This window comes from Roseomonas sp. TF40 (genome assembly GCF_057219975.1).
The window spans coordinates 1-56,271 of record NZ_JBXVVR010000008.1; the positions used below are offsets into that span (position 1 = coordinate 1).

Annotated in this window: 49 protein-coding genes (1 of these 49 only partly in view); 18 read left to right on the forward strand and 31 right to left on the reverse strand. The window is 71.6% G+C overall.

Translation table 11 applies throughout. The features are described from left to right. Positions 1-137: 137 nt before the first annotated feature. Together AC2D9U_RS19765 and AC2D9U_RS19770 are read right to left on the reverse strand one after the other, a co-directional pair. Complete coding sequence (locus AC2D9U_RS19765) at positions 138-2,090, reverse strand: GSCFA domain-containing protein (RefSeq protein WP_484752580.1); 1,953 nt, start codon at positions 2,088-2,090, stop codon at positions 138-140. 25 nt (positions 2,091-2,115) lie between these two features. Further along, positions 2,116-3,414, reverse strand: coding sequence for a hemolysin family protein (locus AC2D9U_RS19770; RefSeq protein WP_484752094.1), 1,299 nt, complete (start codon positions 3,412-3,414; stop codon positions 2,116-2,118). 100 nt (positions 3,415-3,514) lie between these two features. Between AC2D9U_RS19770 and AC2D9U_RS19775 the strand changes: the two genes are divergently transcribed. The 10 genes from AC2D9U_RS19775 (at position 3,515) to AC2D9U_RS19820 (ending at position 11,427) form a co-directional block, all read left to right on the forward strand. After that, positions 3,515-3,997 (forward strand): DUF3429 domain-containing protein, encoded by a 483-nt coding sequence (locus AC2D9U_RS19775; RefSeq protein ID WP_484752096.1) that lies wholly within the window; start codon positions 3,515-3,517, stop codon positions 3,995-3,997. Positions 3,998-4,073: 76 nt separating this feature from the next. Beyond that, positions 4,074-4,376 (forward strand): hypothetical protein, encoded by a 303-nt coding sequence (locus tag AC2D9U_RS19780; protein ID WP_484752097.1) that lies wholly within the window; start codon positions 4,074-4,076, stop codon positions 4,374-4,376. 70 nt (positions 4,377-4,446) lie between these two features. Further along, a complete protein-coding gene (locus AC2D9U_RS19785; protein WP_484752099.1) occupies positions 4,447-5,283 on the forward strand; it encodes a MurR/RpiR family transcriptional regulator in 837 nt (278 codons plus the stop codon). Then, the gene (locus AC2D9U_RS19790; RefSeq protein WP_484752100.1) at positions 5,280-5,789 is read left to right on the forward strand and encodes a TRAP transporter small permease; all 510 of its coding nucleotides are present in this window, start codon (positions 5,280-5,282) and stop codon (positions 5,787-5,789) included. Before AC2D9U_RS19785 ends, AC2D9U_RS19790 begins: the two co-directional genes overlap by 4 nt. After that, the gene (locus AC2D9U_RS19795; protein WP_484752102.1) at positions 5,786-7,072 is read left to right on the forward strand and encodes a TRAP transporter large permease; all 1,287 of its coding nucleotides are present in this window, start codon (positions 5,786-5,788) and stop codon (positions 7,070-7,072) included. The genes AC2D9U_RS19790 and AC2D9U_RS19795 overlap by 4 nt, the downstream gene beginning before the upstream one ends. A 20-nt stretch (positions 7,073-7,092) precedes the next feature. Then, a complete protein-coding gene (locus tag AC2D9U_RS19800) occupies positions 7,093-8,112 on the forward strand; it encodes a DctP family TRAP transporter solute-binding subunit (protein ID WP_484752104.1) in 1,020 nt (339 codons plus the stop codon). 142 nt (positions 8,113-8,254) lie between these two features. Beyond that, entirely contained in the window at positions 8,255-9,208 is a 954-nt protein-coding gene (locus AC2D9U_RS19805) for a C-terminal binding protein (RefSeq protein ID WP_484752105.1), read from the forward strand. Beyond that, on the forward strand, positions 9,199-9,834 hold the full coding sequence (locus tag AC2D9U_RS19810; protein ID WP_484752107.1) for a bifunctional 4-hydroxy-2-oxoglutarate aldolase/2-dehydro-3-deoxy-phosphogluconate aldolase: 636 nt from the start codon (positions 9,199-9,201) through the stop codon (positions 9,832-9,834). The genes AC2D9U_RS19805 and AC2D9U_RS19810 overlap by 10 nt, the downstream gene beginning before the upstream one ends. A gap of 13 nt (positions 9,835-9,847) precedes the next feature. Next, the gene (locus AC2D9U_RS19815) at positions 9,848-10,498 is read left to right on the forward strand and encodes an RraA family protein (protein WP_484752109.1); all 651 of its coding nucleotides are present in this window, start codon (positions 9,848-9,850) and stop codon (positions 10,496-10,498) included. 2 nt (positions 10,499-10,500) lie between these two features. Further along, on the forward strand, positions 10,501-11,427 hold the full coding sequence (locus AC2D9U_RS19820; protein ID WP_484752111.1) for a sugar kinase: 927 nt from the start codon (positions 10,501-10,503) through the stop codon (positions 11,425-11,427). Between the two features lie 3 nt (positions 11,428-11,430). On the opposite strand, the gene AC2D9U_RS19825 is transcribed toward AC2D9U_RS19820, so the two are convergent. From AC2D9U_RS19825 to AC2D9U_RS19860, 8 genes are all read right to left on the reverse strand, one after another. Continuing rightward, on the reverse strand, positions 11,431-11,916 hold the full coding sequence (locus AC2D9U_RS19825) for a GNAT family N-acetyltransferase (RefSeq protein ID WP_484752112.1): 486 nt from the start codon (positions 11,914-11,916) through the stop codon (positions 11,431-11,433). Between the two features lie 94 nt (positions 11,917-12,010). Further along, positions 12,011-13,513, reverse strand: coding sequence for a M81 family metallopeptidase (locus AC2D9U_RS19830; protein WP_484752114.1), 1,503 nt, complete (start codon positions 13,511-13,513; stop codon positions 12,011-12,013). 3 nt (positions 13,514-13,516) lie between these two features. Further along, on the reverse strand, positions 13,517-14,752 hold the full coding sequence (locus AC2D9U_RS19835) for an allantoate amidohydrolase (protein WP_484752116.1): 1,236 nt from the start codon (positions 14,750-14,752) through the stop codon (positions 13,517-13,519). Next, a complete protein-coding gene (locus tag AC2D9U_RS19840; RefSeq protein ID WP_484752118.1) occupies positions 14,749-16,035 on the reverse strand; it encodes an ArgE/DapE family deacylase in 1,287 nt (428 codons plus the stop codon). Before AC2D9U_RS19840 ends, AC2D9U_RS19835 begins: the two co-directional genes overlap by 4 nt. 6 nt (positions 16,036-16,041) lie before the next feature. Beyond that, positions 16,042-17,643: an ABC transporter ATP-binding protein gene (locus tag AC2D9U_RS19845; RefSeq protein WP_484752119.1), complete on the reverse strand. Its 1,602-nt coding sequence runs from the start codon at positions 17,641-17,643 to the stop codon at positions 16,042-16,044. Continuing rightward, positions 17,640-18,482, reverse strand: a complete 843-nt coding sequence (locus AC2D9U_RS19850; RefSeq protein WP_484752121.1) for an ABC transporter permease — start codon at positions 18,480-18,482, stop codon at positions 17,640-17,642. The genes AC2D9U_RS19845 and AC2D9U_RS19850 overlap by 4 nt, the downstream gene beginning before the upstream one ends. Then, positions 18,479-19,465, reverse strand: a complete 987-nt coding sequence (locus AC2D9U_RS19855) for an ABC transporter permease (RefSeq protein WP_484752122.1) — start codon at positions 19,463-19,465, stop codon at positions 18,479-18,481. The genes AC2D9U_RS19850 and AC2D9U_RS19855 overlap by 4 nt, the downstream gene beginning before the upstream one ends. A 3-nt stretch (positions 19,466-19,468) precedes the next feature. Beyond that, complete coding sequence (locus AC2D9U_RS19860) at positions 19,469-21,058, reverse strand: ABC transporter substrate-binding protein (RefSeq protein WP_484752124.1); 1,590 nt, start codon at positions 21,056-21,058, stop codon at positions 19,469-19,471. 88 nt (positions 21,059-21,146) lie between these two features. On the opposite strand from AC2D9U_RS19860, the gene AC2D9U_RS19865 reads away from it, so the two are divergent. The 3 genes from AC2D9U_RS19865 to AC2D9U_RS19875 are packed head-to-tail and all read left to right on the forward strand — an operon-like array spanning position 21,147 to position 24,688. Beyond that, complete coding sequence (locus AC2D9U_RS19865) at positions 21,147-22,178, forward strand: arginase family protein (RefSeq protein ID WP_484752126.1); 1,032 nt, start codon at positions 21,147-21,149, stop codon at positions 22,176-22,178. 16 nt (positions 22,179-22,194) lie between these two features. Continuing rightward, entirely contained in the window at positions 22,195-23,703 is a 1,509-nt protein-coding gene (locus AC2D9U_RS19870; protein WP_484752127.1) for a YifB family Mg chelatase-like AAA ATPase, read from the forward strand. A 40-nt stretch (positions 23,704-23,743) separates the two neighbouring features. Next, a complete protein-coding gene (locus tag AC2D9U_RS19875) occupies positions 23,744-24,688 on the forward strand; it encodes a DUF808 domain-containing protein (RefSeq protein WP_484752129.1) in 945 nt (314 codons plus the stop codon). Here the strand turns inward: AC2D9U_RS19875 and AC2D9U_RS19880 are convergent. Then, positions 24,685-25,056: a YraN family protein gene (locus AC2D9U_RS19880; RefSeq protein ID WP_484752131.1), complete on the reverse strand. Its 372-nt coding sequence runs from the start codon at positions 25,054-25,056 to the stop codon at positions 24,685-24,687. The genes AC2D9U_RS19875 and AC2D9U_RS19880 overlap by 4 nt on opposite strands. A gap of 35 nt (positions 25,057-25,091) precedes the next feature. Between AC2D9U_RS19880 and ggt the strand changes: the two genes are divergently transcribed. Both ggt and AC2D9U_RS19890 read left to right on the forward strand, forming a co-directional pair. Then, entirely contained in the window at positions 25,092-26,765 is a 1,674-nt protein-coding gene (gene ggt / locus AC2D9U_RS19885) for a gamma-glutamyltransferase (RefSeq protein WP_484752133.1), read from the forward strand. Between the two features lie 11 nt (positions 26,766-26,776). After that, the gene (locus tag AC2D9U_RS19890) at positions 26,777-27,244 is read left to right on the forward strand and encodes a CreA family protein (RefSeq protein WP_484752134.1); all 468 of its coding nucleotides are present in this window, start codon (positions 26,777-26,779) and stop codon (positions 27,242-27,244) included. A 3-nt stretch (positions 27,245-27,247) separates the two neighbouring features. On the opposite strand, the gene AC2D9U_RS19895 is transcribed toward AC2D9U_RS19890, so the two are convergent. The 6 genes from AC2D9U_RS19895 to AC2D9U_RS19920 form a co-directional block, all read right to left on the reverse strand. Further along, positions 27,248-28,291 carry an ABC transporter ATP-binding protein gene (locus AC2D9U_RS19895; RefSeq protein ID WP_484752136.1) on the reverse strand — a complete coding sequence of 348 codons (1,044 nt, stop codon included), beginning with the start codon at positions 28,289-28,291 and terminating at the stop codon, positions 27,248-27,250. Then, positions 28,284-29,297, reverse strand: a complete 1,014-nt coding sequence (locus tag AC2D9U_RS19900) for an ABC transporter ATP-binding protein (protein WP_484752137.1) — start codon at positions 29,295-29,297, stop codon at positions 28,284-28,286. The genes AC2D9U_RS19895 and AC2D9U_RS19900 overlap by 8 nt, the downstream gene beginning before the upstream one ends. Beyond that, positions 29,297-30,211 (reverse strand): ABC transporter permease, encoded by a 915-nt coding sequence (locus AC2D9U_RS19905; RefSeq protein ID WP_484752139.1) that lies wholly within the window; start codon positions 30,209-30,211, stop codon positions 29,297-29,299. Before AC2D9U_RS19905 ends, AC2D9U_RS19900 begins: the two co-directional genes overlap by 1 nt. 1 nt (position 30,212) lies before the next feature. Beyond that, positions 30,213-31,196, reverse strand: coding sequence for an ABC transporter permease (locus tag AC2D9U_RS19910; protein ID WP_484752141.1), 984 nt, complete (start codon positions 31,194-31,196; stop codon positions 30,213-30,215). A 63-nt stretch (positions 31,197-31,259) separates the two neighbouring features. Further along, entirely contained in the window at positions 31,260-32,864 is a 1,605-nt protein-coding gene (locus AC2D9U_RS19915; RefSeq protein WP_484752142.1) for an ABC transporter substrate-binding protein, read from the reverse strand. A gap of 96 nt (positions 32,865-32,960) precedes the next feature. Further along, the gene (locus AC2D9U_RS19920) at positions 32,961-34,034 is read right to left on the reverse strand and encodes an AI-2E family transporter (RefSeq protein WP_484752144.1); all 1,074 of its coding nucleotides are present in this window, start codon (positions 34,032-34,034) and stop codon (positions 32,961-32,963) included. Positions 34,035-34,151: 117 nt separating this feature from the next. Between AC2D9U_RS19920 and otnI the strand changes: the two genes are divergently transcribed. The 3 genes from otnI (at position 34,152) to AC2D9U_RS19935 (ending at position 36,976) form a co-directional block, all read left to right on the forward strand. Beyond that, entirely contained in the window at positions 34,152-34,931 is a 780-nt protein-coding gene (gene otnI / locus AC2D9U_RS19925; protein ID WP_484752146.1) for a 2-oxo-tetronate isomerase, read from the forward strand. 30 nt (positions 34,932-34,961) lie between these two features. Beyond that, complete coding sequence (locus AC2D9U_RS19930; RefSeq protein ID WP_484752148.1) at positions 34,962-35,849, forward strand: 2-hydroxy-3-oxopropionate reductase; 888 nt, start codon at positions 34,962-34,964, stop codon at positions 35,847-35,849. 254 nt (positions 35,850-36,103) lie between these two features. Continuing rightward, positions 36,104-36,976, forward strand: a complete 873-nt coding sequence (locus AC2D9U_RS19935; RefSeq protein WP_484752150.1) for a helix-turn-helix domain-containing protein — start codon at positions 36,104-36,106, stop codon at positions 36,974-36,976. 6 nt (positions 36,977-36,982) lie between these two features. Here AC2D9U_RS19935 and AC2D9U_RS19940 read toward each other — a convergent pair whose 3' ends face one another. From AC2D9U_RS19940 to AC2D9U_RS20005, 14 genes are all read right to left on the reverse strand, one after another. Continuing rightward, on the reverse strand, positions 36,983-38,494 hold the full coding sequence (locus AC2D9U_RS19940; RefSeq protein WP_484752152.1) for an SUMF1/EgtB/PvdO family nonheme iron enzyme: 1,512 nt from the start codon (positions 38,492-38,494) through the stop codon (positions 36,983-36,985). Next, a complete protein-coding gene (locus tag AC2D9U_RS19945) occupies positions 38,494-39,672 on the reverse strand; it encodes an FtsX-like permease family protein (protein WP_484752153.1) in 1,179 nt (392 codons plus the stop codon). The genes AC2D9U_RS19940 and AC2D9U_RS19945 overlap by 1 nt, the downstream gene beginning before the upstream one ends. A gap of 2 nt (positions 39,673-39,674) precedes the next feature. Continuing rightward, a complete protein-coding gene (locus tag AC2D9U_RS19950) occupies positions 39,675-40,385 on the reverse strand; it encodes an ABC transporter ATP-binding protein (RefSeq protein WP_484752155.1) in 711 nt (236 codons plus the stop codon). Then, positions 40,382-42,286, reverse strand: coding sequence for a vWA domain-containing protein (locus AC2D9U_RS19955; protein ID WP_484752157.1), 1,905 nt, complete (start codon positions 42,284-42,286; stop codon positions 40,382-40,384). Before AC2D9U_RS19955 ends, AC2D9U_RS19950 begins: the two co-directional genes overlap by 4 nt. 27 nt (positions 42,287-42,313) lie before the next feature. Beyond that, the gene (locus AC2D9U_RS19960; RefSeq protein WP_484752159.1) at positions 42,314-43,384 is read right to left on the reverse strand and encodes a hypothetical protein; all 1,071 of its coding nucleotides are present in this window, start codon (positions 43,382-43,384) and stop codon (positions 42,314-42,316) included. Continuing rightward, entirely contained in the window at positions 43,384-45,990 is a 2,607-nt protein-coding gene (locus AC2D9U_RS19965) for a virulence factor SrfC family protein (RefSeq protein WP_484752161.1), read from the reverse strand. Before AC2D9U_RS19965 ends, AC2D9U_RS19960 begins: the two co-directional genes overlap by 1 nt. A 1-nt stretch (position 45,991) precedes the next feature. Further along, complete coding sequence (locus AC2D9U_RS19970; protein ID WP_484752163.1) at positions 45,992-49,060, reverse strand: virulence factor SrfB; 3,069 nt, start codon at positions 49,058-49,060, stop codon at positions 45,992-45,994. Between the two features lie 28 nt (positions 49,061-49,088). Beyond that, entirely contained in the window at positions 49,089-50,090 is a 1,002-nt protein-coding gene (locus AC2D9U_RS19975) for a VWA domain-containing protein (RefSeq protein ID WP_484752165.1), read from the reverse strand. Next, positions 50,087-51,409 (reverse strand): hypothetical protein, encoded by a 1,323-nt coding sequence (locus tag AC2D9U_RS19980; RefSeq protein ID WP_484752167.1) that lies wholly within the window; start codon positions 51,407-51,409, stop codon positions 50,087-50,089. Before AC2D9U_RS19980 ends, AC2D9U_RS19975 begins: the two co-directional genes overlap by 4 nt. A gap of 9 nt (positions 51,410-51,418) precedes the next feature. After that, the gene (locus AC2D9U_RS19985) at positions 51,419-53,224 is read right to left on the reverse strand and encodes a S1C family serine protease (protein WP_484752169.1); all 1,806 of its coding nucleotides are present in this window, start codon (positions 53,222-53,224) and stop codon (positions 51,419-51,421) included. A gap of 18 nt (positions 53,225-53,242) precedes the next feature. Then, on the reverse strand, positions 53,243-54,058 hold the full coding sequence (locus AC2D9U_RS19990; protein ID WP_484752171.1) for a PEP-CTERM sorting domain-containing protein: 816 nt from the start codon (positions 54,056-54,058) through the stop codon (positions 53,243-53,245). Beyond that, complete coding sequence (locus tag AC2D9U_RS19995) at positions 54,055-54,564, reverse strand: hypothetical protein (RefSeq protein ID WP_484752173.1); 510 nt, start codon at positions 54,562-54,564, stop codon at positions 54,055-54,057. Before AC2D9U_RS19995 ends, AC2D9U_RS19990 begins: the two co-directional genes overlap by 4 nt. After that, on the reverse strand, positions 54,564-55,208 hold the full coding sequence (locus AC2D9U_RS20000) for a YMGG-like glycine zipper-containing protein (protein WP_484752175.1): 645 nt from the start codon (positions 55,206-55,208) through the stop codon (positions 54,564-54,566). Before AC2D9U_RS20000 ends, AC2D9U_RS19995 begins: the two co-directional genes overlap by 1 nt. A gap of 102 nt (positions 55,209-55,310) precedes the next feature. Then, positions 55,311-56,271, reverse strand: partial view of a lactonase family protein gene (locus AC2D9U_RS20005; protein WP_484752177.1) — the 3' portion only. 197 nt of this gene lie beyond the right edge of the window; only the last 961 of its 1,158 coding nucleotides appear in the window; the start codon falls outside the window, past its right edge; its stop codon occupies positions 55,311-55,313.

Here is a 56,271-nt window from a genome sequence, read left to right on the forward strand (position 1 = left end):
GAAGAACCTGGCCCATAGCGCGTCCTTCCATGCCTGGGAAAAGACTGCACCATCAAACCCTGGGATCAAACACCTAGAAATCAGTGAATCTGGAGCAAGAAATGCGTTCAGATGATTCCATCTGAACGCATATCGCTCTAAGCGCCCAGCTTTTCCTCGTCGCAGAGCACCTGGAACAGCGCGGCCGTCTCGGCATCCGGGATGGCCGGCGCGGCGGCGGGTTGCGCCCTCGCGGCCGGCGCCGGCGTCGCGGCCGCCCCTTGGGCGGCATGGCGCAGGAAGAGCGACATCACGCGCGCCACCGTCGCCTCCGTCACCTCGCGCAGATCGGGACCGAAGGCGGTGCCACGCGCCTGCGGGCCGGTGACGATCTCGTAGGAGGGGAAGTACCAGGTCTCCGGCACCGCGCGGCAGAATTCCTCGGCCGCGGCGCGTAGGATGGATTTGCTAGCCACCGTCGAGACCAGCACATGCCGCGGCTCATAGGTCGCGACCAGGGGCACGGGGGAGACGGTGAGCACCAGCTTCACGCCCGGGTTGATCGCGCGCAGCGCGGCATGGAAGGCGTGCAGGTCGGCCAGCACCTCGGCGGTGCTGAAGTTCACGAATTCATGGGCCGCCGGGTCCATCTCCCCGGCCACGACGCCCGGCGCGAGCGGAAAGACCGCGCCATCGGCCCGCGCGCGCCAGGCCTCGGTGAGCCCGAGGGTGAAGACGAAGACCTCCACGCGCCGCAGCATCCGCCGCACCGCCTGCAGATGCGGCTTGCGCGCCTCGATCACCGCAGCACGGCTTTCATAGCCCGCGGGCTCGATCTGCGGGCGGAAGGGATCCACCCAGCGCCCATCGGGCCGTCGCCAGGCGGCATCCGCGGGCCGGAACCGGCCTTCGGCGCGCTCGACCAGCTGCACGAGTTGCCGGGCGGTATAGACATTGCCGTAGCGGGCGGAGAAGGCGCCCCAATGCCCGGCCTCGATCTGCGCGGCGGAGAGCTCCGGCGGCGGCGGCTCCGCGACCATGTGGTTGTAGCCGGCCTGCTTCAGCGTGCGCGCGATATGCTGGGCGAAGCAGCTGCCGGCGGTGGCGATGGCGGTGCGCCTGGTGATGGTGAAGGGCGCGGCGACGACCGGATCGACCTCCGGCCCCGGCGTCTCGGTGATGGATTGGCGCCAGTATTGGTGCGCCGGCAGGCCCCGATAGGGGTTGCCGCCGGCCTTGGGCAGCGGTGTGGCGACCAGCGCGGGCAGATCCTGCGCGAGGGCTTGCCAGGCGGGGGTCTCGAAGCGCGAGCAGGATATCGAGCCGGGATCAAGGCAGGACAGCTGTGCCAGACTGCGCGCCACTGCCCTCTCCAGGTCGAGGACTTCGGTGTGTTCCATGCCGTCCATCAGTCGGGAAGGCAGCTTGAAGGCGTAGTCGCCCCTGAGGCCGAGGCGTGCAGCGATCTCCGGATACACGGGCAGCACCAGGCTGCGCGCCAGCGCATCGCTGACGAAGCGTTCCGGCAGGGGGACCGCCGCCTTCAGGCCAAGGCGCGGCAGCAAGGCGCGTGCGAGATCGGCAATCAGCGGCAGGGCCGGATGGTTGGGCGCATGCATGAAGCAGCCCTCCGCGGCGCGAAGCTCCAGCACCGCGTCCAGCGCGATTCCGCTTGCCTCCGCTTCGGCCAGCAACGCACGCCGGGATGACTCCCACTGGTTGAAATAGCCGGCCCGGGCGAAAACATCAGTCCGAAACAGCCTCAGGATCTGCGCCTGGCTGAGCCCAGCCCGCCAGCCGAGTAGTGTCAGTGCCGAATGGAAGGGGCCGATGGCGCTGTCGAAGACCCGCCCATCGCGCATGACATGCGTCGCGTCCGGATGGTAGGCGGCGAAGATCAGCCGCGGCCAAGCGAGCATGCGGCTTGCCAGCGCGGCGGGTAGCGCAGCTTCTTCTCCCTGCACCAGCACCCAGTCATTTTCGCGGGCCAGATCCTGCAGCGCAGCGGGGGTGACGGGGCGCCGCGCAACGACCTCAAGGCCCGGCACCATGGTGGCGAGGCAGGAAGCAAGCCCCGCCGCCTGGCAATTGCCGATCACCGTCACGCGCATCGCCACCACCCCCGCCGACCTGCCTCTACGCCGCCTGGTCTTCCCGTACCGCCAGCACCTTGTCCACGCGCCTTCCGTCCATGTCCACGATCTCGAAGCGCCAGCCCGCCCAGGCGATGCGGTCGCCCTCCTTCGGCACACGCTGCAGCAGCGCGAGCATGAGGCCGGCGACCGTGTGATAGGTGCCCTCGCGCGGCAATTCGGGCAAATCAAGCCGCGCCTTCAACTCGTCCGACGCCATCATGCCATCGAGCAGCAGCGAGCCATCATGGCGGCGCACCGCGGGGCGCGATTCGGCCGCCGGCGCCGGACCCAGCTCACCCACGATGGCCTCCAGCAGGTCGGAGGCCGTGACCACGCCCTCGAAACTGCCGTATTCGTCCATCACCAGGGCCATGCCGATCGGGTCGCCCCGCAGGCGCTCCAGCGCATCCAGCGCGGAGAGCGTATCGGGCAGCACGCGCGCCTGGCGCAGCGCGCGCGCGACCGAGAGCGGCGCGCCCTCCAGCAGCTGGTCGAGCAGATCCTTCGCCGCCACCACGCCCACCACATTGTCGATGCGCCCATCGGCCACGACGAAGCGCGTGACGCCCGAGGCGCGCAGCCGTGCGGCAACATCCGCCGCCGGCGCGGTGCGGTCGATCCACTCCAGATCGTTGCGCGGGGTCATCAGTGCGCGCACCGGCTTGTCGGCGAGGCGGAGCACGCGCTCGATCATCTGGCGCTCCTCCGTCTCGATGGCGCCCGAGGTGGCACCCTCGGCGACCACGGCCTTCACCTCCTCTTCCGTCACGGCGGTGTCGGCCGGGGTGTGCTTGCCGAACAGGCTGAGCACCAGGGCGGAGGAGGTGGACAGCACCCAGATCATCGGCGCGGTGATGCGCCCGAGGAAGGCGAGCGGACGCGCGACCATCACCGCCACCGCCTCCGGATGGCGCAGCGCCAATTGCTTCGGCACCAGCTCGCCCAGGATCAGCGAGAGATAGGTGATCAGCAGTACCACCAGGGTGAAGGCGATCTCGTGCGCGAAGGGCGCGAGGAAGGGGATCAAAGCGACGCCATCATCGAGGATCGCGGCGAGGCGCGCGCCGCCGAAGGCACCAGCCAGGACGCCGACCATGGTGATGCCGACCTGCACGGTGGGCAGGAAGCGCTGCGGGTCGTCGGCCAGCGCGATGGCCGCGGCCGCCCCCTCGCTGCCCCGGCGCTGCATGGCGCTGAGACGTGCCCGGCGCGCCGAGACGATCGCCAGTTCGCTCATTGCGAAGGCGCCGTTCAGCAGGACCAGAAGCAGGATCAGCAGCAGTTCGAGGGCGATGTCCACCAGGTCAATCCAGGATGTTGCGCGCGTCATGTAGCGTCGCGGGGACCGGGTTGCCACCATTCGGGCTTGCGGTGCGCGCCGGGCACGCCAGAGTGGGGCGATGCAGGACCCCACAGCCATCTCCCCGCCCTCGGCAGCGCCCCGCCCGGCCACCCCGCTGCCCGCCCTCGCCTGGCTGCTCGGCCTGGGCGGGCTCATCCCCTTCGCCGGGCTCGGCCTCGGCGCGGCGCTGGGCTGGGCGGGGCTCGGCTTTCCGCTGCTGGCCTATGGCGCGACGATCCTGGCCTTCCTGGGCGCGGTGCATTGGGGGCTGGCGCTGCAGGCGATACCGGATGAAAGGCCGGCGGAGCGGGTGCGCCTCGTGCTCGGCGTCGTGCCCGCCTTGGTCGCCTGGGTCGCGCTGCTGCTGCCGGTGGGGACGGGGCTCGCGGTGGTGGCGGGCGCCATCCTGCTGACGGCGGCGATGGAGACGGTGGCGGCGCAGGCGCGGCTGATGCCGGCGGGCTATCTGCGGTTGCGCTGGGTGCTCTCCCTGGGCGCGGCGCTGAGCCTTGCCCTGGGGATGACGGCAACCGCAGGGTGAAGATTAACCATATTTTTGGACTTGTCTCTATTTTGCGTCGCGATTAAGGTTCCGGCAACACACCGGAGCCACCGCCGTGACGCCAGACCGCCCCCAGCGCGAATCGCCCCCGACCGAGGCGGAGATCCTGCCCTTCCCGCCCTCCGCTGAGCGGCGGCTGCGTGTTGCGCTACGCCAATTGGACCAGGCCCTGGCCGAGCAGAGGGAGGCCATCGCTCAGTTCCGGACCCAGATGAACGCCCTGGGCACCGCCGTGGCGGGCCTGGGCGAAAGCGCCATCATCCTGCAGGAGCGACTTGGCGAAGCCTCGGCAGAGGCCGAGCGCGCCAAGGCCGCGGCCGCCCGCCTCCAGGCCACCGCGGACGCCATGCCGGGCTGAGGAGCGCGCAGGAAGCCTCTGGACAAGGCGCCCCCTCTTCGTAGTAGCGTTACGAAAGAGGAGACGCCCGATGCAAAACCGCATCGCCACCATTCGCGACCGGCTCAGCCCGGCCGAACGCAAGGTGGCCGATATCGTCGCTGCCGATCCGGCCGCCGCCATGGCCGCCACGGTCGCGAGCCTGGCCAAGGCGGCCGGCGTCTCCGAACCCACCGTCGTGCGCTTCTGCCGCTCGCTCGGCCTCGATGGCTTCGCCGATCTGCGCATGGCCCTCGCCCGCGCTGAGGGCGTGGGGTCGGCACGGATGCACCGGCGCATCGGCCCCGGCACCCCGGTGCCCGAGGCCGCCGGCGCGGTGATCGATCACACCATCGCGGCCCTGACCGAGCTGCGCCAACGCCTCGATGGTCTCGCCATCGAACGCGGGGCGCTGGCCCTGGTGCGCGCCGCGCGCGTCGAGATCTGGGGCTTCGGCGCCTCGGCCGCGGTGGCGGAGGATCTGGCGCACAAGCTCTTCCGCGTCTGCCGCGGCGTGGTGGCGCGGCATGATCCGCACATGCAGGCCATGGCGGCGGCGACGCTGGATGGCGATTCGGTGGTGCTCTGCGTCTCCCATACCGGGCGCACGCGCGAATTGGTGGAGGTCGCCGCCCTGGCCGCGCAGGCGGGGGCGACGGTGCTGGCCATCACCCGCCCGGCCTCGCCGCTCGCCGCCATCGCCACGCTGCTCGTGCCCTGCGAGGTGGAGGAGAATACCGAACTCCACACGCCCATGGTCTCCCGCATCGCGCATCTGGTGCTTGGCGATGCGCTGGCCGTGGCGGCGGCGCTGCTCTCGCCCCCGGCGGCGGAAGAACGTCTTGGCCGGATGAAGGCCGCCCTGCGCCAGCGGCGGATCGGCACATGAAGCGCGCCGAGACTGCCTTTCTTTTCCTCAACCGCCTCGTCTGCGCGGTGCTGCTCGCGGCCTCCTGCACGCTGGTCTTCGGCAATGTCGTGCTGCGCTACGGCTTCGGCCTTTCCCTCGCCTGGGCGGAGGAAGTCAGCCGCTACATGATGATCTGGCTGGCCTTCCTCGCCGCCGGCCTCGCCCTTCGGGAGGGCGCGCATATCGCGGTGGAGACGCTGCCCGACAGCCTGCCGCGCGTGCTCGCTATCCCGGTGCGTGCCGTGGCGGTGCTGCTGGTGGCGGGCTTCCTCGCCCTGATGCTCTGGCTCGGCTGGGAATACGCGCAATTCGCCATGATGCAGCGCACGCCGGTGCTGCGACTGCCCGTGGGCACCATCTACCTCGCCATCCCGATCGGCATGGGGCTGATGCTGCTGCACCTGCTGCTGGTCGCGCGGCACCACATCCTCGTCGACAAGTCGGATGCCGAGCGCATCCGCGCGATGGAGGCGGGCTCGCTGTGACGCTGCTCTTCCTCACCTTCCTCATCACGATGATCCTCGGCGTGCCGATCGCCCTCACCATGGGCATGGCGGGCCTGGTGGTGATCTGGCAGGAGGATCTGGCGGATCTGCTCGTTGTGCCGCAGCAGGTCTTCTCCGGCCTCGATTCCTTCCCGCTGCTGGCGATCCCCTTCTTCATCCTCGCCGCCGAGCTGATGACCGGCGGGCGGCTGACCGAAGTGCTGCTTCGCTTCGCCATGGCCTGCGTGGGCCGCGCCCGCGGCGGGCTGGGGCACACCAACATCCTGACGCTCACGCTGTTCTCGGGCATCTCGGGCAGCGCGCTGGCCGATGCCGCCGGGCCGGGCGCGGTGATCCAGAAGATGATGCGCGAGGGCGGCTATGCGCCTGCCTATGGCGCGGCTCTCACCGCCTCCACCGCCATCGTCGGGCCGATCATCCCGCCCTCCATCATCATGGTGGTCTATGCGCTGACCGACAATTCGGTGAGCGTGAACGGGCTGTTCCTGGCGGGCATCGTGCCGGGCCTGTTGATCTCGGCGGCGCTGATCGGCGTGAACCACTGCATCAGCGTGAAGCGCGGCTATCGCGGGCTCGATGCGCGGCCCGCCCTGCCGCAATTCCTCATGATCCTGCTGCGTGCCGCCCCGGCGCTGCTGCTGCCGGTGATCATCATCGGCGGCATCCATGGCGGCGTCTTCACCCCCACCGAAGCCTCGGCCGTCGCGGTGTTCTACGCGCTGGTCGCGGGCATGGTGATCTATCGCAGCCTTACGCCGGCGATGCTGCCGGGCATCCTGGTGCGCACCTGCGTGATGACGGCGGCGGTGATGCTCATCATCGGGATGAGCAACGTCTTCGGCTATGTGCTGACCGTGCTGCAGGTGCCGCAGGCGGTGGGCGGGTGGATCGGGGGCCTGGGCCTCTCGCCGCTGCAATTCCTGCTCGCGGTCAACATCTTCCTGCTGCTGTTCGGCATCTTCATCGAGCCCCTGCCCGGCGTGATGATCCTGGTGCCGATCCTCGCCCCACTCGCCACCAGCATGGGGATCGACGGGCTGCACTTCGCCATCATCGTCATCGTCAATTTGACGCTGGGCATGATCACGCCGCCGGTGGGCGGGCTGTTGTTCGTGACCCAGATCGTCAGCGGCCAGCGCATGGGCGCCATCGTGCGCGAGCTCTGGCCCTTTCTCGGCGCGCAGATCGCGGTTCTCGCGCTGCTCACCTTCGTGCCGGCGCTCTCCATCGGGCTGCCGAACGCGCTGGGCTACCTGAAGTGAACCCCAAGGAGGAAAGCAAGATGTCCATTTCCCGTCGCAACCTCGGCCTGCTCGGCGCCGCCGCGCTGGCCGCACCTTCCGTGGTCGGCGCGCAGGCGCCCCGCGTGATCCGCTACACGCATTTCCAGCCCGGCCGGCTCGACCAGCCGAAGCACGCGGCCGCGCTGGCCTTCAAGAGTTCGGTCGAGGGCGCGACCGGCGGGCGGCTGCGCGTGGACATCTTTCCCGCCGGGCAGATCGCGCCCGCGCCGCAGGTGATGGAGCAGCTGCGCCTGGGCAGCCTCGAGATGGCGGTGGTGCATGATGGCGGCATGGCCGGCACCTATGCGCCCTACCAGGTCTTCTCCCTGCCCTTCCTGTGGGAGAACCAGGCCATCGCCTGGAAGGTGCTCGATGGCGGCTTCGGCAACGAAATGGCGGATGACATGCGCCGCCGCGCCAATATCCGCCTGCTCGCCCATGCCGATAACGGCGTTCGGCATTTGACCAACAACCGCCGCCCGATCGTCACGCCGGACGACATGCGCGGGCTCAAGATGCGCGTGCAGCCCTCGCCGGTCTTCGTGCGGCTGATGGAGAGCCTCGGCGCCAGCCCCTCCGCCATCGATTGGGGTGAACTGCCGGCCGCGCTCGCGCAGGGCACGGTGGATGGGCAGGAGAATGGCGTGACGAACATCCTCGCCGGCTCGCTCTACCAGCATCAGCGGCATGTGACGCTGAACGGGCATGTCTATTCGCTGCACGCCTACCTGATGTCGGATCGCTTCTGGAACCGCCTGGGCGCGGAGGAGCGCCAGGCGGTGACGCAGGCGACCGAGATCGCGAAGGTGATCCATCGCGGCATGACCACGGCGCAGGATGCGAATGCCGAGACGATCCTGCGCGAGAAGGGCATGACGGTGCAGCGCCTGACCGGCCCGCAGATCGACGCCTTCCGCCAGCGCGCCCAGCCCGCCGTGCGCGAATGGCTGGAGCGCGAGATCGGCCGCGAATGGGTGGAGAAGCTGCTGAACGCAACTCGGGCCGCGCAGCCGGCATGAGGGCGCCCGATGACCGGACGGCCGCGAGGCCGGGAGGTCTGAATCGGTCGCCTGCGCCGAAGGCGCCCGCAGGCGCGCCCGATGACCGGACGGCCGCGAGGCCGGGAGGTCTGAATCGGTCGCCCGCGCCGGAGGCGCGCGCATGAAGGTTGTCGTTCTGGACGACGGCTACGATCACTACGATGTCGAGCGGGGCCTGCTGGCCCCGCTCGGGGCCGTGCTGGACCTCGTGCCGTGTCGCGGCGATGCGCGCGCGGTGCGTGCCGCCATCGCGGGCGCCGATGCGGCGATGGTGCGCGAAAGCCCCATCGACGCGGCGGCGCTGGAGGCCGCCCCCGGGCTGCGCGGCATCGTCCGCTATGGCGTGGGCGTGGACAACATCGCGCTCGACGCCGCCGCCGCGCGCCGCATTCCGGTCTGCAACGTGCCCGATTACGGCGTGGAGGAGGTCTCCGACCACGCGCTGGCGCTGCTGCTCGCCGTGGCGCGGCGGCTGCCGGAGGCCGATGCGCGGGTGCGCGCGGGCGGCTGGGGCGTGCCACGCTCGCGCCCGGTCTTCCGCCTCGCCGGCGGCACGCTCGGGCTGATCGGGCTGGGGCGGATCGGCGCGGCCTTCCTGCGCAAGGCGCGCGGGCTCGGCTTCGCCCGGATCCTCATCGCCGATCCGGGCCTGCGCGAGGCGCCCTCGGGCTGCACGCTCACGGATGTGGCGACGCTGGCGGCCGAGGCGGATGCGATCAGCCTGCACGCCCCTGCCACGCCGGCAACGCGCCACATCGTGGGCCGGGACTTCCTCGGCCGCACCAAACCGAATGCCGTACTGGTGAACACCAGCCGCGGCGCGCTGGTGGATGAGGCGGCGCTGGCCGAGGCGCTGGCGGCGGGACGGCTGATGGGGGCGGGGCTCGACGTCTTCGAGGCCGAACCCCTGCCCGCCGAGAGCCCGCTCCGCCGCCTGCCGAATGTGATCCTCACCGATCACGCCGCCTGGTATTCGGAGGCCGCGATCCTTGATCTCCAGCGCAAGGCGGCCGAGGAAGTGGTGCGGCTGCTGACCGGCGCCGCGCCCCTGCACCAGGTGAACCGATGGCCCTGAACACCGACATGCTGCCACGCCTGCGCGCCGCGCGCGTCATCCCCGTGGTGCGCACCTCCAGCGCGCCGCTCGCCGCGCGTGCCGTGGCGTGGCTGCGCGGCGCTGGCCTCACCGTCTTCGAGATCACGATGACGGTGCCCGATGCGCCCGCGCTGATCCGCGACCTGGCCAGCGATCCCACGCTGCTCGTCGGCGCCGGCACGGTGCCCGACCGCGCCAGCGCGGAGGCCTGCCTCGCCGCCGGGGCGCGCTTCCTCGTCGCGCCCTGGATCGACGCTGATCTGGCCGCGGCCGCGCATGAAGCCGGTGCCTGCGCGATGCTGGGTGCGATGACGCCGACCGAGGTCCGCGCCGCGCGCAGTGCCGGTGCGGATGTCGTGAAGATCTTCCCCGCCAGCTCCGCCGGCGGGCCCGCCCATGTCCGCGCGCTGCGCGCCGTCTTCCCCGATGTCGCCTTCTGCCCGACCGGGGGCGTGGATGCGCGCAACGCGCCGGACTACCTCGCCGCCGGCGCCGCCTTCGTGGGCATCGGTGGCAAGCTGGTGGACGAGACCCTGCTCGCGCGCGGCGACCGCGCAGCGATCGAAGCGGCCGCACGCGACGTGCTCGGCCTCATGCAAGCCTGAAGGACAGAACATCATGCTTACGCCCGAGATCATCGCGGCCTTCCACCCGGTCGCCATCGCCTCGCTGGCCGACGCCATCGAGAAGGTCACCGGCAAGCGCGGCTACCTGCACCACAGCGTGAAGAACCAGGTGAATGCGAAACGCATGGTCGGCCCCGCCGTCACCACGCTGCACGCGCCGACGCAGGAATTCCTGCCCCCCCTCGCCGCGCTCGACCTGATCGAGGACAGCGCGCCGGGCAGCGTCATCGTCATCGGCGTGCATGGTGACAACGACCTCGCCTTCTGGGGCGGCATCATGAGCGCGGGCGCCTATGCCAAGGGCCATGCCGGCGCGCTGCTCGCGGGCGGCGTGCGCGACATCCAGGAGATCCAGCGCGACCACGATCTGCCGGTCTTTGCGCCGCATGTCTCACCGGGTACGAGCCTCGGCCGCACCGCCACCATCGCGGCGAATATTCCCGTGATGGTGGGCGGCATCGTCGTGCATCCGGGCGATCTCGTCGTCGGCGATGTCGATGGCGTGTGCATCATCCGCCCCGAGCACGCCGCCGCCGTCCTGAAGATGGCGCAGGAGATCGATGCCCGCGAGGCCGAGCAGGCGCGCCTGATCGTCGAGGGGAAGTCGCTCAAGCAGGGCCTGGCGAAGTACGGGCGCATCTGAGCATGGCCGACATCCTCTGCCTCGGCGAGCCGATGCTGGAATTCAACCAGCAACCCGCCACCGGCGATGGCCGCAGCCTCTATCTCGAGGGCCATGGCGGCGACACCTCCAACGCCGCCATCGCCGCGGCGCGCAGCGGGGCTTCGGTCGGCATGGTGACGGCGATCGGCCAGGATGCGGCGGGCGAGAGCTTCCTCGCCCTCTGGCAGGCAGAGGGCGTGGAGACGGCGCTGGTGACGCGCGACGCGGAGGCGCCGACGGGCATCTACTTCGTGACGCATGATGAGCGCGGGCATCACTTCACCTTCTACCGGCGCGGCAGTGCGGCCAGCCGGATGAAGCCCGCCACCCTGCCCGAACCCGCCATCCGCGCCGCCCGCGCGCTGCACCTCTCGGGCATCACGCTCGGCATTTCCGACAGCGCCTGCGATGCCGGGCTGCGGGCGATGGAGGTGGCACGCGAGGCCGGCACGCTGGTGAGCTTCGACACCAATCTGCGCCTGCGCCTCTGGCCGCTGGCGCGGGCGAGCGCGGTGATCCATGCAGCCATCGGGATGGCCGATGTGGTCTTCCCCTCGCTCGAGGATGCACAGGCGCTCACCGGGTTGCTCGCACCCGACGCCATCGCCGATTTCTACCTCACCCTCTGCCCGATGGTGCTGCTGAAGCTCGGCGCGGAGGGCGTGCTGGTGGCGACGCGCGAGGAACGCCGGCGCATCCCGGGCTACAAGGTGGCCGCGGTGGATGCGACCGGCGCGGGCGACACGATGGCCGGCGCCTTCCTGGCGCGGCGCGTGGCGGGCGAGGATTTGTGGGATGCGGCGCGCTATGCCAATGCGGCCGCGGCGCTCTCCACTACCGGCTACGGCGCGGTGGCGCCGATCCCGAACGAGGCCGAGATCGCCGCCTTCCTGGAGGCGAACCGGTAGTCTCTACAAGGGGCGCAAATGGGTGGCGCTCGCCTCGCCCACCGTGCGCAGGAAGCCGCAGCGCTCATAGAAGGCGAAGGCCGAGGCCGGGGCGCGGACACGCAGGCGCGGAAAGCCGGCCTCGGTGGCGGCGGCCACCACCGCATCCAGCAGCGCCCGGCCCGCGCCTGCCCGCCGCGAGGCGCGCCGCACATAGAGGCGCCGCACGCGGCCCAGCCTTTCGGACCTGGCATAGGGATCGATCGTCAGGCCGCAGACACCCAGCAGCGCCGGGCCGGCCAGGACCGCGAAGAAAGCCTCGCCCGGCTGGTCGAAGCGCAGGCGACCATCCAGCCAATCCTCGCGCAGCACGTCGAGCAGGCGCACGCCATCGCCGGTGGCGTCGGCGGCCAGTTCCTCGAAACCCGCAGGCAGGGCCGTGAGCCGTAGCACGCGCAGCGCCACTTCTCCGCCGGGCACCCGGACATCCGCATTCCCTGCACGCAACACGCTCACCTGCTCCCGCCCCGCAGTTCCGGCGACATCCCTGCTTCCTGCGCCGTCATCATGACATGGTCGTGGCGCGGATGCTTTGCCAGATGTCTCAGCCGATGCGACGATTGTCACCAGGACGCAGCCTCAGCCCGGGGCGGAGGCTGGTGAAGGGCAGCGTCGCGGGGTCCGCCACCACCGGGCCGGGCGCGGCCACGACCAGCACGGTCTCGGCAATCGGTTGAAAATCCGCCCGAAAATGCACACTCGACTTCAGCGCGAGGATCTTCTGCGCGCCGGGCTCGATGCCGACATGGCGGAACAGCGCCTGGTCATAGGCCTGCATCTTGCGCGAGGTCACGATCACGCGAATGCCGGGCGCGGGGCTGATCAGCGCCGTCGGGCCGAGATCCGCGACATTCCCCTTGGCCATCGGCCCGGTGCAGACGAAGTGCCCATCCGTCAGCCGGATGACCCGCGCGGTGAGCGCCAGCGGCGCGCCATCCGACTTGCCGCCGAGGCTGAGGGAGACCTGCGCCCCCTCCCCGGCCGCGTGGCAGGCGGCCGCGCTCTCGGCATCGTTGATCAGCGCCAGCACCGCGCCATCGGCGCCCTGGCGGATGAGTTCCGCGAGCAGGCCGGTGGTGTCGCCATGGCCGCCGCCGCCGGGATTGTCCTGCGTATCCGCCAGCACGATCGGCTTCGTCGCCTTCGCGCCGAGCTTGATGGCGCGCGCCACACCGGCCTGGGCATCGAGGATATCGGGCACGAAGGCGGGCTCACGCGTCTTGAGATCGGCCAGCATCGCATCGGCCGCCGCATCGGCGCGCGCCTGGTCGGGCGCGAAGGCGGCGATGGCGGCGCCGCAATCGGCGAAATCGGCATAGGGGAAGCCGAAGCACAGCGCCAACTCCGCCACATCCATGCGCGAGGCCAGGGAGGCGCGCGCGGCCATCGCATCGGCCATCGGCGGCACCACCGTGCACTGCCCGGTGATGGGGATGAGGTAGTCGAGTTGCCGGAACGCCTTGCCGAAGGGCCGGCCGAGCTTGATGCGCGCGAGCAGCAACTCGATGGCGCGTGCGCCGGCGTCCTTCATGTCCACATGCGGATAGGTGCGGAAGGGGGCGAGCGCATCGGCATGCGCCACCATCGCGGCGGTGAGGTTGCAATGCGGGTCTAGACTGGCGGTGATGGGGATATCGGGTCCGACGATGGCGCGCGCCCGGCGCAGCAACTCGCCCTCCGCATCCGGGAAATGCTCGGCGACCATGGCGCCATGCAGGTCGAGGTAGAGGCCGTCCAACGGTCCCGCATCCATCGCGGCCTGCAGGTCGGCGAAGATCAGCGCGGCCAGACGCTCGAAGGCCTCGGCCGTGACAGGGCCGGCCGGATTGGCGAAGCCCCAGGAGAGCGGCGCGATGGTGACACCCGCCGCCTCCAGCGCACGGATCGCCCCGGCGGTGGGCACCGAGGTGTGGCGCATGGTCTCGATGAGCGTCGCCGGCCGCTGTACCGCGGGCCAGCCGCCGGGGGCGAGGAAATCGGCCCAGGTGGTGGGGAGTGGGGCGAAGGAGTGGCTCTCATGCAGGAAGCCACCGATGGCGATGCGCATGACCTACTCCTTCGCCACACCGGCGGTCGCCAGCACCGCATCGGCCAACACCAAAAGCCCGGCCTCGGCCCATTCGGGCGTGATGCTCTCGGCCTCGTTATGGCTGATCCCGCCATGGCAGGGCACGAAGATCATCACGCTCGGCACGCGGCGCGCGCAATAGACGGCGTCGTGGCCGATGGCGGTGGGCATCTCCTGGTGCTTCACCCCGCGCGCGCGGGCCGCGACGCGCAATGCCTCCACCAGCGCCGGGTCGAAGGGGGTCGCGGGCGAGATCCAGAAATCCTCGATGGCAATCGCCACGCCACGCCGCGCGCCGATGGCGGCAGCCTCGGCGCGCAGCGTGGCGGCCAGCGCGGCCAGGTCATTCTCGTGGTCGTGGCGCGTGTCGAGGCTGAACCAGACGCGGCCGGGCACGACATTGCGGCTGTCCGGATGCAGGGTCGCACGCCCCACCGTGGCGCGCGCGCCGGCGGCCAGCGCAGCCTTCTCGATGGCGAGCATCATCTCGGCGGCGCCCATCATCGCGTCGCGCCGCCCGGCCATGCCGCTGCCGCCATGCGCCTCCTCACCCGTCACCGTCACCTCGAACCAATGCTGCGCGAGCGCATGGGTGACGATGCCGAGGTCGAGCCCCGCGCGTTCCAGCGCCGGCCCTTGTTCGATATGCAGTTCGAAATAGGCGCCCAGCGATTGCAGCGCCGCCGGATCGGCCGGCCCCGCCCAGCCGATGCGCGAAAGCTCCGCGCCGAAGACCGCGCCCTGGCTGTCGGTCTTCGCCAGCACTTCTGCTTCCGGGAAGATGCCCATGGCCGCACCGCTGCCCATCATGGGCGGTGAGAAGCGCGCGCCTTCCTCATTCGTCCAGTTCACCAGCGTGACCGGCGCCTCGGTCTCGATGCCGGCCTCATGCAGCGCGCGCAGGATCTCGAGCCCCGCGAGCACGCCGAGCACACCATCGAACTTGCCGCCCGTCGGCTGCGTGTCGAGATGGCTGCCGATGGCCACCGGCTTGCGCGACGGATCGCGCCCCGGGCGCGTCAGCACCATGTTGCCGACGCGGTCGAGCGTCAGCGTCGCGCCCGCCGCCTCGGCCTGGCGCTGCAGCAGCGTGCGGGCCTGGCCGTCGAGGTCGGTCAGCGTCTGGCGGTTGCACCCGCCCTTCGCCGTGCCGCCGATGGCGGCGAATTCCATCAGGCTGTCCCAGAGCCTTGCGCCAGACGGACGGAAATTGCTCATGCCGCTTCCACTCCACACCATTCGGCCATGGTCAGCGAGATGCTGCGCGTGATGTCGTGCATGCTGTCCATGCCCACGCTCTCGTCGATGCCGTGGATGTCCTGCGCATCCGGGCCGAAACAGGCCACCGGCGTGCCCTGGTGCAGCACGAAATGGCGGCCATCCGTCAGGCCCGTCGCGGGGTAGTGGCGCAGATCCTGGCCGGTGACGCCCGCATAGCTGCGCATGGCGATCTGCACGATCTCCGCCTTCGTGTCGAAGATGCAGGGCTCGGCCATGAAGCCCTTGAAGGCGAGCGTCACCTTCGCCCCCTTCAGCCCCGCATCGCCGCGCGCCTGTTCGACGATGCGCTCGATATCCGCGCGCACATTGGCCGCGCTGTTGCCCATCATCACGCCGACGCGCAGCCCGAGCGTGGCGCGTGTGGGCACCGAGGAATTCCATTCGCCACCGGTGAAGGTGCCGAGGTTGACGTTCACCGGGTGGTTCACGCCGCGGAAGCTCGGGTGGATATGCTCGGCGCGGTTCATCTCGCGCTCATAGGCCTCGAAGCGCTGCCAGATCTGCATCGCCGCTTCCACGGCGTTCACGCCCGCCTGCTTGTCGCGCACATGCGCGGGCCGGCCCGTGACGGTGACCCAGGCCCAGACCACGCCGACCTCAGCCGTGTAGAGCGCCGGCAGGCCAGGACCGGGCTCGGGGATGATCACCGCATCGCATTTCGGCATCGCGATCATGCAGGCGAGCGCGCCATTGCCCGTGCATTCCTCTTCGATCACCGAATGCATCTGCACCTCCGCCGCCGGCTGCAAGCCAGCGAGCTTCAGGGCGCGGAAGGCGGTGACGTAGCTGACGATGCCGGCCTTCATGTCGCCCGCGCCGCGGCCATACATGCGGCCCTGCCGGATCTCGGGGGCGAAGGGCGGCGTGGTCCATTCCTCCTCCGCGCCCTCGGGCACGACATCGACATGGCCCTGCAGCACAAGGCTGCGCCCCTTGGCACTGCGCGGGCGATGCACGGCCACGACATTGTCACGCCCCTCATAGGACATCAGCGGCGGCGAGAAGCCGGGGTGGCCCTCGAGCAGCGCCGGCACCGTCGGCACGCGCTGCGGCGCGAGGCCGAGGCTCTCATAGATCCGGGCCATCTCGTTCAGCGCCGAATGCTCGTTGCCCAAGGTGGAGGGGCAGCGCGTGAGACGCATCAGCATGCCCTCGCCCTCCGCACGCAGCGTATCGCAGGCGGCAAGGATGGCGCGCGCGGCGCCGGGGTCCAGGGTCATGCTACCTCACGCGAAAGCGGGCGGCGTCCAGCCCCGCCCGGGGATGCTGTCCAGCAACTGCCGTGTATAGGCGTGGGCCGGCGCGCCGAAAACCTGGTCCGTCGGCCCCTGCTCGACAATCGCCCCGCGCTGCATGACAGCGATGCGATCACAGACCTGCGCCGCGACGCGCAGATCATGGGTGATGAAGAGCATGGTGAGCCCCAGCCGCGCGCGGATCTCCGCCAGCAATTCCAGCACCTGCGCCTGCACGGAGACATCAAGCGCCGAGACGGGTTCATCGGCGATCAGCAATTCGGGCTCCATCGCGAGCGCACGCGCGATGCCGATGCGCTGGCGCTGGCCGCCGCTGAACTCATGCGGGAAGCGGTCCATCGCCCCGGCATCGAGTTGCACCAGCCGCAGCAGGTCGCGCGCGCGATCCAGCGCGCGGCCGCGGTCCTCGCCATGGGTGATCGGTCCCTCCGCGATGATCTCGCCCACGCGCCGGCGCGGATTGAGCGAGGCATAGGGATCCTGGAACACCATCTGGATGCGCTTGCGATACGGCTTCCAGGCGGATCGCGAGAGCGGGCGCAGATTGGCGCCATGGAACAGCATCTCGCCAGACTCGGGCTGCACCAGATTCACCACGCAGCGCGCGAGTGTGGACTTGCCGCTGCCGGATTCGCCAACGAGGCCCAGCGTCTCACCCTTTCGCAGCACGAAATCGGCATCATGCACCGCGCGCACCACGGAGCGCGCGCCGAACCAGCCGCCGCGGTGATAGGTCTTGGCGATGCCCCTCGCCTCCAGCACGGGGGCGCCGGCCTGCACCGCGCGCGGCTTGGCGGCGCCATGCGGCACGGCGGCGATCAGCGCCCGCGTGTAGTCATGTTGAGGGTTGTTGAGGATCTCGGTGGCGGCGCCCTGCTCGACGATGCGGCCGCGCTGCATCACCGCGACGCGATCCGCGATCTCCGCCACCACGCCGAAATCATGGGTGATGAACATCACGCCCATGCCGCGGCGCGACTGGATCTCGCGGATCAGGCGCAGGATCTGCATCTGCGTCGTCACGTCGAGCGCCGTTGTCGGCTCATCCGCGATGAGCAGTTCCGGCTCGAGCGCCAGGGCCATCGCGATCATCACGCGCTGGCGCTGCCCGCCCGAGAGGCGGAAGGGATGCGCGCGGGCCAGGGAGGCCGGATCGGGCAGGTTCACCGCCGCGAGCAGTTCGGGCACGCGATCCCGCGCCCGCGCGCCCTCGCCATGCACGGAAAGCGCCTCGGCGATCTGGTCGCCCACGCGCATCAGCGGGTTCAGCGCCGTCATCGGCTCCTGGAAGATCATCGCCATGCGGCTGCCGCGCAGGCGGCGCAGCGCCTCGGGCGATTGCGCGGAGAGTTCGGTCTCGCCCAGGAAGATGCGCCCCGCGCGGCGCGGCAGCGCCTTCGGCAGCAATCCCATCACCGCATTGGCGGTGATCGACTTGCCGGAGCCGCTCTCGCCCACCACGCAGAGGATCTCGCCACGGTCGACCCGCAGCGTGATTTCCTCCACCGCATGGGGCCGGTCCCCGCCCGCGGGCAGGGCGACGGTGAGGCCCTCGACGCGCAGCAGGCTCATGGCGCGCTGCCGCGCTGCCGCGCGAGCCGCGGGTTCAGCGCATCCGACAGCCCCTCACCCACCAGGTTCAAGGCCAGCACGGTGATGAAGATGGCGATGCCGGGAAAGACGCTCATCCACCAGGCGATGCGGATCACGCTGCGGCCCGACCCGATCAGGAAGCCCCAGGTCATGAGGTTCGGGTCGCCCAGGCCGAGGAAGCTCAGCGCCGATTCCAGCAGGATCGCGGTGGCCACCATCAGCGAGGACAGCACGATGATCGGCGAGAGCGCGTTGGGCAGGATGTCGCCCACCACGATGGACAGGCGCGACTTGCCCAGCACCTCCGCCGCCTGCACGAATTCGCGGGCGCGCAGCGAGAGGAACTCGGCGCGCACCACGCGCGCCACCGGGGGCCAGGAGACGATGGCGATGGCGAAGACCACGCTGCCGATCGTCGGCGTGAAGATCGCCACCAGCAGGATCGCCAGCACGAAGCTCGGGATGGTCTGGAAGAATTCGGTGAAGCGCATGACAAGATCATCGACGATCCCGCCGACATAGCCCGCCAGCGCGCCCAGCGTGACCCCCACGGCGAGCGCCGCGACGGTCGAGACCGCGCCCACCATCAGGGAGACGCGCGCGCCATGCGCGATGCCCGCGGCGACATCGCGCCCCAGGCTGTCGGAGCCGAGCAGCATGCCCATCTCACCCGGCGGCATGAAGGGCGCGCCCGCCATGTCCCAGGGCGAGCCCGGATAGAGCCAGGGCGCCGCGGCGGCCAGCAGCATGACCAGGATCAGCGCCACCAGCCCGACCACCGCGCCCTTGTTGCGCGCGAAACGCTTCCAGAAGCTCATCCCGCCACTTCCACGCGCGGATCGATCACGGCGTAGAGCAGATCGGTCAGCAGGTTGAACAGAACGACCATGACGGAGGTCGCGAAGAAGACGCCCATCAGCACGGGATAGTCGCGCGCCAGCAGCGCCTCGAAAGCCAGGCGCCCGATGCCCGGCCAGGCGAAGACCGTCTCCACCAGGATCGCGCCGCCCACCAGTTGCCCGGCCTGGATGCCCGCGAAGGTGATCACCGGCAGCAGCGCGTTGCGCAGGATGTGCCGACGCGTCACCTGCCCCTCCGGCACGCCCTTGGCGCGCGCGGTCTTGACGAAATCCTGGTCCGCGACCTCGAGCATCGTCGCGCGTGTGAGGCGCGCATAGACCGCCATGTAGAACAGCCCGAGCGTGAGCGCGGGCAGCAGCAGATGCTTGCCCACGTCGAGCACCAGCGCCATGCCCTGCAGGTCGGCGCCCACCGTCATCATCCCGAAACTCGGCAGCCATTCAAGCCAGACGCTGAAGAGCAGCACGAGCATCAGCCCGACCCAGAAGAGCGGCGTGGCATAGAAGGCGAGTGCGAGCACGGTGATGAGGCTGTCCGCCCAGCGCCCGACGCGCTGCGCGGCCAGCGTGCCGAGCGTGACGCCGGCCAGCACCGCAAACGCAAAGGCCGCGCCTGTCAGCAGCAGGGTCGCCGGCAGGCGCTCCAGCACCAGCAGGGAGACGGGCTGCTGCTGGCGATGCGAGAAACCGAGGTCGAGGGAGAGGATGCCCTTCACATAGAGCCAGAGCTGGACATGCAGCGGCTGGTCCAACCCGAATTGCGTGCGCAGCTGCGCGAGGAACCGCTCATCCGCCGCACCCGACTGCCCGGCGATGACGCTTGCCGGATCACCGGGGGCTGCGTGGATCAGGAAGAAGTTGCAGACGACGATCGCCAGGATGACGATCGCCGCCTTGATGCCCCGCCGCAGCAGGAAGCCCGGAAGCTGCGCCGGATTCACGACTTACGACGCGAGGAAGACGTCGTCGAAGCTCGCATTCGGGCCGGTGCCCGTCGTGATCACGTTGCGCAGGCGCCGGTCATGGATGGTGGGGAAGGACATCTCCATCAGCCAGATCTGCGGGATCTCCTCGACCAGCAGCTTCTGCACTTCGCTGAAGGCCGCACGGCGCTCTTCCGCCGTCACCGCCTCCCGAGCGCGCAGGAACAGCGCATCGACCTGCGGGTTCGAATAGCCGCCGGTGTTCGTGAAGGTCACGCGCTGGATGTTGCTCGACACATAGGTGCGCTCCACCCCCAGCGTCGGATCGCCGAACTGGTAGAGGAAGTTGATCGAGGTCTCGTACTCCCACGCGCCGATGCGCCGCGCCCAGGCGCCGGCATCCGTGCTCTCCAGCTCGAGGTTGATGCCGACCTGGCGCAGCGACTGGCGCAGATACTCCGAGAGCCGCGTCCAGACCTCGCCATAGGGCAGCACGAGATGCTTGATCGTGGCGCGCACGCCCTGCGCGTTCGGGCGCAGCCCGGCGGCGTCCAGAAGTTGCATCGCGGCGCGCGGATCGTAGTTCTGCAGCCGCACCGACGGATCATGGAAGCGCGTCGCGCTGGCGATCGGGCTCGTCGCCGGCTTGCCCACGCCGAACCACAGGCGCTGGGCGATGAAGTTGCGGTCGATGGCGTGGCTGATGGCGCGGCGCACCCGCGCATCGGCCAGGGCCGGCACGCGGTGATTGGTCTCGATCCAGGACAGGGGCGCGAAATACTCCCACCCATCCGTGCGCACTTCGAGATTCGGCCGCGCGCGAATGCCCGGGATGGCGAAGGGTTCGATGTCGCCCGAGCTGGTGAGCTGCACCGCGCCCGTCTCCAGCGCCACCTGGCGGCTCTGGCTGTCGGGCACGATGCGCCAGATGATGGTGTCGAGGTAGGGCTGGTTCGGCTTCCAGTAGTTCTCGTTGCGGTCCATGCGGATGAAGTTGCCGCGCTGCCACTCGGTGAACTTGAAGGGCCCGGTGCCGATCGGCCGCTGCACCGCGGGCGCGTTGCGGAAATCCTGCCCGTCGAACAGGTGCTTCGGCACGATGGCGCAGGCGGTGACGTCGAACATCAGCAGGAAGGGCTGGAAGGCGCGCTTGAGCGTCAGGCGCACGGTATGCGCATCCGGCGCCTCGGCCTTGTCGATCAGCGCGAAGATGGCGCGCGCACGCGGCGCCAGTTCCGTGTGGAAGCGCATGATGGAGAACAGCACGTCCTCCGAGGTCATGGGCCGGCCATCATGGAAGGTGACGTTGGTTTCGAGGTTGAACTGGTAGACCAGCCCGTCCGGGCTGATGGTCCAGGATTTCGCGAGTTCGGGCAGCGGCTCCAGCGTCGGCGAGAAGCGCAGCAGGCCGTTGAACAGCTTGGGGGCGGCGATCAGCGTCGGGCCCTGGTTGTTCACGCCGATCTGCAGCACCGGCGGCTCCGGCTGCAGGATGGTGGTCAGCGTGCCACCGCGGCGCGGGGCGATGCCCTGGGCGGCGGCGTCGGAGACGCGCATCAGCACGGGGGCCGCGGCGGAAGCGGCCAGCAGGCCGCGACGCGAAACGCTCATACCTTCATCTCCCATTCCCTGTCCGGCAAGGCTAGACCGCGCTTGGCGCGATGGACAAGGGCAAGGCTCGCCCGATAGCGTGGCGTGCATGAAAGCCTTCGCCCATCCCGACCAGGCGCTGCACACGCCGCAGTTTTTCGTCATGCGCGGCCGGCTGCGGCCAAACTTCGAGGTGCCGGGGCGCGCTGCCTCGCTGGAGGCCGGCCTCGCGCGCCTCGGCCTGACCCCTGCCCTGCCGCCGCCCGCGCCGCGCGCGGCACTGGAGGCGGTGCATGGCGCGGCCTATCTCGATTTCCTGCGCGACGCACCGGCGGAGTGGGCTGCGCTGCCGGGTGCGGGCGAGGAGATGGTGCCCAACATCCACCCCACGCCCGAGATGCTCGCCCAGGGCGGCGGCGCGGGGCCGCATGTGATCCAGCGGCTGGGTGAATTCACCGCCGATACGGGCTGCCCGATCGGCCCCGGCACCTGGCAGGCCTCGATCGGCGCGGCAGCCTGCGCGCTGGCCGCGGCGGGCGAAGCGGCCGCCGGGCGCCACGCCTATGCGCTCTGCCGCCCGCCCGGCCATCACGCATACGCCAACCGCGCCGGCGGGCATTGCTACATCAACAACGCCGCCGTCGCCGTCGCCGCGCTGCAGCGCGCGGGGGCCGCGCGCATCGCGGTGCTGGATATCGACAGCCACCATGGGAACGGCACGCAGGGCATCTTCTGGGATGATCCCACGGTGCTGACCATCTCCGTGCATGGCGACCCGGACCGCTACTACCCCTGGTATGTCGGGCGCGCGGGCGAGACCGGCGGTGCGGGCGCCGAGGGCAAGAACCTCAACCTGCCGCTCGCTTTCGGCACGGGCGATGCGGGCTGGCTCGCCGCCATCGAGGCCGGGATCGCGGCGATCCGCGCGCACAAGCCGGACGCGCTGGTCGTGCCGCTCGGCTTCGATGCCTCGGAGCATGAACCGCTGAACGCGCTGATGGTGACGGAGGAGGGCTTCGCGCGGGCCGGCGCGCTGATCCGCGGCCTCGGCCTGCCGACCTGCATGACGCAGGAGGGCGGCTACAATGTCGAGCTGATCGGCACGCTGCTGGAACGCTTCCTCACGGGCTTCGGCGACTGAGCCGGCGCGCCCCCGCGTGAGCAGCATCGCGCGCATCCAGACCTTCGCCTTCAGCGGCATCGAGGCGGTGCCGATCGAGGTGCAGGTGCAGGTCGCGCCGGGGCTGCCCGCCTTCCTCGTCGTCGGCCTGCCCGACAAGGCCGTGGGTGAGAGCCGCGAGCGGGTGCGCGCCGCGCTGACCTCCATCGGCCTGTCGCTCCCGCCCAAGCGCATCCTGGTGAACCTCGCCCCCGCCGACCTGCTGAAGGAGGGCAGCCATTTCGACCTGCCCATCGCGCTTGGCGTGCTGGCGGCGATGGAGATCATTCCCCGCGATGCCATCATCGAATTCGCAGCACTCGGTGAATTGGCGCTGGATGGCACGCTCGCCCCGGTCGCCGGCGTGCTGCCCGCCGCCCTCGCCGCGAGCGAGCGCGAACTCGGCCTGATCTGCCCGCACGCGCAGGGTGGCGAGGCCGCCTGGGCCGGGCGGGTCGAGGTGCTGGCGCCGCGCGACCTGCCCGCGCTCATCAACCATTTTTCCGCGTTGCAATTGCTGCCCGCGCCGCAGCCCCCGGCGCTGGACGCCACACCCTGGCGCGGGCCCTGCCTCTCCGCGGTGAAGGGGCAGGAGAGCGCGAAGCGGGCGCTGGAGATCGCCGCCGCCGGCGGGCACAACCTTTTGATGATGGGCCCGCCCGGTGCCGGCAAATCCATGCTGGCCGCGCGTTTGCCGGGCCTGCTGCCGGACCTCACGCCCGCCGAGGCGCTGGAGGTCTCGCTGGTGCATTCCGTCGCCGGCATGCTGAACGAGGGCAAGCTGCTGCGTCGTCCCCCCTTCCGCGAGCCGCACCACTCGGCCTCTGTCGCGGCGCTGGTCGGCGGCGGGCATCGCGCGCGACCGGGCGAGATCTCGCTCGCGCATCTCGGCGTGCTGTTCCTCGACGAATGGCCCGAATTCCCGCGCCCGGCGCTGGAGGCGCTGCGCCAGCCGATGGAGACGGGGCGCACCACGATCAGCCGCGCCAATGCGCATGTTACCTACCCCGCGCGCTTCCAATGCATCGCGGCGATGAACCCGTGCCGCTGCGGCTATCTCGGCGATCCGTCGCGCGAATGTGCGCGCGCGCCGGGCTGCGGGCAGGACTACCAGATGCGGCTCTCGGGACCCTTGCTGGACCGCATGGACCTGACCATCGAGGTGCAGCCCCTCGCCCCCGCCGAACTCGCCCGCGCGCCGAATGGCGAGACCACCGCCGTGGTCGCCGCGCGTGTCGCCGCCGCGCGCGACGCCCAGCGCCAGCGTGGCCCGGCGCGCTGCAATGCCGAGGCGGAGTGGGACGCACTGCGTGCCACCGCCGAGGCTGAGGCGCTGACCCTGCTCGAAACCGCCGCCACGCGGCTGCGGCTCTCGACGCGCGGCCTGGTGCGCGCGCTGCGCGTGGGGCGCACCATCGCGGACCTCGCCGGCAGCACGCGCATCGCGCGCGTGCATGTGGCGGAGGCGCTGGCCTTTCGCCACCGCATGCCGGGGCGCGCCGGGTGAGACCTGCTATGGTGGGGCCTCACGCAAAGGATCCTGGCGCATGAGCACCGGCTTGATCGCGCTGCTGGATGATGTCGCCGCCATCGCGAAGATGGCCGCGGCCTCGCTGGATGACGTCGCCGCGCAATCGGCCAAGGCGGGAGCGAAGGCGGCGGGTGTGGTGATCGACGACGCCGCCGTGACGCCGCGCTACGTCCAGGGCTTCTCCCCCGCGCGCGAATTGCCGATCGTCTGGCGCATCGCGCGCGGTTCGCTGAAGAACAAGCTGGTCCTCCTGCTGCCGGCCGCGCTGCTGCTGAGCGCGCTCGCGCCCTTCCTGATCACGCCGCTGCTGATGCTGGGTGGTGCGTATCTCTGCTACGAAGGCGCCGAGAAGGTGTGGGAGGCCATCGCCCCCCACGCCGCCCATGCGCATGAGGAAGCGACCGGCCAGGCCGCGCCGGATGCCGCCCTGTTCGAGGACTTCAAGGTGCGCGGTGCGATCCAGACGGATTTCATCCTCTCGGCCGAGATCATGGCCATCACGCTCGGCACCATGCCGGAATTGGGCTTCCTGATGCAGGCGGTGGTGCTGGCGGTGGTGGGCATCGGCATCACGGTCGCCGTCTATGGCGCGGTGGCGCTGATCGTGAAGGCGGATGATCTCGGCGTCTTACTCGCCCGCGGCGACAATGCGGCCTTGCAGGCCTTCGGGCGCGCGCTGGTGCGCTTCATGCCGGCGCTGCTGCGCGGACTCGCCGTGGTGGGGACGGCGGCGATGGTGTGGGTGGGTGGCGGCATCATCTTGCATGGGCTCGAGGCCTATGGCCTCGGCGGGCCGGCCCACGCGCTGCACGGCGTGGCAGTGGCGGCGGGTGGCGGCCTCCTCGGCTGGGCGGTGGAGGCGGCGGGCGCGGGCGTGGCGGGGCTGGTGCTCGGCGCAGCGCTCATCCCGCTGGTGCACCATCTCGGCGCGCCGCTGATGCGCCGGCTGCGACGCGGCTAGCCCAGCCGCAAGGCATCCGCGATGCGCCGCACGTGGCCCTGCGCATCGACCAGCATCACGTCGAAGCGCACGCCGGCCGCGCCATGGTCCGGGTTGCGCGCCAGCCAGATCTCGCCGGCCGCCAGCAGCCGCGCCTGCTGCCGCGCGCCGAGCGAGAACGCCGCCTCACCCAGCGTGGCGCGCGCCTTCACCTCGACGAAGACCAGCAACCCTTCCTTCTCCACGACAAGGTCAAGCTCGCCCGCCGGGGTGCGCACGCGCTGGGCGAGCAGGCCGAACCCCTCGGCGGTGAGCGCGGCCAGGGCGCGTGTCTCCGCGAAGCGCCCGCGCGCCTCCGCCGCCTCCCGCTTCGCACGCTGCGCCTCCATACCCTAAGCTTAGGCGCATCCGACCGGAGAGCGACATGCCCCGCCTGATCCTGCTGCTGTTCCTCGCTTTTCCCGCCCTCGCCCAGCCGGCGCAGCGGCACATGGTCGCCTCGGCCAGCGCGCCGGCCAGCGAGGCCGGGCGCGCGGTGCTGCGCGACGGCGGCAGCGCGCTCGACGCCGCCATCGCCATGGCGATCATGATGACGCTGACGGAGCCGCAGGCGAGCGGCATCGGCGGTGGCGCGCTCATGCTGCACTATGATGGCGAGAGCCGCGCCATCCAGGCCTGGGACGGGCGCGAGACGGCGCCGGCCGCCGCCACGCCGCGCCTCTTCCTGCGCGAGGACGGGACCCCGATGCCCTTCGCCGCGGCGATGGAGGGCGGGCGCAGCGTGGGCGTGCCGGGCCTGTTGCGCATGCTCGAGGCCGCGCATCGCGAGCATGGCCGCCTGCCCTGGGCGCGGCTGGTCGCACCCGCCATCGCGCAGGCCGAGCAGGGTTTCCCGATCTCGCCGCGCCTCGCCGCCGCCATCCTCGCCAACGCCGATGCGCTGCGGCGTGATCCCGGCGCGCGGGCCTATTTCTTCGCCCCCGACGGCACGCCCCTGCCCGCCGGCCATCTGCTGCGCAACCCCGATCTCGCCGCGACGCTGCGTCTGGTCGCGAGCGAAGGCGCGGCCGCGCTGCATCGCGGTCCGATCGCCGCCGAGATCAGCGCCACCGTGCGCGCGCATCGCAACCCCGGCGGCATGACCGAGCAGGATCTGGCCGACTACGCGCCGCGCCAGCGCGCCCCCGTCTGCGCGCCCTACCGGGCCTGGCGCGTCTGCGGCTTCGGCCCGCCGAGTTCGGGCGGCATCGCGGTGGGGCAGATCCTGGGCGTGCTGGAGCATTTCGACCTGCGCGGCCTCGACCCGCGCGGCGTGGAGGCTGCGCATCTGCTCGGCGAGGCCGGGCGGCTCGCCTTCGCGGATCGCAACACCTACCTTGCCGATGAGGATTTCGTCCGCGTGCCGCTGCGCGGCCTGCTCGACCCCGCCTATCTCACGCAGCGCGCGCAGATGGTGGACCGCAACCGCGCCATGGCACCGCCGCGCGCGGGCAACCCGAATTGGCGCGAGGGTTCGCTCGCCCCGCATGACCTCGAATTCGGCACCGGCACCACGCATATCACCGCCATCGATGGCTGGGGCGATGCGGTCTCCATGACCTCCACCGTCGAGGCCGTGATGGCGAGCCGCATCTTCCTGCGCGGCTTCCTGCTCAACAACCAGCTCACCGATTTCAGCTTCGCCCCCGAGGCCGAAGGCCGGCCCGTGGCGAACCGCGTGGAGCCGGGCAAGCGGCCGCGTTCCTCCATGTCGCCCGCCATCGTGCTGGATGCCGAGGGCCGGCCCGTGCTGCTGCTGGGCTCGGCTGGGGGGGCGCGCATCATCGGCCATGTCGCGCAGACCATCGTGGGCGTGCTGGACTGGAATCTCGACCCGCAGGAGGCCGTCTCCCTGCCGCGGGTCGGCGTCGTCGGGCCGGCGGGCATCGAGCTGGAGGCCGGCACCGCGGCCGCCGCCCTCGCCCCCGCGCTGGAGGCGCGCGGCCATCGCGTGGATGTGCGGGAGATCAATTCGGGCCTGACCGCCATCCGCATCACGCCGCGGGGCCTGCTGGGCGCCGCCGATCCGCGCCGCGAGGGCACGGCGCTGGGCGATTGAGGAGCTTTGCCATGACGTTGTGCCGCATCCTGCTGCTGGCCACGCTCGCCCTGCCCGCGCAGGCGCAGGAGACGCGCGAGATCGGCCATGTGAACACCGCCGTCACCAATCTCGGCCTGACGCGCAGCCACCGCGTGGTGGTGGAACGCTTCGACGACCCGGAGGTGCGCGGCGTGTCCTGCTACATCAGCCAGGCGCGCACGGGCGGCTTCTCGGGCATGCTCGGCGTGGCGGAGGATCCGGCACGCTTCGCGCTGAGCTGTACCGCGACCGGCCCCGTGCAGGTGCTGCCTGGTGCGCGGCGCGGCGAACGCGGCGAGATGGTGTTCGAGAGCAGCACCAGCCTCTTCTTCAAGGAGACCCGCGTGCACCGCTTCCTGGATGAGGAGCGCAACACGGTGGTCTACCTCGCCTGGAGCACGCGGCTGATCGACGGCTCCCCCTTCAACGCGGTGGCCGTCGTCCCGGTCAGGCCGTAGGACTCACGCGGCGGCGAAGGCCGCCGAGGCCGTGGCGCCACCATCGCGGCCTTCTTCCACCGCATGGCAGGCGACGATGGTGCCGGGCGTGCCGCGCGCGGCGATCATCGGCGGCAACTCGGCCTTGCAGCGATCATTCGCCAGCGCGCAACGCGGATGGAAGGGGCAGCCGGAGGGCGGGTTGATCGGGCTCGGCACTTCGCCGCCGACCGGGATGCGCTGCCGCCCGGTCATGTCCAGATCCGGGATCGCGTCCATCAGCGCGCGCGTATAGGGGTGGCGCGGCGTGGTGAAGAGCGTCTCCGCCGGCGCGAGTTCGACCAGACGGCCGAGATACATCACGCCCACCCGGTCGCTCACCTGGCGCACCACGGCGAGGTTGTGGCTGATGAAGAGGTAGGTCAGCCCAAGCCGCGCCTGCAGATCCTTCATCAGGTTGAGGATCTGCGCCTGCACCGAGACGTCGAGCGCGCTGGTGGGCTCATCGCAGACCAGGAACTCCGGGTTGGAGGACAGCGCGCGCGCGATCGAGATGCGCTGGCGCTGGCCGCCGGAGAATTCGTGCGGGAATTTTTGGCCATCGAGCGGCGAAAGCCCGACCTGGGTCAGCAGCTCCGCCACGCGCGTGGTGATCTCCGCCTCGCTCTTCATCAGGCCGAAGGCGCGGATCGGCTCGGCGATGATGTCGCGCACGCGCCAGCGCGGGTTGAGGCTGGCATAGGGGTCCTGGAAGATCATCTGCATGCGCCGGCGCTGCGTGCTGTCGGCACGCGCCTCGGCCAGATCCTTGCCGTCGAACAGCACCGTGCCGCGCGTCGGCGGATAGAGACCCACCACGAGCCGCGCCATGGTGGACTTGCCGCAGCCGCTCTCACCAACCAGGGAGAGCGTGGTGCCCTTCTCGACCGCGAAGGAGATGCCATCCACCGCGCGCAGCGTGCGCTTGCCCTCGCCGGCCAGCACGCGCTGCAGCAGGGGGCGGGAGACATCGAAGAAGCGCGCCACGTCGCGCGTCTCGATCATCGGGGTGCTGCCTGCCTCACGCATGGGTCGCGGCCTCCCCGGCGTCAAGCGAAGGCGCGCCTGGAGCGTATAGCCAGCAGGCCGCATCGGTGTTGCCGGCTGGCATCAAATCGGGGCGCTCCTCCCGGCAGCGGTCGAAGACCTTGGGGCAGCGCGGATTATAGGGGCAGCCCTTGGGGATGGCGGACAGGCGCGGCATGGCGCCATCGATCTGCTGCATGCGCTCCAGCCGCCGGCCGACCGGCGGGATGGAGCCCATCAGCCCGGCGGAATAGGGGTGCGCGGCCTCCTTCACCACGGCGCGCACGGCGCCGATCTCGATGATGCGCCCGGCATACATCACCGCCACGCGGTCCGCCGTCTCGGCGATCACGCCCATGTCATGGGTGACGAGCATCATCGCCGTGCCCTTCTCCCGCGCCAGGGTCTTCAGCAGCGCGATGACCTGCGCCTGGATGCTGACATCGAGCGCCGTGGTCGGCTCATCGGCCACGATCAGCTTCGGCTCGGCGCAGAGCGCCAGCGCGATGACCACGCGCTGGCGCATGCCGCCTGAGAATTCATGCGGGTAGCTGTCGATGCGCTGCGCCGCGGCCGGGATGCCAACCAGTTCAAGCCACTCGATCGCCTTGGCCCGCGCCTGCGCCGGGTTGAGCGGCAGATGCGTGACCATCGTCTCCACCAATTGCTGGCCCACCGTGTAGAGCGGGTTCAGCGTGGTCAGCGGATCCTGGAAGATGGCGCCGATCTCACGGCCGCGGACCAGGCGCATCTCCTTGTAGGGCAGGTTGTCGATGCGACGACCATTGAGGAGAATCTGGCCGCCCGCGATGCGCCCCGGCGGTTCGAGCAGGCCGATGATGGCCGCCCCCGTCATGGACTTGCCGGCACCCGATTCCCCCACCACGCCCAGCACCTCGCCCGGCGCGATGGAGAAGGAGACGTCGTCGAGGGCGACCAGCGTGCCGCGCCGCGTGGGGAACTCCACACGAAGGTTGCGGACTTCAAGGATGGGTTGAACGTTCGACATCAGCGGAGCTTCGGGTTGAGGGCGTCGCGCAACCAGTCGCCCAACAGATTGACGGAGAGCACCAGCAGGATCAGCGCGATGCCCGGGAAGATCGTGATCCACCACTCGCCGCTGAACAGGAAGTCGTTGCCGATCCGGATCAGCGTGCCGAGCGAAGGCTGGGTGGGTGGCACGCCCACGCCAAGGAAGCTGAGCGTCGCCTCGGTCAGCACCGCGAATCCGAGCTGGAGCGTCGCGATGACGAGCACGGGGCCGATCACATTGGGCAGCACATGGCTGACCATGATGCGCGCGCGCGACAGGCCGATGACCCGCGCCGCCTGCACATATTCCTTGTTGCGCTCGACCATGGTGGAGCCGCGCACGGTGCGCGCGAAGGAAGGCCAGTTCGAGATTCCGATGGCGAAGATCACGACATAGAGCGCGATCTGGTCATGCGTCTCGCGCGGCAGGGCGGCGCGGGCGATGCCATCCACCAGCAGCGCGATCAGGATGGTGGGGAAGGTCAGCTTGATGTCGGCGATGCGCATCAGCACCGCATCCACCGTGCCGCCGAGATAGCCGGCGGCGAGCCCCGCCGTGATGCCGATGGTCACCGACATCACCACCGCGCAGAAGCCCACCAGCAGCGAGACGCGCGCGCCATACATGATGGCCGAGAGCACGTCCCGCCCCTGGTCATCCGTGCCGAGCAGATACATCGGGTCGCCTTCCGACGACCAGGCCGGCGGCTTGAAGGCGTCCATCAGCTGCAGGCTGGCGAGGTCGAAGGGGTTGTGCGGCGCGATCCAGGGCGCGAGCACCGCGCCGCCGACGCAGATCAGTGCCACGATCGCCGAGGCGACGGTGACCGGCGAGCGGGTGAAGGAATACCAGACGTCGGAATCGAAGAAGCGTTGCACGGCGGAGGCCATCTCAATGCCCTCCCTTGCCGCGGCCGATGCGCATGCGCGGATCCACCGCATAGTAGAGCAGGTCGACGATCAGGTTGATGGTCACGAACATCAGCGCGATCAGCAGCAGATAGGCGCTCATCACCGGGATGTCGGCCGCGCCCACGCTCTGGATGAACAGCAGCCCCATGCCGGGCCACTGGAACACCGTCTCGGTGACGATGGCGAAGGCGATGATCGCGCCCAGTTGCAGCCCCGTGATGGTGATGACCGGCACCAGCGTGTTCTTCAGCGCATGGCCGAAATGCACGGCGCGGTTCGTCAGCCCCCGCGCGCGGGCGAATTTGATGTAGTCCGTGCGCAGCACCTCCAGCATCTCCGCGCGCACCAGGCGCATGATGAGGGTGAGCTGCAGCAGCCCCAGCGTGATGGAGGGCAGGATCAGCGCCTTGATGCCCGACCAGGTCGCGAGGCCCGTGTTCCAGAAGCCGTAGCGCACCGTGTCGCCACGCCCGAAGCTCGGCAGCCAGCCGAGCCAGACGGAGAAGGTCAGGATGAGCAGGATGCCGATCAGGAAGGTCGGCAGGGAAACGCCGATCAGGCTGAAGGTCAGGAAGAAGCGGCTCAGCCAGGAATGGCGGTAGAGCCCGGTGTAGACGCCCATCGGCACGCCGATGGCGAGCGCGATGGTCGCCGCGCAGAAGGCGAGCTCCAGCGTGGCCGGCGCGCGCTCCGCGATCAGCTCCGCCACGGGGCGCGACAGGCGGTAGGACAGGCCGAATTCGCCCTGCGCCGCATTCGCCACGAATTTGAAGAACTGCACGAAGAAGGGCTGGTCGAGCCCGAGATCCGCCACCAGCGCGTCACGCTGCGCCTGGGTGTAGTCCTGGCCAAGCATGATCGCCACCGGATCGCCGACATAGGCGAACATGGCAAAGGAAAGCAGCGCCACCGTCAGCATGACCGGCAGCGCCTGCAGCAGGCGATTGAGGATGAACGCGAACAAGGCGGGGGCTTTCCTTCACCCTATGGAGGTGGGGCGGCCCATGAAGGCCGCCCCCGGGATGGTTCAGTCGATGCGGGCGAAGCGGAAATAGGGCTGGTTGTTGGCCGCATGCGGCACGTTGACGTTGCTGCGCATCGCCCAGGGGATCATCTGGTGGTGCAGCGGGATGTGCGGCACGTCCTCACGGTAGATGCGCAGCGCCTCATGGATCGCGGCGGTGCGCGAGGGCCCCGTCTCGGTCTTCATGCGCGTGATCAGCGCATCCATGCGCGGGTTGGAGTAGCGCCCGTAGTTCCAGATGCCATCGCCCTGCGCGCCGTTGCGGGTCGCGACCAGCGACTGGAAGGAATAGAGCGCGTCCAGCGCCGGCACGCCCCAGCCCAGCAGATAGACGCTGACATCGTCGCGCTGGATCTGCGCGAAGAAGGGCGCGAGCGGCTGGGCGCGCACCGCCGTGCGCACGCCCACACGCGCCCACATCGCCGCGATCGCCTGGCAGATCTGCTCGTCATTGATGTAGCGGTTGTTCGGGCAGTCGAGCGTGATGCCGAAGCCGCCCGGGTAGCCGGCCTCCGCCAGCAGGGCGCGGGCGCGGGCCGGGTCATAGGGCAGGCGCACATCCTCGGCCGCCGTGTAGCCATTAACCTGCGGCGGGAAGAAGGTGCCCGTGGGCACCGAATAGCCGCGCATCGTGGTGCGATGGATCGCCTGGATGTCGATCGCGTGGTAGAGCGCCTGGCGCACCCGCAGATCCTTCATCGGGTTGCGCCCGCGCACGTCGCTGTAGAGCAGTTCGTCGCGATAGGTGTCCATCGCGATGAAGATGGTGCGGATCTCCGGCCCCTCGACCACGCGGATGTTCTGCGCGGCCCGCAGGCGGTTCAGGTCCTGCAGCGGCGGGTCGAGCACGAAATCGACCTCGCCCGAGAGCAGCGCCGCGATGCGCGTGGCGTCCGAGGCGATGGGGCGGAACACCAGTTCCTGGACATTCGCCTGGGTGTTGTCGGGCTCGCGCCAGCCGAACCAATCGTCGTTGCGGCGCATCACGGTGCGCACATCGCCTTCGCGCGAGACCAGGCGGAAGGCGCCGGTGCCGTTGGCGTTGCGCACCGTGTACATTTCTTCGCGCGCACGCGTGTTCTGCGGGCGCGGCGCGTTGTGCTTCTCGGCCCAGCTGCGCGACATGATGTAGATGGAGGCGAGCTTGTTCGGCAGGATCGGGTCGGGGATCTTCAGGATGATGTCGACCGTGAAGTCATCCACCTTCACCACGCGATCGACCGTGTCCACGAAGATGCCGTAGTTGGAGGTCGGCATCAGCGCGCGCTCGATGCTGAACACCACGTCATCGGCGGTGAAGGCCTCGCCCTCATGGAACCTCACGCCCTGACGCAGCGTGAAGCGCCAGCGCGTGGGCTCCACCGCGGTCCAGGTTGTGGCCAGGCCCGGGCGGATGGACAGGTCGGCGTTGCGCGTGATCAGCGTGTCGTACATCTGCTGCAGGATCATCGCGACCGTGCCGATGTTCTGGCTGTGCGGGTCCAGCGTGTTGGCATCGCCGCTGGCCGACCAGCGGATGGTGCGGTTCTGCGCCTGGGCGTCCGGCACCCCGGCCACGCCAAGCCCGACGATCGCGGCCGCCGCCGCCATCAACATCCTACGCAGCATCCCGATACTCCCCCGTCCTCGCGGCAGGTCGTGGCGCCCGCCCTTGTGAAGCATACCTGTCCTTAACGTGCCCGGGCAGGGCGCGAAAGCCCGATGTCAGCCCTCGCCTTCGCGCGAGCCCCGCCCCACCCCGGCCTCTGCCCAATCGCGCAGCAGCGTATACCCCACGGCGAGCAGAACCGGCCCCAGGAAGAGCCCCAGGAAGCCGAAGGCCAGCACGCCGCCGATCGCCCCCAGCAGCGTCAGCAGCAGCGGCAGATCCGCCCCCCGGCTGATCAGCCAGGGGCGGATGACGTTGTCGACGCTGGAAATGCCGGCCGCGCCATAGACCAGCATGAAGATCCCCCAGCCGGTCTGGCCCTGCACGAAAAGCCAGATTGTCGCCGGGATCCAGACCAGCGGCGCGCCGATGGGCAGGATCGAGAGAACCCCGGCCACCACCCCCAGCAGCACCGGCTGCGGCACGCCCGCGATCCAGAAGCCGAAGGTCGTCATCAGCCCCTGCACCACCGCCGTGCCGAGCAGCCCATAGACCACGCCGCGCGTCACATTGCCGGTGAGTTGCAGCAGGCGCTGCGTGCGCTCCCCGGTGAGTTTCTCCATCACCCGCGCCGCCTGGTCGGCCATGGCGGGTCCGTCGCGGTAGAAGAAGAAGGCGAGGCAGATCGCCAGCAGCAGTTCCGCCAGCCCCGAGAGCACGGCCAGCAGCAGGGAGAGCGCGTTCTGCGCGATGGTGCCGGCGTAGGGCCGGGCCGCCCCGAACAACCCTTGCAAGGTCGTGTCCAGCCCCGCGATCCAGCCGCCGATCCAGGGGCCGACCACGGGCAGGGAGGCCAGCCACGCGGCGAGGTCCGGCAGGCCGCCCAGCAGCATCGCCTCCACCCCCGCGCGCAGCGCCTCGATCTCCTCGCGCGAGGTCGGGGTGGCGAGCGCGATGGGCAGGCCGAGCAGGAGGAACTCCGCCAGCACCATGACCAGCGCCGCCCAGCCCGGCGACAGCCCCGTGCGCTCACGCAGCAGGCGGAAGGCCGGCCAGGTGGTGTAGGCCAGGATCAGCGCCCAGAGCAGGGCCGAAACGAAGGGCCGCAGCACCAGGAAACAGCCGATGGCCAGGATGCCCGCGGCGATCAGCCCGATCACCCGCGCGGGGCTCAGCGTGTCATGCTGCATGTGCTCACCAGGAGAGGGAGTGCGAGCCATAGCCGAAGCGGCGGGCCCGCGCATCTGTTACGGGCTTGCGGGGCCGGGCCGCGCAAGGCACATGCGGGCCGGGAGAGGAGACCCGCCATGCCCCGTTTCGCCGCCAACATCTCGATGATGTTCACCGAGTTGCCCTTCCTCGACCGCTTCGAGGCCGCCGCCAAGGCCGGCTTCACGGCGGTGGAGTTTCTCTTTCCCTATGATTTCCCGGCTGCCGAGATCGCGGCCCGTCTGAAGGGCGCGGGGCTTCAGCAGGTGCTCTTCAACGCCCCGCCCGGCGATTGGGCGAAGGGCGAGCGCGGCCAGGCCGCCCTGCCCGGCCGCCAGGCCGAGTTCCGGGAAGGGTTCAAGAAGGCGCTGGACTATGCCGCCGCGCTGTCCTGCCCGCGCATCCATGTGATGTCCGGCCTGGCGCCGGCCGGCGTGGCGCATGACACGATGACCGCCGTGCTCGCCACCAACCTCGCCTGGGCCGCCGAGCAGGCCGCCCTCGCCGGGGTGAAGTGCGTGATCGAGCCGATCAACCACCGCGACATTCCGGGCTTCTTCCTCAACACCACCGACCAGGCGGCGGCGATCATCGCGGCCGTGGGGCCGGAGGCGGTGGGCATGCAGTTCGACCTCTACCACTGCCAGATCACGGAGGGGGATCTGGTGAAGACGGTGGAGAAGCACCTGCCGCTGATCGCCCACATGCAGGTCGCCGACAATCCTGGCCGCAACGAGCCGGGCACCGGCGAGGTCAACTGGCCCTTCGTCTTCGGCAAGATCGACGCGCTCGGCTTCCGGGGCTGGATCGGCTGCGAGTATCGCCCGGCCGGCGAGACGGTGGCGGGCCTGGGCTGGTTCGCGCCTTACAGGGCGTGAGATTCAACTTCACCAAACAAGGATAACACCATGGCGAAGATCGGTTTTATCGGCCTGGGCATCATGGGTCGCCCCATGGCCGGCCATCTCAAGGCCGCAGGGCATGAGGTCAGCGTCGTCGAGCGGCGCTCGCTCACCGCCGAGGATCGCGCGGCCTTCACCGTGCTGCCCAATGCCCAGGCGGTGGCCGCGGCGGCCGAGGTGATCATCACCATGGTCCCCGACACCCCCGATGTGGAGGCCGTGCTGTTCGGCGAGGCCGGCGTCGCCGCCGGGCTTTCGGCCGGCAAGCTGGTGATCGACATGTCCTCGATCAGCCCGACCGCCACCAAGGCCTTCGCGGCCAGGATCGCCGCGCTCGGCTGCGACTATCTCGACGCCCCGGTCTCGGGCGGCGAGGTGGGGGCCAAGAACGCCGCGCTCACCATCATGGTGGGCGGCGAGCAGGCGGCCTTCGACCGCGCCCTGCCGCTGTTCCAGGCGATGGGCAAGAACATCACCCTGGTCGGCCCGAGCGGCGCGGGACAGACCACCAAGGTCGCCAACCAGATCATCGTGGCCCTGACCATCGAGGCGGTGGGCGAGGCGCTGGTCTTCGCCTCCAAGGCCGGCGCCGACCCGGCCAAGGTGCGCCAGGCGCTGATGGGTGGCCTCGCCACCTCGCGCATCCTGGAGTTGCATGGCGAGCGGATGATCAAGCGCACCTTCGCGCCGGGTTTCCGGATCGAACTGCACCAGAAGGACCTCGCGCTGGCGCTGGCCGCCGGGCGCGAGCTGGGCGTGGCGCTGCCCAACACCGCCTCCACCGCGCAGCTCTTCGCCGCCTGCGCGGCGCTGGGCGGCAAGGCCTGGGACCATTCGGGCATGGTGAAGGCGCTGGAGGCGATGGCCGCCCACAAGGTGATGCCGGACGCCTGAGTCACGGGCCGAAGCGGGCGGGCCGGCCGGCCCGTCCGCCCTGCAACGCTGGCGCTCAATCGCCATTAAGTTGAATATTGCACTCACGTCTCGCGCCCTGCACGCAGACGCGCTCGATCACGCACCCGTGAATGCGCGACTCACCTGTTGCAGCCCATGAAGTTGTCACGGAATTTGACACCGACGGCCATGGCATGAGATTGAGTCTCCCTCATCATGGCTGTGGCTGATTCCAGCGACCACAGGGGGATTGCATGCGCTTCGCCGATATCGGTCAACAATTGCGGGCCTATCGCCTGGAATCCGGGCTCCGCGCCGAGGAGATCGCCGCACGCCTCGGCGTCTCCCGCGCCGCGCTCTACCGCTACGAGAAGGGCGAGGTGATCAAGCTCGACACCATCCGCCGCCTCGCCGAGTTGTTGAAGATTTCGCCCCTGTCGCTGCTGGGGATCGGTGTCGAATATTTCGCCCGCCCGATCGCCTTCATGGAACGCCTGCGCCAGGTCGAGGAGCAGGCCGACCAACTGCTGCTGGTCGGCGGCGCACTCTGCTACCAGGTCACGACCGATGCCTTCGATGGTGCGGTGGGCGAAGCCTGGACCGAGGCCGCAGACGGCACGTCGGACAGGCTCCAGGCACGGGCCAGCGCGGATCAGGCGCTTGGCCTGCTTGCCGCCCGCAAGCGGCTTTACCAGGCGCGCAAGCCCACCATCATCGCCATCCTGGGCGAGGCCGCGCTGCGCCGCTTCCTGGCCGAGGGCGTCGCCGCCGGACTGCAGGTGCCTGAGCGCACCCGCCTGCGCTGCATCGCCGCCGCCCGCAGCGAGGCCGAGGCGCTGGCCACGATGATCGAGAGCGCACCGATCGGCGTGCAGATCGGCCTCGCCGCCGGCACCGAGCCGTCGGGCGGCTTCATGCTGCTGCGCGGGCGCGACCGCGCGCATGTCATCGCCTCCCCCTTCCCGGCCGACACGCCGCCCAATGGCGGGCTCGGCGTGGGGTCCATCACGGCGGCGGATGAGGCTGTGGCGGCGCATCAGCGCGTCGCCGAGGTCGCCTGGCGCAACGCGCTGAAGGGTGCCCCGGCGGCGGCGCGGGTGCGCGAACTCATCAAGGCCGCGGGGTAGCGCGCGCTACTGGATGTCGCCGAGCAGCCTCCGCTCGGCCTCCGCCTGGCTGACGGCGCGCCCCGTACGGGCCGCCGCCACCTCGGCCACGAACAGGCCCGCAAAACGGCGCAGCGCGTCGAAGCCCGGCCTGCCTTCCGTCTCCTGCCGCCAGACCGCCGCCTGCTGCTCGACCAGCGCCTGGGGCAGGTCGATCTGCTGCTGCACCAGCCCGGCCAGGGCGGCGAAGGCGCTGTCGCGCAGCAGGGTGTAGGTGGCGATGTTCGCCTCCACCTGCCGCCGTTCGGCCGAACCTGCCTGCAGCCGCGCAGCCACCTGTTCCTGGCCGCGCAGCACCCGGTGATGGCCGCGCAGGACCTGGATCAGGGATGCCCCGGCGCCGACCGCGCTGCGCGCCGCGCGTTCATCGGCCTCGGTGCGGGCGGCGCGCTCGGCCTCCACCGCCACGCGGAGCGCGGCCAGGGCGCGGCGCTCGGCGGGATCGACCGCGGCGGCTTCAAGCTGCTGCACCAGCACGCGCGGATCGGCGGCGGGTGTAGCGCCCCCCTGCCCGGCCTCCTGCTCCCAGCCGCGCCGAAGCTGGGTGATGGCGCTGTCATCGGGCGCGACGGCGAGGCCGATCGCCACCCGGAAGCCGAGTGTCGGCAGGGCGGTGGGCGTGCCGTCCTGGCGGAAAGGCGCGCGCTCCACCCGCTGGCTGGTGCGGATGCGGTCGGGCGCGGTGTTGATCTCCCCGCCCCGCGCCACCAGCCCGCCCGTCCGCCCCCCGGCGCGGCCGCCCCGGGTGAGGCGGAAGGGGTCCATCACCATCTCCTCAGCATTGCCGAGCATGTCGTGCAAGCCGAGCCGATCGGGCTCGAGCAGCCCCACCGCCACGGGCACGGCGCGCGCCCCGGTGCGCCGGAGCTGCGCCTGGGCGGTGACCGGCCCGGCCATGGGCGGCAGCCGGCCGCGGAACTCGGCATCCGAGACCGCCGCCCCGCCGCGCGCGGCATATTCCCACTCCACCTCGGTGGGCAGGCGGAGGAAGCCACGGATGTTGCGCTCGGCCGGCATGGCGGCGGCGGCGGTGGCGTCGCCCAGGACCAGGCGCGTCGCGGCCTCGGCGAAGCGGGTGGCGTCGAACCAGGAGATGCCGGTCTGCGGCAGGCGGCGCTGGGCGGGCGTCAGCGCCTCCACCGCCGCACAGCCCGCGGTGACGGCGGCGTATTGGCCCATCGTCACCTCGTATTTGCCGAGCCAGTAATGCGCCCCGGCGCCGGCGCCGAAGCCGCCCGCGACATGCGCCTCGCGCACGAATTCGAAGAAGGGGGTCTCGGCCTCCTCATCGCCCAGGATGGCGCGGCGATCGGCCAGGGCGTTGTCGGCCATGGGCGTGGCGATGCGGCGGAAGACGATCGACTGCCCGCAGCGCAGCGGCAGGATGAGGTCGCCCTCGGCGGGGCGGGGATTCCAGGGCGGCGCCTCCTGCGCGGCGGCGGGCGCTGCGAGCAGCAGCGCTATGAAGAGCCCTCGCATCATTCCCCCCGCAGCCCCGCGGCCGGCGCGATGCGCAGCACGGGCCGCACCGCCGCCGCCCCGGCCAGCAGGCTCAACCCCAGCGTCGCGCCCGCCGCGGCCGCCAGATGCCAGGGCAGGATGCGCGCCAGGGCCGGGATGCCATAGGCCTCGCCGAACACCCCGTTCACCGCCGCCGCCGCGCCGAGTGCGGCCAGGCCCGCCACCCCCGCCCCGAGCAGCGCCACCAGCGCCGCCTGCACCAGCGGAAAGAAGGCGAGGTGCCGCGCCGGCAGCCCCATCAGCCGCAGCAGCGACAGCGACCGGCGCTTGCGCTGCACATTGCCCCACAGCGTCGCCGCCAGCGCCCCCGCCACGCCGAGCCCGGCGCAGGCGACCAGCACCAGGAACAGCACGGTCAGGTTGCGGTCCATGGTGAAGACCCAGGCGATGCGCCCGGCATTGGTCTCCACCTCGAAGCCCTGCGCCTCGACATGGCGCTGCAGCCCGGCGACGTCGGCGATGTCGCGCGCATAGAGCCGGAAACCGGCGAAGCTGCGCTGCCCGGCGACATCCGGCGCGCCTTCGCGTTCCGCCACATCCTCGAGCAGCCCGGCGAGATCCGCCGTGCCGAAGATGTGGCGCTGGCTGCTCGCCCCGGGCGGGGCGATGGCGGCGACGGTCACGCGCCGCTCCACCCGCGGCGCCGGGGCCGCGCCGCGCGGGGCCGGGCGCCAGAGGATCAGCGCCGCCCCGGGCTGCAGCCCGGCCTCTTCCGCCACGCGCTGGCTGACCACCACCTGGCCCGCGACGATGGCGGCGGAGAGGCTGCCCAGCAGCGGGTCGCCGGGGCCGGAAGCGAGGAAATCCGCGCTCCGCGCCCGGATCGGGTCGTCCGCGCGGGCATATTGGATGGCCGCGCCGAAAGTGCGCACCCGCGGCACGACGAAGCCCACATCCGGCCGGGCACGCATCTGCGCGAACCACTCGGGCGGCAGGGCGACATTGCCGCGCAGGCGCAGTTCGGTCGCGGCCGGGTCGGCGCGCAGATCCGCCACCAGCCGCTCCACCACGCCCGTCTTGAGCCCCAGCAGCAGCAGCAGGGGCAGCAGCACGGCGGCGACCGTCAGCACGGCGCAGGCGAACATCACGCGGTCATGCAGCGCATCGGCCAGCGCGAGGCGGATGACCCGGCGCATGCCTAGCCCGGCACCGCGCGCGCCTGGCCGGGCGCGGTCTCGAAGCGCAGCACCGGCAGGCCGAGCCGCGCCACCGCCGCATGGTCATGGCTGGCCAGCACCAGCGCCGCGCCCGCCGCCTCGGCCTCGGCCAGCAACAGGCGAAACACCTCGGTCGCCATGGCGGGATCGACCGAGGCGGTGGGTTCATCGGCCAGCAGCAGGGCCGGGCGATGGACCAAGGCGCGCGCGATGGCCGCGCGCTGGCGCTGCCCGACCGAGAGCGCGGCGGGCTTCTTGCCCAACTGCGCTTCGATACCAAGACGTTGCGCCAGTTCCCTCACCCGATTCGTCAGGAATGCGCCGCCGATTTCCGCCTGCAGGGCGATATTGTCACCGATGCTGAGGAAGGGCAGCAAAGCCCCTGTCTGCACCACATACCCCACCTGCCGCGCGCGCCAGGCATCGAGCCCCTGCCCGCCCTGCGCCCAGGCGGCCGACACGTCGAGCACCGCGCCGCCCGGCGCGAAGCGGAACAACCCCGCCGTGTGCGGCGGCGCGGCCAGGGCGAGCATCTCCAGCAGCGTGCTCTTGCCGCTGCCCGAGGCGCCGAGCAGGGCAAGCCGCCCGCCCGCCTCCAGCACCAGCTCCGGCACCTCCAGCCGGAAGCCCTCACCGCCCACGCCGCGCTGGGCCACGACATCGCGCAGCGCCAGCAGCGGCGGGGTGGTCACGGGAGCAGGTCCAGGGGCACGAGGAACATCTGCTCGCCCGCCTCGCGCGCATCGCGCGGATTGGCCGGCCACCAGAGCTGCGGCGAATTGTTGAAATCGGCATAGGCGCGGATGCGCGATTCGATCTCGTTCAGGATCTCGTCCCGCTCGCCCGGCTCCATGTCCCGCCAATCGTCGCGCGAGAGGGTGGCGATGCGGGTGCGGTAGGGCAGGCCGTCGATGAACTCGCCGAGCAGGTCGCCCAGCTGCTCCAACCCGCGCTGGCGCAGCCGCTCGGGGTCGCGCGACAGGGCGGCGGCGGTCTGCTGCAGCCGGTCATACATCGCATTGGTGTCGAGCATGTTCTCGCGCCCCGCCCGCAGGATGGCGGAAAGCGATTCACCAAGCGTGTTCAACTGGTTGCGCGTCAGCAGCACGCGCACTTCCAGGTTCTCGGGCGGCTCGCCCTGGCGGTAGCGATCGGCCGCCCAGGCGCGCAGCACGTCAGGGGCCGCCGCCGCGCCCTGCCGGCCCAGCCAGGCGAGCCGCATGGCATGGCCGATCAGCGCGGCCCGGTCCTCGGGGTTGGCGCGGTCCGGCGCCGGGCCGGGCGGGGCGGCGCCTTGCGTCTCCGCGATCCGCCCGAGGCCGCGAATCAGCCCGCGCACGGCCTGGTTCAGCGCCTCCGGGTCGCCATTCTCGACCGGGAAATACTGCGGCCCGAGCGCCGGGAAAGGCGCGGCGGTGAGGGTCGTGTATTGCTGCTCCGCCAGGCGATGGTTGGCCCTTCCCTGGGGCGTGCGCAGATGCAGCGCCATGATCGCCACCCCGGCCTCCCGCGCCACCGCGCCGAGTTCCGCAGGGCCGAGCCGCGTGGCCGAGAAACGGTCATTCGAGGCCCGCGCCCCGGCATCGGTGACCAGCACGATCAGCCGCGCCGCGCCCTCCCCCCAATCCAGATCCTGGATGGTGCTGCGCACGGCCGCGAAGCTGTCCTCGTTGAAGGAGAGGCTGTCCACCTCCGTCGCCTCCATCTCGGCGGCGCGCCGAGCGAAGCCGGCGGGGTCGAGGTTGTCGGCGAAGCGGGCGAAGGTGCGCACCACATATTCCAGCCGCGGCTGCGCCTCGAGGCTGTTGCGGAAGCCCACCAGCGCATAGCGCGTGCGGCGCTGCGCGGCCGATTGCGCGGCGATCACCTCGTTCAGCGCGGCGCGCACGCGCTCGATATAGGGCTGCATGGACAGCGTGGTGTCGACCACGAAGGCGACGTCGAGGCTGAACTCGCGCGCGGGCGGCGGCGGCGGGCGGCTGACCGGCAGCGAGGCGACCTCCAGAGCGCGGAACTCCCGCCCATCCTGGAAGACGATGTGCTCGGCATTGAGGATCGGCAGCAGGTAGAATTGCTGGCGGATGTCGATATGCGTCGCCGGTTCCAGCGCCGTGACCGGGAAATCGGCCGGCAGCGGCGGGCGTTCCGCGAGGGTGGCGAGGCGCTGCGCCTCCGCCAGGGGCTCCCGCCCGCCCATCAGGGCGATCAGCGGCTCGCGCTTGTCGAAGAACAGGGTGCGCCCGCGCCCGGCGGGATTCTGGAACACCGCCGTCATGGTGTGCGGCCAGTCCAGCGCCTCGGCGGCCGGGATCCAGCCCAGCGTCGTCCCCTGGGCACCACGCCCGACCTCGATCCAGGGCCGGCCATCGGGGCCGTTGCGGCGGGCATAGACGAAAAGCGGGCTGAGCGGCGGCAGGGGCACGCCCTGGGCCGGGCGGCCGGGCTCGGGGCGCGGCGCGGCGGCGGGGCGGGTCAGCACGCGCTGGCGCAGCGTGCGCTTGCCCTCCATCAGCAGCGCCTCACGCAGGGCCGGCTGGGCTTGCGCCAGCACCGGCACGGCGAGGCCGGCAGCGATCAGGTCTCGGCGGCGCATCGTCACCCTCCCATGCTGCGCGCGAGGCTACTCGATTCCGGCCTGCCGCAGAACGGTGCGCGCACGCTCCGCGGCCTCCCCCTCGCCCGCCGCCTCGCGACGCAGGCGCTCGACCAGCGCGCTGCGCGCCTCGGCCGCGCCGGCGATGTTGGCGGCGGCGGCGTCGCGGTAGAGATCGAGCGCGCGGGCCGGGTTGGCGGCACTCACCGCGCCGCCGGGGCGGAAATGCGCCGGGTCATAGAGCCGGGCCAGCGCCATCTGCGCCGGCCCATGCCGGTTCGCCGCCGTGATGAGCAGCGAGAGCCCGAGCCCGAGCGCCGGGCGGCCCTCCATGCCGAGCAGCCCCTCCGCGAGGCGCGTCTGCACCTCGGGCGGCAGGGTCGCGAGCCGCTCCCGCGGGCAGGCGGTGAGGATGGTGGCGAGGTCGAGGCAGGGGTCGGCGGGCGGCGCGGGGCTGGCCTGCGGTGCCGGGCTGGGCGCGGGGGCGGGCGGCGGCGGTGCGGGCGCCTGCTCCCGCGTCATCCACCAATAGCCACCACCCCCGGCCAGCAGCAGCAGCGGCAGGACCATCCAGAGCCAGGGCGTCCTGGGGCCAGGGTCGCGCGTGACCAGCGGCGTCTCCGGCGGCACGGGCTGGGTGAGCGGCGGCGCGACGGGCGGGGCAACGGGCGGGGGCGCGACCGGCGGCGCGGCGACGGGCGGCGGCACGGGTGCGGGGCGGCTGGGCTGCGGCGGCGCCTCTTCCTCCTCGCCGATCGGCATGGGGGGCTGGCGGCCGCGCGCGATGGCCGGCCAGATGGCGCGGCCCGCCAATTCGCCATCGCGCTCGCGCACCGCGATCGGCGTGCCGCGCTGCACATGCCAGGAGAGTTCGGAGCCGAACATCGCCCAGAGCTCATCGCCGCGCCGCTCCACCAGGCGCGGGCGCAAGCCGTTCGAGGCCACGGCCCAGCCGCGCCGGCCCAGCACGCCATCCTGCGCGTCGGGCCGCTGGATCAGCAGCACGGGCGCCGCCGGGGTCTGCGTCACCGGCGCGAAGACCAGCGCGCAGGTGATCTCATCCTCCCGCCCCGGCAGGGGCTCGATCCGCATCCGCATCAGGCGAGCAGCCTGAGCACGGCGCCGACCGCGGCATTGTCCTGCTTGTCCACCAGCCCCGCACCGCCGCGCGCCCGCACGTTGCGCCCGACCGCATCCTGCAGCGCCACGATCCAGTCGAGCCCGAAGCGCTGGCCGCCGGGATCGGGCAGGTCCAGCACTTCCAGCTCCGGCCCGGGCGGGGGCGGCGGGGTGAAGACCTCGGCCTCGCCCTCGGCCGGGGCCGGGCGGCCGGCGATGAGCTGGCCCTCCTCCATCAGCCCCAGATAGGCGACGAGGTCGTTCACCTCCTGCGCGCCCGCGGCGGCGCGCCCGGCGGCGGCCTGCACGAAGCTCAGCGTGCCCTGCACCTGGCCCAGGCGGCGGGCGATGCGCGCGGCCAGGCCGCAGCGATCCGCCGTGGCGGCGAGTTCCGCCACCAGCGCATCCGCTGCCGCGGCCTCCAGTCCGAAGGCGCCGCGCGCCACCGGGTCAACCGCGAAGCGGCGCAGCTGCGCGATCCAGGCGCCGACCAGGGCGGTGGCGATTTCCTGCGTGCGCTCGCCGGGTGGGGGCGCGGCCGCGGCCTGGGCGGGGCGCAGCGCGGCGCGGCGCAATTCCTCGAGCTTGCTGCGCGGCGGGCCGGAATCTTCGGCCGCGCGGCTGGCGGCGCGGTGCGGCGGCGGCGGGCTCAGAATCACCTCCGCCGCCTCGCTGGCCTCGAGTTGCAGCAGGGAGAGCAGCGTGCCGAAGCGCCCCTCCACCACCGCCTGGGCCAGCGCCTCGATCGCCGGGTCGAGCTTGGCGAGGCGCTGCTGCTCCTGCGCGTCGAGGTCGTCGCTGACGTGCCAGTTCTGCATTTGCCGGCGGAGTGCGGCGCGCAGCGCGTCGATCTGGTTCGCCACCTGCCGGCGCTTGTTCTCGGGCTGGCAGACCGGGCCGAGACATTCGACCAGGTAGCTCATCCCCGCATCGTTCAGGCGGAAGACTTCCTTCCACGCCCGCACCGGATCCGCGACATGGCGCCGCACATCGGGGTGGGCGGCGAATTCCGCGCCCCAGCGCGCGAGCTTTTCCGGCACGCCGGGCGCGTAGCTCGCCTCGGTCCCATCGGGGGCGAGCACCGACAGCGATTGCGACTTCTCCGGATTGCGCGCGAGCAGCGTGTTGTCGAAGGGCTTGTCGGGGTGCCAGGCACCCAGCCAGCCCTGGGCCTCCGACAGCGGCTGCACGATGGAAGCCGTGATGCGCGCATTCCACAGATCGTCCGAGGGCGCGTTGTCGTCGCGCCCGGGCGTGCGGTTGAAGTGCATGTCCATGCGCGTGAGGATGATGAACAGCGAGGTCGCCACGCGCGCGCGATCCTCCGGCGTCTCGCCATGGGTGCGCGCGATCCAGCCGCGGATGGAAGCACGGATCGTGCTGTCATAGGCGTTGTTGCTCTCCTTGATGCAGAGCAGCAGCGCATTCAGTTCGCGTTCGTCGGCGTAGCGGTCGAACAGATAGGCGACCTTGCCGCGCAGATAGTATTCGCCGACCTGCGCGGGGTCGTTGCCGATCTCCTCCGCATGGTTGCGCCCGCGGCGTTCGCGCGCGCCGGGGAAGTCGAGCAGGTCGGTGGTCTCGAAGACCGGCCAGGGCAGCTCGGACATGGTGATCTGCAGTTCGGCGATCAGCGCGGTCAGTTCGGGCCGCGTCATGCGCGTGCGCGCGCCGTTCTGCGACAGCACCTCGATCATCGGCGCCGCGGGGTCGTGCAGATGGCCGAGCGTGTCCACGCGCAGCACGCTCTCGGTCTTGGGCACCAGGGCCGCGATGGGCATCCAGGCATCGCGCTCGAAGCGCAATTCGCGCAGCCGCCCGCACAGGCGCTTCAGCAGCTCGGTGAAGGGCGCGAAGCGGTTCCAGAGCAGGGCGTAGAGCTCGCAGCGGCTCTCCAGCGGCAGGCGCGGCGCCAGCAGCGCGGCGCGGTCCCAGAACACGCCCTTGAAGGCCATGCGCATGGCGTCCGTGGCGCGGAACTCCCGCTCGCAATAGGTCTGCAGGTCCCACAGATCCTCCTGCGCGACCTCCCCGAGTTCCGCCCCGCCGGCCTTGGCCTGGAGGGATTCGAGCGCCGCCGTCACGGCCTCGGGCGCGACATGCCCGGCGAGTTCCGGGTCGCGCGCATCGCGGAACCAGGAATTGGCCAGGATCTTCACCAGATCGATCTCGGTCAGCAGCCGGATGCGCGCCGGGAAGCCGGCCGGCGCCGCCTCACGGCGCATGGTGAAGCGCGTGACGAGGCCCGTGGCTTCCTTGTCGCTCTCGGGATTGATCTCGGCCAGGAAGGGGCGCGGCGTGTCCAGCTCGGCGGTGAGCGGGCGGCCCTCCGGGCGCGCCAGCGTCGAGATCAGGTAGGATTTGCCGGCCTGGGAGAGGCCATAGACACCCACCGCCATCGGCCGTTCCGCCGCCGCGCGCAGCTTGCGCGCCTGCACGGCGGCCAGGCGGAATTCGCGCTCCAGCGCGGGCCGGCTCTGCGCGCTGCGCGTCGGGAAGTCGCGCATCCAGGCAAGCGCGGCCTGGGCGGCGCGCCCGGTTTCCTCGCAGCGCGCGATCAGGGATTGGGTCTGGCTGTCGGTCATCTCAATGCACCCGCGTCGCGGCGGCGAGCATGGCGTCGAGCGTGTCGAGCTGCCCGGAATCGAGCCAGTGATTGCCCTCATCGCCCGGCGTTGTCTGCAGGCTCAGCACGATGGTGCCGCGGCGCAGCGGTTTGCCCTCGCGGTCCGTGACCGAGCCCTCGACGATCTTGAACTTCAGCGGCACATCCGCGCCCGAGCTCTGTTCGCGCCGCAGCTTCACCGTGACGGGCATGGCGATGCCCTGGGTCGCCACGCCCTGCCCGAAGGCGAGGCGATAGAGCCGTGTCGCGGGCCAGCGCTCGGCGGCGAATTGCCGGAAGCCGATGAAGCAATTGCCCGGGAAGGTCACGGCGCGTTCCTCACCACCGTCATCATCGGTATCGAGGTCGACCTTGCCGAAATAGACCTCATCCGGCCGGATGCGCCCATTGCTCTCGACCTTGCCGATGTAGCGCGCGGTGGAGCGCGTGCCGAACTTCTCCCGCATCGCGAGGTTGTCGAGCTGCCCGCCGCGCAGCAGGCGCTGCAGCATCGCGCCGACCGCGACCGTGGTCTTGGGGTCCGAGATCCGCCCCGTCGCATCCGGGAAGGGGTACCACGCGCCCACGCGGTGCAGGTGCATCGGCTGCACGCGGTGCGGGGCCACCGCCATCGAGCCCACCACCAGCTCCACCACCGCCGGCCAGCGCGAGCCGCGGCCCGAGAGCAGCACCACGTCGCAGCCGAAGCGCTGCACGATCTCGCAGAGCGGATCCAGCGCCTCCCGCAGGGTCTGGCGCACCGTCTCGTGGATCGCGGCGGGCTCGATGTCGAGCTCCATGGCCTCCAGCTTGAAGTCGCGCGCGCCGGCGATGCGCGCGCGTTCCTCGATCCAGGCACTCGCGCGGCTCGCCGCCGTCTCGCGCGTCGCGCGCGCGCCCGGCTCGCGGGGGTATCGCGCGGTCAGCCCGCCATGGCGCGGCGCGAGCAGGTCGCGCAGCGCGCGCCGCGTGATGCCGGGCGGCGAGAGCGTGTCCCAGGCCTCGTATTCCGCCATCAGCGCGATCGCCGCCGGGGCCATCACATGGTTCAGCACCAGCCGCCGCGCCTGGCGCTCCGGCTCGGTCGGCAGGGGGCCGCGGAAGGTGCCGATGACGAAGGCGCGCGCGCGCTCCGCCCCCAGCCCGGCCTCGGCCAGCGCGCGCGCCAGGCCCGGCATGACATGGCGCATCACCACATTCTCGAGCACGTCGTCGCCGGCGAGGCGGAAGCCCTCGCGGAACTCCTCGCTCGGCACCACCACATTGTGGTCGAGCCCATAGGTGTGGATCGCGAGATCCGTGGTGCCGCCGCCGACATCGATGGAGGCGATCCGCAGCGAGGGCTTGGGCACCGGGTCCGCGCCGCGCGCGCGCGGCTTGCCGGCCACGGCGAAATAGAGCGGCGCATCGCCGCGATAGACCTGCGCGATCTGGTCGTAGAGATAGACGATCTGCGTCGCGGTGGCTTCGTCCAGCTTCGCCTCGATGCCGATATCCATGCGCTTCTCGCGCTGCGCCTCGGCGGCTTCGGCGAGGCTGCGCGGGCGCGCGCCCATGCCGTTGGTGACATCGCGCAGCAGGTGGATGGCGGCCTCGGCGCGCGCACGCACGGCGCGCACCTCTTCCGGCGGCATGGCCGGCGGCAGGGTGAGAACGAGGTTCGCGAGGCGCCGCGGCACCAGCTTCTCCTCGCGCCCCTCGCGCGCGGCAAAACTGTTCATCTGGCTGCGCGCCTGCAGCAGCACTTCGAGCAGGAAGAAGGTGAAGAGGCTGGCGCGGCTGAACAGCGCGCTCATCACCTCCTCCCCCTGCCCGCTGGCGGAGATCACGCTGCCATCCTCGCTGAGATGGCGCAGGAAATCGCCGATCACGAGGCCATCGGGGTCGGTGGCGAGGTTGAAGCGCCAGGGGCTCAGCCGCTTGCGGTCGTCCCAGAGATAGCGCTTGGGGCTGGAGAGCCCCGTCTGCCCCTCATTGCCGCGGTTGAGGCTCGACAGGCGGGACGCCTCGGGCCCGATGCGGACGGGCGAGGGCCAGTCGAAGGCGGCGGGGCGGTTGCTTTCCTCCGACCAGCGTTCCTTGCCGAAGCTGGGCCGGGCGAATTCCACGCGGCTCTCGAAGGGCAGGTCCCAGACCTGCTCGGGCATGCCGAGGTCGCGCAATTGCAGCCGGTAGGCGTTGGTGACCTTGCGGTGCTGGCCGGGGATCTGCTCGATCAGGAAGCCGCAGGAGCGGGAATTGCCGAGGTCGAGCACGAGATCGACATCGACGAAGCGCTGTTCCTCCGCGCTCTCCAGCGGCAGCACGCGCACCCGGGCGAAGGCGCGGCTGGCCTGCAGCACCTCGAGGAAGGTGAGATAGGCGGCCAGATGCTGCCGCCCGATGCGCGTCTCGGGGCCGATCTTCTGCCCGTCGCGGTCGCGCTCCCGATACAATTCCTCGATCCAGCCGGGCAGCCAGGCGGGCTCGCGCGCCGTATCCAGCAGCCAGGAGACTTCCTCGATGGTGGAAGCGAGCACGAAATCCGCCGAGCGGCCCTCGCGCAGCGCGAGGTAGCCCCCGCCGGCCGGTTCGGTCGCGGTGTCGAAGGCCAGCACGGCGCGATGCGTCTGCCCGCCCGTATCGGGCTGGGCGAGTTCCACGAGGCGGATGCGCGCCCAGTTCTCCGGCCCCTTTTCCAGCCGCCGCCGCCCGGGCTCGCCGGCCTGCCCGACCTCGAGATAGGGCAGCGGCACCCATTTGCCGAGGAAGGGGGTCAGGGCCGCCTTGGTGTCGAAGCCGTAGCAGCGCTCGTCATCCTGGCGGACATAGCGGCGGCTGCCCTGGTGGTCGTAGTAGAGCCGGCCATCGGCCTCGTTCACGCTCAGCCGACGCAGCACCGCCTGGTCGGCCGCGCCGGCCGGTTCCTCATACCATTCGATGCCGATGCGCACCGGGCGCAGGTCGAGCGGCACGTCGATGAACTGGATGCCCGTATTGGGCACCAGCGCCACATCGGTCGCGCCGGCGGCGTCGGACATCGCCGGCAAATCATTGGCGCTGAGGATCATGCGGGTCCGGCTTCGGGCTGCGGCGGGTTCATGCGGGGGTGCGGGGGATGCAAGCGCGGGGCGGCGGCAGGCGCAATGCCTCTGTCAGCACCCGGCCGATATCCTGCCCCGCGCCGGGGGTGAAGACCTGCCCGCCCGTCGCCTCGGCCAGGCAGGCCACCTGCTGGTTGCGGGCGATGTCCACCACCGCGATCGACAGGCCCGGATCCGCCGCCCGCGCCGCGCGCGCCGCCACGCAGGGGTCGCCCCGGCAGGTCTCGATGCCATCGGTGATGACGATGACGAAGCCCGGCGCGCCGGTGGGGCGCTGGCGCACCGCGGCGGAGGCGCGCTCGATGGCCAGCGCCAGCGGCGTGCCGGCGGCGTTGGGCTGCAGGCCGCGCAGCGCCGCCTGCAGCCGGGCCCGCGCCGAATTGTCGTATTGCCCCACCGGGCTCACGGAACAGCTGCCGACGCTCGGCGTGCGGCTGTCGGTCGGGGTGAAGGAGAACAGTTGCACGCGCGCGCGTGCCGGCAGGGTGGAGAGTGCCGCGAGTGCCGCCTGGCGCGCGGCCTCCATGCGCTGCTCCGGCCCCGGCGTGGCGTTCAGCTCGGCGAGCAGCCGGTCGCGCCCCGGCTGCTGGTCGATCGGCCCGGCCTCCCGCGCGATGCGGGCCATGGTCTCGGCCTCAGCGGCCGCATCCATGCTGGCGGGCCAGAGCATGGAGGCCGAGGTATCCACCACCAGCGCCACATCCACCTGCTCCTCCGCCGCGCAGAGCGGGCACCAGGCACGGCGCCGGGCGATGTCGATCTCGAGGTCGGCGAGGCGGCGGCGCAGCGCCAGTTCCTCATCCCGCAGGCGGGCGGCGGCGCTGTTGTCGGGCATGGGGCAGCTATTGGCGCGCAGCTCCGCCGGCGCGCCGGCGAAGGCCGCCTGCACGCCGAGCCAGGCGGCGATGCCCGCCAGCGGCAGCCCGACCAGCAGCGAGGCGAGGGCAAGGGTCACCAGGAAGGGGCGCTGGCGGAACATGCTGGGTCGCTCCGTCATGGCACGCGGAACTCCGCGACCGGGGGGGCGTTGGTGCGGGTGGCGGTGCCGGTGACCTCCCGCGCCTGGCCATCGGTGACGATTCTCAGCCGGAAGGGCACCGGCGTGCGGCGGGCTTCGTAGTCATAGTAGACCACGCGGATGCGCCAGGTGCCGCTGGCTGGCGTGGCGGCCCAGAAGACGTTCTCGACCGGGCGGTTCGACTGGCGCTCGCCGCCATTCATGTCGACATCGAGCCGCCCGCCGCAATTGGCCCGCGCCTGCCAGAAGATCTGCCCGCCATCGGGGCAGTCGATATGCAGGTCGAGGTCCGACGGCCCGTCCCAGGACAGCGTGACCTGGTAGTTGCTGCGCTGCGCGCGTTCCCGGTCCAGCCGCTGGTCAAGCTCGCTGCGCTGCGGCGGGGGAGGCGCGGGCGGCGGTGGGGTGGGCGCAGGGGCGGGTGTGGGCGCCGGTGCGGGCGCCGGGGCCGGTGGCGGCGGCGGCGCGGGGGGCGGGGCGCTGGCGATGCGGCACTGGATGACCCGCCCGGAATAGGCGCGCTCCAGTTGGGCGAGCCGCGCGCGCAGCCGCGCTTCCTCCTGCTGCAGGGGCGGCAGGCCGGAATCGGGCGGCATCTCGCAGACCGGCGGCTCGGGCAGGCGCAGGCCGAGCAGCACGCCGGCCAGCGCGGGCAATTGCCAGGCGAGCAGCCCGCCCAGCAGCAGCAGCACCGCCGCCAGCGCCAGCAGCCGCAGCGGCCAGGCCCGGCGATCGGCCGGCGGCGGGGCGGCGGGCGCACGCTCGGGCGTGGGCTCCGCCGCCGTCGCGACGAAGAGCGACTGGCCGAGCAGATCGGCGAGCGGCGGCCGCCCCTCGGCGGCGGCAAGACCCCAGCCGGCGAGGACGTAGGTCTCGCGCGCCTCGCTGCCTGGGGCGCCGGGCTCGCTCAATACCCAGAGGTCGCCCCATTCCATGCCCTGGGTGGCGCGGTCCAGCACCTCGGCAAGGCGCCGCTGGCTCGGGCTGCCGCCCTGGCGCAGGCGGGCGGCCTCGTTGCGCACCTCGGTCAGCAAGGTGCCGACCGCCTGTTGCGCGCGGGCCTGCGCCTCGGGCGGCAATTCCGCGAAGGGGCGCGGCTCGCCCGGCTGGTCGGTGCGCCAGCGGATGCGCCCTTCGAGCAGCATGGGCTCGGCGAAGAGCGCGGCGTGGCGCTCCAGCGACTGGGCGCGCAGATGGCTCAGCACCTGCGCGCGGTAGTCGAAGACCCGGCCCTCGAGCACGCGCTCGGGCCGGCGCGTGGCGGTGTCGGTTTCGGCGAGGAAGCGTGGCTGGGCCATGCGCCGGGCTCAGCGCGCCGGGGTGGGGGTGGGTGCAGGCGTGGCGGGCGCGCCAGGGGCCCCGGCGGCGGGCGGCGCGGCGGCAGGTGGGCTGGCGGCGGGCGGGGTGGCCGGTTGCGGCACGCAGGCCTCGCCCTGCGCCTCGGCCGGCAGGCTGCTCGCGCGCAGGAACGCGAGCAGCGTCGCGGTCGGCAGCGCGTAATCGGCGCGATAGGCGGTCTCGCGATCCGTGCGGATGAAGGTGTTGACCCCAAGCACCCGCCCGCAGCGATCCACCACCGGCCCGCCGGAATTGCCGCGGTTGATGGCCGCGGTGTGGATCACCACCGGGCTGCCGCGGAATTGCTGCACGCCGCTGACCTCGCCGGTGGTGAAATGCGCCGCCGGCGCCGCGCCGCCCTCGCCGCGCATCAGCCGCTGGAAATCATCGCCGGCCCCGGTGACAAACCCTGGAAAACCCACCGCCACCACCGGCACCAGCGGCGCGGCGGTGGTCGCAAGGCGCAAGGGCGGCAGCGCCTGCCCGGCGATGCGCAGCACGGCGAAATCCGGCTGGCCGAAATCATGGTTCGGCGTGCGCGCCACCACCTCGGCCTGCACCGGGCTGCCGAGCAGGCGGTTGGTGACCAGCACGCGATCCGCCCCATCCACCACATGCAGGTTGGTGACGATCAGGTCGGGCGCGATGGCGAAGCCGCTGCCGGTGCCGAGTTGCTGCTGCCCGGTCTCCGACCGGCCGGGGGCCAGCACCAGCACCACCGATTGCTCGAGCAATTCCGCAAGGCTCGTCTGCTGAGCCGGCGCGCCCGGTGTGGGCGCGGGGCGCTGCACCGGCTGCTGCTCGACGGGCGGCGGCAAGGCGGGCTGGGCGGGCCGGTTCTCCTGCCCCGGCAGGGCGGGCAGCGGGCCCTCGGCCATCAGGCAGACATCGCCGCGCAGCGCGAGTTCCAGCTGCGCGATCCGCTGGCGGAGGCTCTCATTCACCCCCTCCTGCATCCGCTGCAATTCCGTATCGAGCAGCGGGTCGGGCGCGGGGCGCACCTCGGCCTGCAGCCGCTCCACCAGCCGCATCCAGCCGTAATAGTAGCCCGCGCCGAGGGCCACGATGGACAGGGCGAGCACGATGGCCACAGCCCCGAGCACCGCCCCCGCCGCGCCCAGCGCCCCGCCGGGGCCGGAAGGCGGCGCGGCCGGTGGCGGGCCGGGCGGGCGCGGCGGCGCGCCGGGCGGCGTGGCCGCCCCCCCTGCCCTGCCCGCGACGGCGGCAGCGACCGGCGCGGCCATCGGCGTCTCCGGCGCGGGGGGCGCGGCGCTGGCGCGCCAGGGGTCGAAGCCGCCCGGCGCATAACGACCGAGCGTCGCGGCGAAATGTGCCTGCTGCGCAGCGGGCTCGGTGCCGATGGCCGGCGGCGTCAGGCCCCAATTCACCAGCACGGGCGCGTCGCCACCCCAGAGGATGTCGTCCTCGCTGCGCAGCAGCAGCGCGCCGCGCAGCAGCGGCCCGGCCTCGGGGTGGGTCAGCAGCGGCTGCAGCGCCTCGAAGCGCGTGCGCAGGATGGCCTCGGCGCGCTGCCGTTGCGCCCCTTCCAGCAGCCGCACCGGCACCGGGTCCTGGATCGCCTCGCCATACCAGGTGATGCGCCGCACCGGCGCACCATCGACCTCCGGCTTGGCGAAGAAGCCCGCCAGGCCCAGCCGCTGCCGCGCCAGCAGCGCGGCGAGGCGTGCGTGCTGCTGCACCACCGGCACCCCGCCCACCGGGACAAGCGCGAGGTCGCCGAGTTCGAGACCGCTGAGCAGGCGTTCGGTGGACAAGGCGGTGGGTCTCCGGGGCTACAGCAGCAGCGGTGGCAGGGGGGCCGGCGGGGGCGGCGGCGCGGGCGGCGGTGGGCGCTGCGGCGGCGGGGGCGGCGGCTCGCGTGGCGGGGGGCGCACGCCGGGCACGTCCACCTGCTCGGAATCGCCGAAGCGGATGTTGTCGATGCCGAAGCCGCGCGGCTCGCGCCCCACCAGATGGAATTCGAGGGCGGCGATGCGCTGGCTGAGATCGCCCGTGGCAAGGGCGAGGAATTCCCGCCCGCGGCCGCGATTCTCGGCCCGGCCGAGTTGCCGCCCGCGCCGGTCATAGACGGTGATGGCGGTGCCCTCGGGCGCGTCGAAATACCCGCCGAGCAACCCCACCGCCGCGACATCGCTGTCGAAGAGGATGGCGATCGGCCCGTTCCAAAGCGGCGTGCCGCTGAGTTGCACGTCGTTGATGCCCGGCGCGCCATCGAAGGCCGTGAAGGCCGGCGGCGCGTTGGGGTCGAGGGCGAGCGGCGCGCGCGGGCTGCCCACGAGGCAGCCGGTCAGCGCCGCGCCATCAGGGCATTCCTGCGGACTGCCCAGGCGACGCCCCATCAGATGCCCGCCGAAGCGCACCGTCGGGTCGCTCGGCCGGCCGCCATACATCGCCGGCGTATAGACCGGGTTGCGGGTGCCGCGCGGCACCTCGCTGAAGGTGATGCGCCCCGCGCCCGCGCGGAACTGGCCCTCGCTGAGCCGCACCACACCCGGCCCGGCACCGGGCCCTTGCTGCGCGCGCGCGGGCAGGAAGGGCAGGCTGAGCGCGGCCCCGAGCAGGCCACGGCGCGCGAGGCGGGCGTTCATTCGCGCCGCAGCTCGCGATTCATGTCCGCGAGGCTGCCCTCGATCGCCTGGCGGCGGCGGGACAGCTCCTCGTTCCGGCGGCGCAACTCCTCGGTCGGCGGCGCGTTGCGCAGCGCCTCCTGCTCCTGGCGCAGCCGCGCGGCCTCGGTCTCCAGCGCGGCCAGGCGCTCGCGGTTGAGCCGCCCGGCCTCCCGCGCCTGGGCGATCTCCCGCTCGAGACGGGCGGTGCGGGCGCGCTCGGCGGCGAGGTCGTTGCGCAGGCGGGCCTGCTCGGCGGCCACCGAATCGCGCCGCGCGCGGGCGGCCTCAAGCTCGCGCGCCGCGGCGGCCTGCTCGGCCTCCGCCACGGCCACGCGCTGCTGCAGCACGTCCACGCGGCTCTGGTAGCCGCCGCCGATCACGCAATTGCCGACCTGGAAGATGTTGCGGTCCGCGCGCGGGTCGCAGGGCTGCGCGGCACAGCCCGCGAGCAGCAGCGGCAGCAGGAGAAGCGGCGCCGCGCGCATCAGATCTCGATCCGGCCGAGATCCGCATTCATCCGCCGCAGCGATTCCGCGAGCGAGGCGTTGGAGCGTTCGATCCGCGTCGCCTCCTCGGCCAGCGCCTCATCGCCGCTGCCCTTGCCGCCGGAGGCCGCGATCTGCCGGCGCATCGCGGCGACATGCGCCTGGCCCTCATTCAGCGCCGCCTGTGCGCGGTCCCGGTCGCGCTTGGCCTGGTCGAGCGTCTGCGCCTGCTGCGCGTTCAACCCGCGCCCGCTGCTGATGTCACGCCGCAGTGAGGCCAGTTCGCCCGACATGCGGCTGGCCGCGGCGCGGGCGCTGCCGGCCTCGGCCTGCATCTGCTGGGCGATTTCCTGCGCGTTGCGCTCGCGCCCCGTCAGGGTCTGTTCCGTGGCGGCGTAGCCCTGCTGCTGGCCCTGCAGCACGCTGCCGGTGACAGCGCCGAGACCCGCGCCCAGGGCCGCGCCGAGCAGCGCCCCCTGGCCACGGTTGTTGCCGCCGAGAGCCGCGCCGAGCAGCGCACCCGCGCCGGCGCCCACCGCCGCGCCCTGCGCGGCCAGCGGCATGTTGTTGGCCTGCTGGCAGCCACCCAGCGCGACGGCGCCGGCCAGCAGCAGAAAGCGGAACGAAATGCGGTGCTTCGGCATGGTGTCGCGCCCTGTACTCCCTGCCACTCTATGTAGCCGTCAATTGCGGCGCAATGTTGCAGGCCCCGCGAGGAGCGGGGCATCGCCGCACCGCGCCGCGCGTCAGCGTTCCGCGGTTCGCAGGGCCGCCCCACCACCCGGCAGGGCGATGGGCGGCGCGCTCTCGCGGATCGAGCCATCCGCGCCCACGGCGTAGATGCGGATGTTGCTCTCCACCATGCTCTGCGCGAACAGCGTGCGGCCATCCGCGCTGAAGGCCGCGCCCTGCGCCCAGGCGCCGAGCGGCGCCTCGCCCACCTGCGTCAGGCGGAGGTTGTCCACGCGATAGGTGCGAACAAGGTTGGGCCCCAGGAAGGGCGAATTGGCCGGCTTGTTGGAGCCGTTCATCACCGTCACCGCCAGCAGCCTGCCATCGGGGCTGAGCTGCAGCCCCTCGGGCGTCTGCCCCACGGTCGTGGTGTGCACCGTGCGCCAGGTGGCAGGCGGGCCGGAGAGATCGATCAGCGACACCGTGTCCTCATCGCCATTGCCACGGCCGATATTCGCCACCGCCGCGAAGCGGCCATCGGGCGCGATGACCAGCCCATAGGGGCGCAGCCCGGCCGAGAAGCTGCGCGGCGTGCGCGTGACCGTCTCGCCCTCGATCGCCAGCACGGTGATGAAGAAGTCGCCGTCGCGCGCCACCAGCGCGTGCCGGCCATCGGGCGTGAAGGCGACATGCGAGACGCCCGAGGCGGGGGCCGCGATCTCGACAGTGCCCAGCGGCTCGACCCGCCCGGCGCGGATGCGCAGCACGCTCACCGTCCCGGCCTCGCGGTTCGCCACCAGGGCCAGCGTGCCGGCGCGGTTCACCGAGACCCCGGCCGGCCCGGCGCCGGTCTCGATCGTCTGCACCACGGCCGGCGGGCTGGCGGTGAGATCGACCACGGAGAGGCGGTTGTCGGGGATGCTGCGCGCGGGGTTGGCGGGGTCGATGCGCTGGTTCGAGGTGACCAGCACCAGCCGCTCATCAGGGGTGAGCGCCACGGAGAAGGGCGGGCCGACCACCGAATTCGGCACCGCC

Excerpts from the sequence above, each read along its gene's own strand:
- AC2D9U_RS19775 (WP_484752096.1), top strand. The coding sequence starts at position 3,515 with ATGCAGGACCCCACAGCCATCTCCCCGCCCTCGGCAGCGCCCCGCCCG.
- AC2D9U_RS19860 (WP_484752124.1), bottom strand. The coding sequence starts at position 21,058 with ATGAGCGTTTCGCGTCGCGGCCTGCTGGCCGCTTCCGCCGCGGCCCCC.
- AC2D9U_RS19865 (WP_484752126.1), top strand. The coding sequence starts at position 21,147 with ATGAAAGCCTTCGCCCATCCCGACCAGGCGCTGCACACGCCGCAGTTT.
- AC2D9U_RS19850 (WP_484752121.1), bottom strand. The coding sequence starts at position 18,482 with ATGAGCTTCTGGAAGCGTTTCGCGCGCAACAAGGGCGCGGTGGTCGGG.
- AC2D9U_RS19875 (WP_484752129.1), top strand. The coding sequence starts at position 23,744 with ATGAGCACCGGCTTGATCGCGCTGCTGGATGATGTCGCCGCCATCGCG.
- AC2D9U_RS19935 (WP_484752150.1), top strand. The coding sequence starts at position 36,104 with ATGCGCTTCGCCGATATCGGTCAACAATTGCGGGCCTATCGCCTGGAA.
- AC2D9U_RS19990 (WP_484752171.1), bottom strand. The coding sequence starts at position 54,058 with ATGAACGCCCGCCTCGCGCGCCGTGGCCTGCTCGGGGCCGCGCTCAGC.
- AC2D9U_RS19765 (WP_484752580.1), bottom strand. The coding sequence starts at position 2,090 with ATGCGCGTGACGGTGATCGGCAATTGCCAGGCGGCGGGGCTTGCTTCC.
- AC2D9U_RS19790 (WP_484752100.1), top strand. The coding sequence starts at position 5,280 with ATGAAGCGCGCCGAGACTGCCTTTCTTTTCCTCAACCGCCTCGTCTGC.
- AC2D9U_RS19895 (WP_484752136.1), bottom strand. The coding sequence starts at position 28,291 with ATGCGTGAGGCAGGCAGCACCCCGATGATCGAGACGCGCGACGTGGCG.
- AC2D9U_RS19830 (WP_484752114.1), bottom strand. The coding sequence starts at position 13,513 with ATGCGCATCGCCATCGGTGGCTTCCTGCATGAGAGCCACTCCTTCGCC.
- AC2D9U_RS19805 (WP_484752105.1), top strand. The coding sequence starts at position 8,255 with ATGAAGGTTGTCGTTCTGGACGACGGCTACGATCACTACGATGTCGAG.
- AC2D9U_RS19840 (WP_484752118.1), bottom strand. The coding sequence starts at position 16,035 with ATGACCCTGGACCCCGGCGCCGCGCGCGCCATCCTTGCCGCCTGCGAT.
- AC2D9U_RS19980 (WP_484752167.1), bottom strand. The coding sequence starts at position 51,409 with ATGGCCCAGCCACGCTTCCTCGCCGAAACCGACACCGCCACGCGCCGG.
- AC2D9U_RS19835 (WP_484752116.1), bottom strand. The coding sequence starts at position 14,752 with ATGAGCAATTTCCGTCCGTCTGGCGCAAGGCTCTGGGACAGCCTGATG.
- AC2D9U_RS19970 (WP_484752163.1), bottom strand. The coding sequence starts at position 49,060 with ATGATCCTCAGCGCCAATGATTTGCCGGCGATGTCCGACGCCGCCGGC.
- AC2D9U_RS19820 (WP_484752111.1), top strand. The coding sequence starts at position 10,501 with ATGGCCGACATCCTCTGCCTCGGCGAGCCGATGCTGGAATTCAACCAG.
- otnI (WP_484752146.1), top strand. The coding sequence starts at position 34,152 with ATGCCCCGTTTCGCCGCCAACATCTCGATGATGTTCACCGAGTTGCCC.
- AC2D9U_RS19800 (WP_484752104.1), top strand. The coding sequence starts at position 7,093 with ATGTCCATTTCCCGTCGCAACCTCGGCCTGCTCGGCGCCGCCGCGCTG.
- AC2D9U_RS19960 (WP_484752159.1), bottom strand. The coding sequence starts at position 43,384 with ATGCGGATGCGGATCGAGCCCCTGCCGGGGCGGGAGGATGAGATCACC.
- AC2D9U_RS19785 (WP_484752099.1), top strand. The coding sequence starts at position 4,447 with ATGCAAAACCGCATCGCCACCATTCGCGACCGGCTCAGCCCGGCCGAA.
- AC2D9U_RS19900 (WP_484752137.1), bottom strand. The coding sequence starts at position 29,297 with ATGTCGAACGTTCAACCCATCCTTGAAGTCCGCAACCTTCGTGTGGAG.
- AC2D9U_RS19930 (WP_484752148.1), top strand. The coding sequence starts at position 34,962 with ATGGCGAAGATCGGTTTTATCGGCCTGGGCATCATGGGTCGCCCCATG.
- AC2D9U_RS19920 (WP_484752144.1), bottom strand. The coding sequence starts at position 34,034 with ATGCAGCATGACACGCTGAGCCCCGCGCGGGTGATCGGGCTGATCGCC.
- AC2D9U_RS19905 (WP_484752139.1), bottom strand. The coding sequence starts at position 30,211 with ATGGCCTCCGCCGTGCAACGCTTCTTCGATTCCGACGTCTGGTATTCC.
- AC2D9U_RS20000 (WP_484752175.1), bottom strand. The coding sequence starts at position 55,208 with ATGCCGAAGCACCGCATTTCGTTCCGCTTTCTGCTGCTGGCCGGCGCC.
- AC2D9U_RS19965 (WP_484752161.1), bottom strand. The coding sequence starts at position 45,990 with ATGACCGACAGCCAGACCCAATCCCTGATCGCGCGCTGCGAGGAAACC.
- AC2D9U_RS19880 (WP_484752131.1), bottom strand. The coding sequence starts at position 25,056 with ATGGAGGCGCAGCGTGCGAAGCGGGAGGCGGCGGAGGCGCGCGGGCGC.
- AC2D9U_RS19945 (WP_484752153.1), bottom strand. The coding sequence starts at position 39,672 with ATGCGCCGGGTCATCCGCCTCGCGCTGGCCGATGCGCTGCATGACCGC.
- AC2D9U_RS19915 (WP_484752142.1), bottom strand. The coding sequence starts at position 32,864 with ATGCTGCGTAGGATGTTGATGGCGGCGGCGGCCGCGATCGTCGGGCTT.
- AC2D9U_RS19845 (WP_484752119.1), bottom strand. The coding sequence starts at position 17,643 with ATGAGCCTGCTGCGCGTCGAGGGCCTCACCGTCGCCCTGCCCGCGGGC.
- AC2D9U_RS19940 (WP_484752152.1), bottom strand. The coding sequence starts at position 38,494 with ATGCGAGGGCTCTTCATAGCGCTGCTGCTCGCAGCGCCCGCCGCCGCG.
- AC2D9U_RS19815 (WP_484752109.1), top strand. The coding sequence starts at position 9,848 with ATGCTTACGCCCGAGATCATCGCGGCCTTCCACCCGGTCGCCATCGCC.
- AC2D9U_RS19890 (WP_484752134.1), top strand. The coding sequence starts at position 26,777 with ATGACGTTGTGCCGCATCCTGCTGCTGGCCACGCTCGCCCTGCCCGCG.
- AC2D9U_RS19995 (WP_484752173.1), bottom strand. The coding sequence starts at position 54,564 with ATGCGCGCGGCGCCGCTTCTCCTGCTGCCGCTGCTGCTCGCGGGCTGT.
- AC2D9U_RS19955 (WP_484752157.1), bottom strand. The coding sequence starts at position 42,286 with ATGCGCCGCCGAGACCTGATCGCTGCCGGCCTCGCCGTGCCGGTGCTG.
- AC2D9U_RS19975 (WP_484752165.1), bottom strand. The coding sequence starts at position 50,090 with ATGACGGAGCGACCCAGCATGTTCCGCCAGCGCCCCTTCCTGGTGACC.
- ggt (WP_484752133.1), top strand. The coding sequence starts at position 25,092 with ATGCCCCGCCTGATCCTGCTGCTGTTCCTCGCTTTTCCCGCCCTCGCC.
- AC2D9U_RS19810 (WP_484752107.1), top strand. The coding sequence starts at position 9,199 with ATGGCCCTGAACACCGACATGCTGCCACGCCTGCGCGCCGCGCGCGTC.